Raw genomic sequence first — 55914 nt, forward strand, 5'->3', positions numbered from 1 at the left:
ACAGCGACAGATTGTCCGTAGCCCACAGCTCATGGTGTAGAGCCCGAGCCTATCCCCAGGTGGGCACCACCGCCCACGACCAGGAACAGGTTCTGATGTGGCTCTCGCTTCGTTCACGCGGCTTGGCCGAATCCGCAGGTCATGGCGTGATGCCGTCTACCTGCTGGTGCAAGCGGCCCTGGACCGGTTTCGGTGCTTGGTCAGGGGTTGCGGTTGGTGGTGGATGTTTGTGGCCAGGGTGGGGGTGGTTACCGGGGGCCCGTATCGCCACATGGGGGGTTTCGGCAGCGCGTCCGGTCGTGTCCTGGAAATGGAAGAGGCCGCCGATATGTGCTCGGGGGTACACACATCGACGACCTCTAACGGAGAATCGGTCACCCTTACACCCGCGTTACAGGGTTTCGCGGACAATTTTCCGCCATCGCAAAGTTGGTACTCCAACACTCGGCGATGACGGATGGTTACCTGCCGAATACGGCAACATGGGGCAACGCCTCACACGAACCCCAGGGATGCACTAGTGGCCACCTCTGATCCGGTCTACCTGCGCGTCGTCGAAGACATTCGGCGGCAGATCAACGACGGCACCCTCCTCCCCGGCGCGCCCATCCCCTCACGGGCGCAACTCACCCGTAAGTACCAGGTCGGCGAGACCGCGGCGCGGCACGCGCTGCGTGTGCTGGCCGCCGAAGGTCTCATCATCGGCCGCGTGGGCTCCGGCCATTACGTACGGGAACAGCCAGAGCTGTCCCCGCTGCACCGTTGGCGATTTCTCGACCACCCGGCCCCCTTCGCCGCTGACCTGCAGTCGCAGGGCAGGCGTGTGACCTGGGACTGGCACAGCGAGCCCGCCGAAGCCGGGCCGGACATCGCCCGGCGGCTGCGTGTCGACGAGTCCGTGACGGTCTCGCGTACCCGATACGTCTTCCGTGGCGACGGCAAGCCGCTGCAGTTGGCCACCTCGTATGAGCCGATCGAGTTCGCGGCGCACTCGGAGGACGAACGGCGCAGCCTGGTGACCCGAATGTCCGCGCACGGCATCAAGATCACGGAGATTGTGGAGACCGTGCGCACGCGCGTGCCGCGCCCTACGGAGAGTGACGCTCTGGACCTTCCGGCCGGGGTGCACGTTCTCCACGTCGAACGGACTCATTGGGCCGGCGACCGCCCGGTCGAGACGAGCGACATCGTGATCCCTGGCGACCGATTCCAGGTGGTGTACAGCATGCCCATGTAATTCATCGGACGTTCCTTCCGATCAAGTCTGGATTCGACCGTAATCTCTGGTTATCGTCACGGCAATACCTCCGATGTATGGAGTGCCGATGAGTCCAAGGATGCTGGCGGGAATGACCATGGTCGCGGTGATGCTGGTGGCGCCTCCGGCGGGGGCAGACATTCGGGCCGAAGGCGCCCCGGCACACGAAGACCCGCAAACCGACGGACCGCCGACAGGCGACGCCATGACCCGCGCGGCCTTTTCCCAGCAGGGCGGGACGGCGCGGAGAGCGCCCGGAGAGCGGGGGTCCACTACGGTGGCGCCGACCGGCACCGGTGCGGAGTCGCGAGGGTCCTTCACGGGTGCCGCGCGACCGGATTCTGCCCATGTCTGGGCAGGTCACAGGCCTCCAGCCGGCGCGACAATCCAGCAGGCCTCCGGTCCGGTGGCGGCCCATCGGCGTTCTGAATCGGCGAACTTCCAGAAGGTTGCTGTGGGGGCGGAGCCGTACACGCTGTGGTTTGACGAGCCAGCGCCCGATTCCGACAGCGGGTGGGAGCAGCGGTCGTTGCCGATCGGCAACGGGGCGCTGGGGGCGACGGTGTTCGGTGGGGTGGCGGCTGAGCGGCTGCAGTTCAACGAGAAGACCTTATGGACCGGTGGGCCGGGGGTCAGCGACTACAACTACGGCAACTGGGACACTCCTCGGCCTGGAGCGCTTGAGGGCATTCGCGAACGTATCTGGAAAGAGGGCGGGGTCAAGCCCGAGGACGTGCTGGCCGCGCTGGGGCACAAGTCCGACTCGCCACGCCATCGGCGCTTCGGTGCCTATCAGAGCTTTGGGGACCTCCGGCTGACCTTCACCCAGCCACCCACCGCTCCGGACAGCCCCTCAGAACGCCCCGCCTCCAGCCCGATGACCGCTGGTCCGTCGGACTCGGACTCGGGCACGGACTCGGGCACGGGCACGGGCACGGGCACGGGCAGGGGCTCGGGCTCTAACTCGGGCTCGGACTCGGGCACGGGCTCGACAAGTTCCGGGTCAACCGCCCCTGGTCTGGCCAGTTCCAGCCCGACATCCCCAGGTCTGACGGCCTCGGGTACGACCGCCTTGGGTACGACGGCGCGAGGGCCGGCGGCGCGAGGTCCGGCTGGCTCGGGTCCAGCACCGCAACGTCCAGCGCCACGAGGCCCGTCCACCCATGGGCTGACGGACTCCGAACTGACGGACTCAGAGCTGACAGCCTCGGGTCTGACAGCCCTGGGTCCCGCTGGCTCAGGAACGGCGGAATCCTCCGAATACCGCCGCTACCTCGACATCTCCCAAGCAGTAGCAGGCGTCTCCTACACCTCAGCGGGTGTCCGCTTCACCAGGGAGTATTTCGCCTCAGCCCCGGCAGGCGTGATCGTGGGCCGCCTGTCGGCGAGCGCACCAGGTCAGCTGTCGTTCAAGGCCGAGATCTCCACCCTGGCCAACCGCACCAGAACCGCCACGGCCGCCAATGGCCGCGTCACGGTCAAAGGGGCCCTGGCCAGCAACGGCATGCGGTACGAGACCCAGCTCCACGTGGTCAACAGGGGCGGAAGCCGTACCGATGGAGCGGATGGGTCGGTGACGGTCACCGGTGCGGACGAGGTGGTGTTGATCCTCGGTGCGGGCACCGACTATGCCGCGAAATATCCGATGTATCGGGGTGATGACCCTCATGCCAAGGTCACCGCTCAGGTGGATCGGGCGGTCAGGCTGGGGTATGACGGGCTGCTCACGAGGCATCAGGCGGACTATCGGGGGCTGTTCGACCGGATGAGGGTGGATCTGGGCGGGGTGATGCCGGCCGTACCGACGGACGAGCTTCTTGCCTCCTACGGCGCCGCACCTCAGGCGGATCGCGCGCTTGAGCAGCTTTACTACCAGTTCGGGCGGTATCTGCTGATCTCGTCCTCCCGGCCGGGATCGCTGCCCGCCAATCTGCAGGGCGTCTGGAATGTCCATGAGGCGCCCCCATGGCAGGCCGACTACCACGTCAACATCAACCTGCAGATGAACTACTGGCCTGCCGAGATGACCAATCTCGGTGAGACGTTCGAGCCGTTCGCCCGCTATGTCGATGGGCTGCGCGAGCCCGGACGGGTGACGGCGCGGCAGATGTACGGTGCGGATGGGTTTGTCGCGCACCATGCCTCGAACATCTTCGGCCACACGGGCGCTTGGGACCATCCCGCCTATTTCTTCCCGGAGTCCGGCGCGTGGCTGGCCGGCCAGCTGTACGACCACTACCGATTCACCCGCGACCGCTCCTTCCTGAAGAAGGCCGCGTACCCGGTCATGAAGGACGCCGCGCGCTTCTGGCTCGATTTCCTGCAGACCGACCCGCGCGACGGCAAGCTCGTCGCCATCCCCAGCCGCTCGCCCGAACTCGGCCCGTCGGTGGCGGGGGCGTCGATGTCGCAGGAGATCTTGTGGCAGCTGTTCACCGAGGTCAGGGAGGCCGCGCTGCTGACCGGCGACCCGGCGTTCGCGGCGAAGGCCAACAAGGTACTCAAGAAGCTCGATCCCGGTCTGCGCATCGGAAAGTGGGGCCAGCTTCAGGAATGGAAGGAAGACCTGGACAACCCGGACGAGACGCACCGCCATGTCTCGCATCTGTACGCGCTTCACCCGGGGCACCAGATCTCCCCGCGAACCACCCCGGAGTTCGCAGAGGCCGCCAAGGTCTCGCTGAACGCTCGTACCGACGCGGGGACCGGCTGGAGCAAAGCCTGGAAAATCAACTTCTGGGCGCGTCTGCTCGATGGCAACCGGGCCCACAAACTGCTCGGCGACCAGCTCAGAACCAGCACCCTGCCCAACCTGTGGGACACGCATCCGCCGTTCCAGATCGACGGAAATTTCGGGGCGACGGCGGGAATGACGGAGATGCTCCTTCAGTCCCATCTGGATGCCCTTGACCTGCTGCCCGCCCTTCCCGCCGCCTGGGCCGACGGCTCGGTGGACGGCCTGCGTGCGCGCGGTGCGTACACGGTGGGGCTGACCTGGAAGGGCGGCGAGCCATCCGAGGTACGGCTTCGCGCTGATAAAGCGGGATTGGCGACGCTACGGCATGACATGTTCCGCATGCCGGTACGCGTCTACCAGAACGGCCGTCCGGTCGCCGCCGTCCGCCACGGCGACAAGCTCCTTATCCCCACCAAATCCGGTGCGAACTATCGCATTGTGCCCGCATGAATACTGTCGGTGGAGGTTGATAGAAAGTTCTCGTGCTAGTCAACGACCTGCCCGCTCACGAGCGGCCACGCGAGCGCCTCATGGCGTCCGGCGGCGCCGCGCTCGCCGACCGTGAGCTGCTCGCCGTGCTGCTCGGGTCCGGGTTCCGCGGGGCCGGGGCGGTCGAGCTCGCCGCGCGAGTCATCGAGCACTGCGGTGACCTCGGCGAACTCGCCCGCGCCGAGCCCCATCGCCTGCTCGCCGTCCGGGGCGTGGGTCCCGCGAAGGCCGCACGCGTCGCCGCCGCCTTCCATCTCGTACGGCGGGCGCAGGCCGGGCCGGAGCGGGCCAGGATCACCGGGAGTTCCGACCTGGCCGAGGTCACCGCGCCGTTGCTCCGCGGGCACACGCGCGAACGGCTCGCGATCGTGGTGTGCGACGGCCAGGGCGGCATCTTGCGGCGTACCGTCCTGACGGAAGGCGGGGCCGACCACACGCCGTTCCCGGTCCGCGAGATCATCACCACCGTGCTCACCATGGGCGGCGCCGCGTTCGGGGTCGCCCACAACCACCCGGCCGGCACCCTCACCCCCAGCCCCGCCGATCTGACCGCCACGACCCGCCTGGCAGAGGCGGCCGACACCGTGGGCCTGCGCCTCCTCGACCACCTGATCATCACCGACACCGCCTGGCGCCGCATCCCCACCCCGTAGCCGCGCTTTGCCTGGGGGTACGGCTGGGCGGGCTGTTGCCCGGGGTTGCGGGACGTCGGGGAGGGCCGAGGGTGTGGACGGTCGGGAGCCGGGGTTGCGTGAGCAGCCGGGGAGCCGGGGTTGGGTGGGCCAGATGCCGACGACTGCCGGGAGCCAGGTGGCCAGGGGCCGGGGCCCGGAAGGGGCAGGGGCCGTGCGCGTTGCGCCGGAAGCCGCCGGGCAACGTCTCGCCGACGCGGCGCCGGACAAGCACGGGCGTGCGCCCCACTTCCCCGGTAGCCGGGGGCGGACGGGCGGGGCGGGGGGCCGTGCGCGTTGCGCCGGAAGCCGCCGGGCAACGTCTCGCCGACGCGGCGCCGGACAAGCACGGGTGTCCGCCCGCTCCCCTGCAACCCGGGGCGGGCGGGGCCAGGGCGGAGGGTGGGTGGGCTCAGGAGCGAGCGGGCCCGGGGCCAAAGGCGGACGGGGACAGCCGTGGGATGGGGCGCGAGGAGGGGGCCGCGCGGAGGGAGTCGCGCGGAGGGGCCGCGCGAAGGGGGCCGCGCGAAGGGGGCCGCGCGAAGGGGTGGAGCGGAGGACTGAGGTGAGGGGCAGGGCGTGGGTTGAGGGGGGTGGAGGGGCGCGCGGAGGGAGGGCTGGGGCGGAGGACCAGGGTGAGGGCAGGGCGTGAGTGGAGGGAGCTGGGTGGAGGGGCAGGTGAGGGGTGGGTGGAGGGGTGGGTGGCGCCGGGGGACCTGGTGGTGGGCCCGGCGCCGGTTGGCGGTTAGAGGGGTTTGCGGCCGATCAGGAGGGTGGTGAGTTCGTTCAGGGCTACCGGGCTGTCCACCTGGAATCCCGCCTCACGCAGCCACCCCTCCCCCTGCGCGATCGTGTACTCCGACGAGCCGCTGAGCAGCGCCATGTTCAAGCTCATCAGCAACCCGAACGCCGACTCCTCCCGCTGGTCGTCGATCATGCTGTCGTAGATGAGCAGCGCGCCGCCCGCGGGCAGGTGGTCGTAGGCGCGCTGGATGATCTGGCGGCGCTGGGATTCGACCCAGTCGTGGAGCACGTGCCCGATCACGTACACCTCGGTCTCGGGCAGCGGGTCGGTGAAGAAGCTGCCGGCCTGGAAGCGGACTCGGGTGCCCAGGTCGGTAGATGCCACCAGCTCGTCGAACAGGGGGTTGAGGGGGGCCAGGTCGAAGGTGACGCCCTCCAGGTGGGGGTGGGCGGCGGCGATGCGGGTGGTGAGCATGCCGCGGCAGCCGCCGAGGTCGGCGAAGGACTTCACCGAGGACCAGTCGAACTTCTCGGAGATGGGGCGGCCGAGGAGGGTGGCGTAGCCGTCCATGCCTTCGGCGAAGGAGCGGGTGCGCTGGGGGGTGGCGTACAGGGCGGGCATGGGGTCGTCGACCTTGGCGCCGTGAGCCAGGTTGGCGGCGGTCTTCAGGAAGGAGGTCAGGTCGCCCCACGCGGGGTAGAGGCGACGCTGGTTGAGGGCGAGGAAGCCGCCGATGTACTCGGGGGCGCCGGGGGTGAGGTACGCGCTGGCGGCGGCGGTCGGGCCGTAGCCGCTCGCGTCCCTGGTGAGCAGGCGCATGGCGACGAGCGCGTCGAGGAAGTCGCCGGCGACGTTCTGGTGGAGGCCGAGGTCGTCGCGCAGGCGCTCGTAGGGGACGGGGCCGTCGGCGACCTTGGAGAAGACGCCGAGTTCTACGGCGGCGTAGAGGGCCTGGGCCTCGTAGAAGCCGGTGGCCGTCTTGATCAGGGAAGCTGCGGTCAGCGTCATGGGCTGTCTCCTAGTCCTTGGTGAAGCAGAGGATGAAGGCGTCGCCGCGGGTGCTCGGCGTGTAGGCGGTGGTGGCATAGGCGTGGTACGGCTGCCGCTCGACGACCACGCGGTCGAAGAAGCGCAGGTAGCGTTCGAGGATGGTGGCGGCGGAGGCGGTGCAGGTGGCGGCGTCGGGCACGTCGCCGTCGAGGGAGAACATGGGCACGAACGTGCCGCCGGGGCGCAGCGCGCGCACCACCTTGGGCATGAACGCGTCGAGCCTGGCCCGGTCCTCGAAGATGGCCTTGGGCAGTTCGGGGTCGAAGAAGACGCCGTCGTAGCTTTCGGGCCTGAGGGTCTCCACGTAGTCGAAGAAGTCGGCTTCGACGATCTCCAGGGTGGCGGGCACGTCGGGGTTGGCCTCGCGGAACAGTTCGATGACCTTGGGGTGTTTCTCGACGACGGTGTGCCGGTAGGTGTCGGCGCGCCCGGCGATGCGCAGGGCGGAGTAGCCGAGCCCGAGGCCGACCTCCAGGAACTCGCCGCCGCGCTCGCACAGCAGGTCGGCCGAGCGCCACATGAGGGAACGTTCCCAGCCCTGCATGGCCTGGACTTCGCCGATGTAGAGCGTCACCTCTCCTTTCTCGTCGCGGACGAGGTTGATCTCGGTATCCGGAAGGGTCGTCATGTCTCTCCCTTGGTGAGGTGGTCGATGAAGCCGGTGGTGTGGGCGCCTTTGCGGAAGACGGGGGTGGCGAGCACCTCGCGCAGGAAGGCGGTGTTGGTGCGCAGTCCCGGCCCGGTGACGCGCAGCTCGGACAGGGCCCGGTCCATGCGGTCGATGGCCTGGTCCCGGTCGGCGCCCCAGGTGACGATCTTGGCGATCATGGGGTCGTAGTCGGGCGGGATGCGGGTTCCGGCCCGGACGTGGGTGTCCACGCGGACGAACGGGCCGCCGGGCGGCGTGAACTCCTCGATGAGGCCGGGGGCGGGGGCGAAGTTCCGCTCGGGGTCTTCGGCGTTGATGCGGCATTCGAGCGCCGCGCCCCGCCGTACGACGTCTTCCTGCCGGAACGGCAGAGGGTGTCCTGAGGCGACGGCGAGTTGCTCGCTGACCAGGTCGAGGCCGGTGACCAGTTCGGTGACGGGGTGTTCGACCTGGATGCGGCAGTTGGTCTCGATGAAGAAGTAGTCGCCGGTGTCGTCGTCGACGAGGAACTCGAAGGTGCCGAGGCCGCGGTAGCCGATGGCGCGGGCGCCGGCGAGCGCGGCCTGCGCCATCCGCTCGGCTAGCTCGGGCGCGACGGCGGGCGACGGGGTCTCCTCCAGGAGCTTCTGGCGGCGCCGCTGGGTGGAGCAGTCGCGTTCGCCCAGGTGTACGGCGTTGCCGTGCGCGTCGCAGATCACCTGGATCTCCACGTGGTGCGCGGCCCGCAGGTAGCGCTCCAGGCAGACCCGGTCGTCGCCGAACAGGAGCTGGGCCTCGGCCCGCACCCGCCGGTAGGAGCCGGGGAAGTCGTCGCCGGAGTACACGATGGCCATGCCACGCCCGCCGCCCCCGGCGACGGCCTTGATGACGACCGGGTAGCCGACCTCGTCGGCGAGCCGGCGGCCTTCTTCCTCCTCGACCGCGTGCAGGCTGCCGGGCAGTACGGGGACCCCGGCCGCGCTCATGGTGGCGCGGGCAGCGGCCTTGTCGCCCATGGCCTCGATGACGTCGGCGGACGGGCCGATGAACGTCAGCCCGTACTCCTCGCAGATGCGGGCGAACTCCGCGTCCTCCGACAGGAATCCGTAGCCGGGGTGCACGGCGTCGGCGCCGGACTGCAGGGCGGCCTCGACGAGGGCGGCGGCGTTGAGGTAGCTGCGCCGGGCCGGGGCGGGGCCGATCCTGATGGTCCGGTCGGCCCAGTCGGGCGGCGCGTCGGCCGCGGAGTGCACGGCGACGGTCCTGATGCCGAGCTCCCGGCAGGTACGCCCCACCCGTAGCGCGATCTCGCCCCGGTTGGCGATCAACACGGTGCCGAACATCATCGCGCCCCGGGGAAGAGGGTGTCGCAGGCCGAGGAGTCGCCCGGCGCGATGACCACGAGCGGCTGGTCGTACTCGACCGGCGCCGCGTCGGCCGCGGGGATCTCGACGACGCGGCCGGGGGCCTCGGCGACGATCGGGTTCATGAGCTTCATCGACTCGACGATCCCGATCTGCTGGCCGACCTCGACGGTGTCGCCGACGGAGACGTACGGCGCCGCCCCCGGCTCGGGCGCCCGGTAGAAGGTGCCGACGAGCGGGGCCCGCACCTGGATGTGCCCGTCGTCGGGAAGCGGCGGGTCCACCGTCGTGGTCACCACGGCGGGGAAGCCGTCGCTCCAGGTCAGCTCGGCGCTGGCCAGCCCGTGCGAGATCTTGAGCGTGGCCGGCGGATGCGGCAGCAGGGAGACCAGTCTGGTCGCCGCCTCGCACAGCGTGTCGAAGTCGCTGTCGTTGGGGAGCTCGGTCATGGATTCACCTCCGGGTGAGTTCTGGGACGCCGAAGCGCCGGAACCGGTCGCGGCGCTGCCGTACCAGCTCGGGGCCGGACAGCGGGAGCAGTTCTGCGAAGGCGGCGCGGACGGCGGCGCCGAGCAGGGCGGCGGCCTTGACGGGGTCGGTGTGCGCGCCCCCGTCGGGCTCCTCGACGACCGCGTCCACCACGCGCAGCCGCAGCAGTTCGCCCGCCTCGACCTTGAGCGCGGCGGCGGCCCGCGGCGCCTCCGCGGCGCTCTTCCACAGGATCGAGGCGCACCCCTCGGGCGTGATCACGGAGTACCAGGCGTTGGCGCTGATGAGGACGCGGTTGGCGACGGCGAGCGCGAGCGCGCCGCCGCTGCCGCCCTCGCCGGTGACGACGGTGACGACGGGCACGGTGAGCTGGGCCATGAGGCGCTGGCTCTCGGCGATGGCCAGCGCCTGGCCGCGTTCCTCGGCGGACAGGCCGGGGTAGGCGCCGGGCGTGTCGACGAGGGTGAGGACGGGCAGGCCGAGCTTGTCGGCCAGGCGCATCAGCCGGCCGGCCATCCGGTAGCCCTCGGGTGAGGGCATGCCGAAGTTGGAGGCCGTGCGGTCGCGGGTGGTGTGGCCCTTCTGGTGGCCGATGAGCATCAGCGGGAGCCCGTCGAGGCGGCCGATGCCGGCCACGATCGACGGGGAGTCACCGAAGACCCGGTCGCCGTGCAGGCGCAGGAAATCGTCGAGGACGAGGCCGGCGTAGTCGGCGGTGGTGGGGCGGCCGGTCTCGCGCGCCAGCCGTACCACATCCCAGGGTTCACGCGACGGCGGGACGAACGGCGCGACAGCCTCGAAATCCGGCGAAACACCCGAACGCGAGACTCCCGAAGAAGCCGATACCAGCGACGACAGCGTCGCGCGCAGCCCGGAACGCGGCACGATCGCGTCGACCATCCCGTGCTCCAGCAGGAACTCGGCCGTCTGGAAGCCGTCCGGCAGCTCCTGCCTGATCGTCTGCTGGATGACCCGGGGCCCGGCGAAGCCCAGCCGCGCCCCCGGCTCGATGAGGATGACGTCGGCCAGCGTCGCGAACGAGGCGGCCACCCCGCCGAAGGTGGGATCGGCGATCACCGAGACCGACAGCACCCCGGCCGCGTCCAGACCGGCGAAGGCCTGGGCGGTCTTGGCCATCTGCATGAGCGCGATCACGCCCTCCTGCATCCGGGCGCCGCCCGAGGCGGTCACGGTGACCAGCGGCGCCCGCTCGGCCGCCGCGGTCTCGGCGGCGAGGGTGACCAGCTCTCCGACGGCGGCGCCGAGGCTGCCGCCGAGAAAGCGGAAGTCCATGACGACCAGCACGACGGGCCGCCCGCCGATCGTCCCCCGGCCGCCGACGGCGGCCTCGTCGAGGCCGGTCGCCGTCCGCGCCGCCGCGATCCTGTCCGGGTACGGCACCGCGTCGACGAACCCCAGCGGGTCCTCCACCACCTCCGGCGTCTCGAAGGGCCGGAACGAGCCCGGGTCGAGCAGCTGCTCCACCCGCTGCCCCGCGGTGACGGGATGATGGCACCCGCACTCGGGGCAGACGCCCAGCGCCCTGCCGAACCGGCGGTGATGGATCATCGCCTGGCAGCGCCGGCAGCGGATCCACCTCTCGTCCACGACTCCTCCTAGAACGCCGAGACCACGGTGAAGGTCTCGTAGGGCTGCTCGCGGGCGATGTCGAGGTAGGGGCGCAGCGGGCTGGTGTGGCGGTGGCTGCTGCTGTGCACCCAGTCCTGGAGGTGCTGGTAGCTCTCCCAGTAGCTGGTGACGGCCATGGTGGTCTCGTTCACCTGGGAGTGCAGGAGCTCGTTGCCGAGCATGCCGGGGGTGCCGACGAGCTGCTCGCTGATCTGCTGGTACGTCTTCGACAGCGGCTGCACCTCCTCCTTCGGCACGCGGTACCAGAGGATGACCCGGACCCGCTCGTGGTCGGTCGGCATGGTGGCCATGGAGCCTCCTGTTCGGTAAGGGGCCAGCCGCGCGCGGTTGTCGACGTGCGCGGGGCTGAGTTCGAATTGCCGGAACGCGGACTCGTCGGTCCAGTCGGTGATCACGTAGTAGGCGTCCTCGCCGCGCAGCAGGCTCTGCCCCCGGTTGGCGGGGTGGGCGGCGATGCCCTCGGCGACCTCGCGCCAGGTGCGCTCGAAGGCGTCCTCCTGGCCGGGCCGTACCTGGATGTCGAGCAGCACGCGGAAGGTCACAGCGTGTACACCGCCATGGCCTCGACGTTGCCGAGGAAGACCAGCACCGTGATGACGGTCCTGACCATGTTCCACTTGCCGAAGGCGGGACGGGGGTCGCGCTGCGACCAGTCGGCGGGCAGGTCGTCGGGGTCGAGCCGCATGACCCGCTTCTTCAGCACGGCGTTGCGGGTCGCGGAGATCACGATGACCGCGACCAGTGCCGCGATGAGCGTACCGAGCAGGTATCGCGCGCCCTTGGTGGGCGCGACCAGCAGCAGGTAGACGTCGCACGCCAGCACGCCGATCACCATGATCGGCCCGAGCGGGTCGAACCGGGGCGACCAGTACTGGTGCAGCCGCACGTACTCGCCGGCGGGCAGGCGGCGCATCCAGGGCACGCCGCCGATCGCCGACCACAGGAGCATGCCCGCGACCAGGCCGCTCAGCGCGATGGAGATCTGTGAGACCAGGACGCCCATCGGCTCAGCCCGCCGCCTGCTCGACCAGGCCCTTGATCCGCTGCATCTGGACAGCGGTGTTGGTGTTCAGGCGCTCGCGCATGGCGGCGTCGTCCACCGGGGAGACGGGCTTCATCTCGAAGTCCTGGACCCAGCGCATGCGTACCCGGCCGGGCGCGGGCTCGGTGTACTCCCAGAAGAGGTTCATGTACTTGAACCAGCCGGTCTCGACGCGGTGGGCGCGTACGGTCCTGGTCTCGGGGTCGGAGGTGCGCTCGGAGACCCAGCTCCACTTGTTGCCCTGCGGGTCGGGGTGCATGGTGAGCCGGAACCTGATCGTGTGACCGTCGCGGGCGAGGATCTCGGTGGCGGCGTACTCGCTGAACAGCTCGGGCCACGACTCGACGTCGTTGGTCATCTTCCAGACCAGGTCGAGCGGGGCGGCGATGTCGATGGCGTTGTCGGTGTGGCCGGCCATGATCAGGCCTCCCAGTGGTAGAAGGGCGTGGCCATGGCGTCCTTGGGCTCACGCCAGTTCGGGTCGTAGGGCGAGATGAACTCGCTGAGGCCGGTGTTGAGCTCCTTGTAGAGCTCCGTGCTCCTGGCCTTGTAAAGCCCGTCGGTGATGTCCTCGCCGGCCTCGACCAGGTGGAAGTAGAGGTCGTGGAAGCGGAACAGGGTGCGCCGCTTGGCCCCGATGAGGTGGGGCAGCTCGGAGGCGTCCGACTTGGCGAAGAGGGCGGCGACGGCGTCGGCGTTCGCCGCGTCCATCTTCGCCACGATGAGCGTTCGCTGCATGGTCATCCCTTCTGGTGTTGGGTCAGCCGGCGGCCGGCCTGGAAGAGGGTGTCCGGGGGGTTGAAGCTGTAGCTCAGGCGTACGGCGGGCGTCGGCGGCCGGCCGAACCGGGAGCCCGCGGCCACCCGGATCCCGGCCCGCGCGGCGGCGGCCAGCATGTGCTCCTCGCTGGCGCCGCGCACCCACAGGAAGAACCCGCCGTGCGGCGGCCGGGCGAAGCAGGCCGTGCCCAGGCCCTTGACCAGGGCGTCCCGGCGGGCGCCCAGTTCCTTGCGGAGCATGGTGAGCCTGGCGTCGTAGCCGCCGTCCTCGATGAGGGTGGTGACCGCGAGCGAGGCCAGGTGGTTGAGCCCGCCACCGCTGGACAGCAGCCCGCTGGCGGCGGCTGCTGCCACCATGGGCGGCGCGGCCAGCATCCAGCCGAGCCGCAGTCCCGGCCCGAGCGTCTTGGCGAACGAGCAGAGCCTGACCACTCCCTCGTAGCCGGCCAGCGCGGCCATCGGCGCCGGCATGGTCAGCTCGTCCAGGCACAACTCGGCGTAGGCGTCGTCCTCCACGACGAGGACGTCGTGCTCGCGGGCCACGTCCAGCAGCGCCAGGCGCCGCTCCTCCCCCACCAGCCGCCCGGTCGGGTTGTGGAAGGTGGGGATCAGGTAGGCGAACGCGATCCGCCTGCCGACGGCCCGGTGCCTGCGGATGGCGGCGGCCAGCGCGTCCGGTTCCGGTCCCGCCTCGTCGGCGGCGAACGGGGCCAGGCGCAGCCCCCGGTCGGTGAAGATCTGCTTGCCGTAGTCGTAGGCGGTCGGCTCGCACAGGACCACGTCGCCCGGCTCGGCCAGCGTGGTGGCCAGCATGTGCAGGGCGTGGGAGGTGCCCGCGGTGATCAGGATGTGCTCGGGCCCGCAGCCGGCGCGTTCGGCGAGGGCTTCGCGCAGGGGCTGGACGCCCTGGTTCTCGCCGTAGGAGAGGGCGGCGGGGCCGTACCGGGAGAAGGCCTTGTCGTAGGCGGCGGCGAGCAGGTCCACGGGGAGCAGGGCGGGGTCGAGGTAGCCGGGGGCCAGGTCGGTGATCCCGGGCGGCGCGACGTCCTGCACGATTCCGGTACGCCAGTACGGGCTCACCCCGCGGCCAGCAGGACGGCGCGCAGCTCTTCGGCCGCGGCGCGGATGGAGCTGTGCGGCCTGGCCAGCGCGATGCGCAGGGAGCGGTCGCCCCGGGCAGGCTCGGCCCAGTGGAACTGGGTGCAGGGCAGCGCGTAGACCTGACGCTTGTGCAGTTCGTCCCAGATGTCGTCGCAGCGCAGGTGGCCGAGGTCGACCCGCTCCACGCTGACCCGGCTGTCGGGGTCGGGGAAGCTGACGCCGGGCACGTCGCCCAGGACGCCGCGCACGATCGCGCGGCCCTCGGCGATGAAGGCGTGCAGGTCGGACAGGCCGCCGTTGGCCGCGTCCTCGGCGAAGTGCTCGACGAGGGTCAGGATGAACGGCGAGACGCCGAGCAGGATGTCGGAGTAGATCTTGGGGATCGGCAGGCCGATGTTGCGGCTGTAGGCCAGTAGGCCGACCTTGAGGTCGAGCGTCGCCCAGAGCTTGCCGGTGTCCTCGATGACGACCCACCGGCAGCCGCTGGCCTCCAGCACCGCGTAGTGGTCGTAGTGGGCGCGGGTGTCGAAGCCGCGGAAGGAGGTGTCCAGGGCCAGCACGACGTCGCGCTCCCTGCACACCTCGGCCACCTCGGCCAGCCGCCGGGCCGACAGTACCCGGCCGGTCGGGTTGTTGGGCGTGGTGATGAAGACGCACCCCACCCCCTCCGGTACGGCCAGCGCCGGGTCCCCGGTGTGCAGCGGCTCCTCTTCGACCGGCACCAGCCGTAGCCCCACGCCGCGCAGGATGTCGGGGATGTTGTCGAAGGTCGGATGCACCAGCCCGACCGCGTCCGACGTCGTCACCAGCGACCTGGCCAGGATCTCCATGGCCACGGACGAGGCGTAGCAGCTGAGCACCGCGTTGTCGCCCACGGGGTAGCGGTGCTGGCCGAGGAGCTGGAAGAAGGTCCGGTGCGCGGTCCTTTCCAGGTCGGCGATCGGCTGCATCGCGGCCTTCTGGAAGAGCGTGGACAGCTCGTCGATGATGCGCTGCTGGCCGTCGCTGAGCTCCTGGCGGGCGTGGCCGTCGGCCACGTTCAGCTCGCTGTCGAGAGCCAGGATTTCGAGTTCGGTGAGGTTGACATTGCTCGAGATCATCTCTACGCCCCGTCGTGTTCTACCGGGAAATCCGGATGCTGTGCTGGTCAAACCATTGGTTGATCTGCAGGACCGACTCCATGTCGGTCAGGTCGCGCCACGCCCGCTTGGGCTCGATCGGCGACTCCAGCAGCGCCCTGGCCCTGCCCGTGTCGATGAGCGGCAGGACGGGGGCGCCGGAGTCGTCGAGGAGCCGGCCGAGCTCCGACTTCAGCAGCGGCGCGTACCCCGGGTCGCGGCCGGTGGGGAACTGGCTGGGCCCCCGCTCCAGGACGGAGGCGGGCAGCAGGTCGGCGACGGCCGCCCTGAGCAGGCTCTTGGGCTTGCCGTCGAAGGTCTTCATCGCCCACGGCACGTTGAAGAGGTATTCGACGAGCTGGTGGTCGCAGAACGGCCAGCGCAGCTCCAGCCCGCCGGCCAGGCTGACGCCGTCGTCGAGCGCGCAGCCGAACTCCTGCCACCCCCGCAGGTGCAGGTAGTAGATCTCGCGCATGCGCCGCTCGTCCTGGTCCTCCCCCTCCAGGTACGGCATGCCGGCCAGATCCTCGCGGTACCGGTCGGCGCAGTAGCCGGGCACGTCGAGCTCCTTGAGCAGGTCGGGCGCGAACAACCCGGTGCCGAGCCCGTCGGGCGGCAGGTGGTGGGCGGTGGCGGCGACCCACGGGTAGGTCTGGGCGGCGACGACCTCGGGCCGGTCCATGCCCATGAAGGAGGCGAAGACGGTGTCGGCCTGCTCGCCGGCCAGCACGACGCTGACCTTCTCGCTGACGCGCCTGGCCAGCGCCCGCAGGGACGCGGGGAACTGGGGCGCGGCGACCGGCAGGTCCTGCTGGGCGGCGACCGCGGTGCGCCGCAGCACCGGGTCGGTGACGGCGACGCCGTCCAGTTCGACGAACTCGTGCTCGGAGCCGATGTGCGCGGCCACCTCGCGGGCGTAGGGCGCGTCCTCACTGGCCCGCATCGGCCCGGGGCCGCCCGCGGCGCCGCCGGGGTAGCCGACGGTGAACGTGCGCAACGGCCCGTCGCCCCGCTCGGCCAGGATCTTCGCGGCGATCGCGGCGACCGTGCTGGAGTCGAGGCCGCCGGACAGCAGCACGCCCACGGGGACGTCGGCGTCGAGCTGCTGGGCCACCGAGTGTTCGAGCAGCTCGCGGACGCGGGCCACGGTGGTGTCATGGTCGTCGGTGTGCGGCCTGGCCGCCAGTCGCCAGTAGAGGTGCTCGTGGACGCCGGAGCGGCTGACGGTGACGACCTCGCCGGGCCGTACGCGCCGCATGCCCTTGACCGGGCTGCGGCCGACACTGCTGGTGAAGGCGAGCAGCTCGCGCAGGCCGTCGAGGTCGGCCACCCGCTCGACGAGCGGGTGGGCGAGCACGCCCTTCGGCTCCGAGGCGAAGACGACGCCGGAGACGGTCGGGTAGTAGAACATCGGCTTGACGCCCATGCGGTCGCGGACCAGCAGCAGCCGCTCGCGGCCGGTGTCCCAGATCGCGAAGGCGAACATGCCGTCCAGGTGCTCGGGGCAGCGCTCGCCCCACTCCAGGTAGGCGTGCAGCAGCACCTCGGTGTCGCTGCGGGTGGCGAACGTGTGGCCGAGCGCCTTCAGCTCGGCCCGTAGCGCGTCGTGGTTGTAGATCTCGCCGTCGAAGGCGAGGACGGCGCCGCCGTGCGCCATGGGCTGGGCGCCGCCGCCCAGGTCGAGCGCGGCTCTGCGCCGGTGGCCGAGCACGGCGCGCGAGGAGGCCCACAGGCCCTCGCCGTCCGAGCCGCGCCACGCGAGCGCGCCGAGCTGCGCGAGCACGATGTTGCGGTCCAATGCGAGATCACGGTGGAAATCCACCCATCCTGCGATGCCGGCCATCCGCCAGTTCCTCCGCGCGATTCGGGGACGCTTGCCCCGGTATGGTGGCAACCCGGTTTCGGCGCGGCCTGTAGCCGTGATCCAGACGGGAGCCAGCCCGCTTGGTCCAGGCGGTGGTAGTGCTGACACCACCCCGGGATCTCTCGTCGCCGCCCGGGTCTTTCGCGCCCGATCCCGGTTGACTGGGACCCATGACAGAGACCGCCACCGTGACGACGGACGCCGTACGCCTGATCGACCTCTCCCGCGTCTACGGCGAGGCCCCGAACGAGGTCGCCGCGCTGCGCGGGGTCAGCACCACCTTCCCCGCCCGCTCCTTCACCGCGATCATGGGCCCGTCGGGCTCCGGCAAGTCCACGCTGCTGCAGTGCACCGCCGGGCTCGACCAGCCGACCGGCGGGAAGGTGCTCATCGGCGGCGCCGACCTGGGCGAGCTCAACGAGCGCCAGCGCACCGAACTGCGCCGTGACCGCCTGGGCTTCGTCTTCCAGTCCTTCAACCTCATCGCCTCGCTGACCGCCGCCCAGAACGTGGCGCTGCCGATCCGCCTGTCGGGCCGCCGCCCGCCGCGCGCGTGGATCCGCGAGGTGCTCACGCTGGTCGGCCTCGGCGAGCGCATGGGACACCGCCCGGCGGAGTTGTCCGGCGGACAGCAGCAGCGCGTGGCCATCGCCCGCGCCATCGCCGCCCAGCCCGAGGTGATCTTCGCCGACGAGCCCACCGGCGCCCTCGACAGCAAGTCCGGGCGCGAGGTGCTGGCGCTGCTGCGCCGCCTGGTCGACGAGCGCGGCGACACCGTGGTGATGGTGACGCACGACCCGTTCGCCGCCTCCCACGCCGACCGCGTGCTCTTCCTGTCCGACGGCCTGCTGGTGGACGAGCTGCGTCAGCCCAGCTCCCGCACGGTCGCCGCCCGCCTGGCCGAACTGGAGGCCGCGTGACCACCATCTCCGCCCTGCCCGCGCGGCCGGGCGTACGCACCCGCACGCTGCTGTCGGTCGCCTGGCGCACCCTGCGCAGCCGCGTCTCCGGTTTCGCGGGCGCGGTGATCGCGCTCGCCCTGGGCGTCGCCTTCGCGGGCGGCGCGACCTCGATGCTGGCCTCCGGCTCCGCCCTCCCTCCCGACACCCCCGAGGCGGTACGGCGGGCCGTGTCGGAATCCGGCGCGCTGCTGGTCATGCTGGCCGTGATCGGCGCCTTCGTCACCGTCTTCGTGGTGGCCGGGACCTTCGCCTTCATCGTCGCCCAGCGGCGCAAGGAACTGGCCGTGCTGCGTACCGTCGGTGCCGCGCCCCAGCAGGTGCGGTGGATGGTGCTGGCCGAGTCGGGGTTCGCCGCGGTCCTGGCCTCCACGCTGGGCGTGCTGCTGGCCGGGCCGCTCATGGCCGCGATGGCGGCGCTGCTGCGCTCGCAGGAACTCCTGCCCGCCGCCTTCACCCCGAGCCTGTCGCCGGGCGCGCTGGCCGGATGCTTCGCCGCCGGGGTGCTCGTGGGCCTGGTCGCCACGGTGGCCGCCGCCCGCCGGGCCGCCGCAGTCCGTCCCGTCGAGGCGCTGCGCGCCGCGGCCCTGGCCGACCAGCCGATCGGCAAGGGCCGCTGGCTGGGCGGGCTGGCCGCGCTGGCGGCCGGGGGCGGCATGCTGGCCCTGGTGCCGGTGGCGCCGCCGGACGGGCGGATGCCGCTGACGATGTTCGTCTCGATGCCGCTGGTGATCGGCTTCGCGCTGCTGTCGCCGGTCTTCGCTGCCTGGACCAGCGCGCTGGTCGCCGCGCCGCTGGCCCGCCTGACCGCCGCCACCGGCGAGCTGGCCAGGGAGAACGTGCGGATGGCGGCCCGGCGCACCGCGGCCACCGCGGCGCCGGTGCTCATCACGGTCGGGCTGGCCGGGTCGCTGCTCGGCGGCACCACGCTGCTCGGCGAGGCCATGGCCGCCGACGCCAAGCAGGTGTGGCGCTCCGACCTGGTCGTGTCCGGCGCCGGGAGCGCCGAGGCGGCCCGGTGGCTGGGCGGGCAGGCCGGGGTGGGCGCGGCCGTACCGGTGACGTCGGGGCAGGTGGAGGTGCACGCCAACCGCACCACCCGCACGGTGCCCGCGCAGGGCGTGGACCCGGCCGGGATCGGCAAGGTCATGAACCTCACCAAGGTCGAGGGCAGCCTGGAGGCGCTGCGCGAGGGCGCGGTCGCCGCCGACCGGCGCCAGGCCTCGGCGCTCGGCTGGCGGCTCGGCGAGAAGGTGGAGCTGCGGCTCGCGGGCGGGGTGAAGGCCACACCGCGGCTGGCGGCGCTCTACGAGGGCTCACCGCTGGGCGGCGGGCTGCTCGTACCGCCGGGCATGCTCAAGGGCGCGGACGCGGGCTGGAGCGCCGTGCACGTGTCCGCCGACCGGCCCGCGGCGATCCGGGCCGAGCTGGAGAAGCGCTGGCCCAAGCTGAAGGTGTTCGACACCGTGGAGATCATGGCCATGGTGAGCGGGGCCCGGCAGGAGGGCATGCGCATCGGGGCCATCGCGCTGGCCGGGTTCGCCGTGGCGTACACGCTGATCGCGGTGGCCAACACCTCGGCGCTGTCGTTCGGGGCGCGCCGCGGGGAGTTCGCGCGGCTGCTGTTCCTGGGGGCTCGGCGGGTACAGGTGTTGCGGATGGCGCTGTGGGAGGCGTTGTGCGTGGCCGCCACGGGTGTGCTGCTCGGTGGCGCGGTCACCGTGGTGGCGGTGCTGGGGCTGCGCGGCGTGCTGGGCGGGCTCGGGCTTGAGGTGCCGACCGCGTTCCCGTGGACCGAGGCGGGGCTGGTGGCGCTGGCCTGCGTGCTGGTCGTGGTGGTCTCCGCGCTCGTCCCCACGGCCCTGCTGCTGCGCCGCCGCACGTCGGTCGCAGAAGCCGCCGCCTAGCGGGCGCCTTCGCGTAGGTATCGGAGCACCGCCGCGACCCGGCGGTGCTCCTCGTCGCTCGGCTCCAGCAGGAGCTTGGCGAAGATGTTGCCCACGTGCTTGAGCACCGCCGCCTCGGTGACCACGAGCTCGCGCGCGATCGCGCTGTTGGTCCGGCCCTCGGCCATCAGCGCGAGCACCTCGCGCTCGCGCGGCGTGAGGCGCTCCAGACCGGGGTCCTGGCGGTTCTCCAGCAGGCGCACCACCACCGTGGGGTCGATGGCGGTGCCGCCCGCGGCCACCCGGGTGACGGCGTCCAGGAAGTCCTCGATCTCGCCGACCCGGTTCTTCAGCAGGTAGCCGACGCCCCGCCCGGAGCCCGACTCCAGCAGTTCCATCGCGTACGAGCGCTCGACATACTGCGACAACACCAGCACCGCCACCTTCGGGTGCTCGGTGCGGATGCGCAGGGCCGCGCGCAGCCCCTCGTCGCGAAACCCTGGCGGCATCCGCACGTCCACGACCGCGACGTCCGGCAGGTGCCGGTCGACGGCGGCCAGTAACGACGGCGCGTCGCCGACGGAGGCCACGACCCGGTGGCCGAAGCGCTCCAGGATGTGGCGCAGCCCCTCGCGCAGCAGCACCGCGTCGTCCGCGATCACGACGTCCACGTAACCTCCACCCGCAGGGTCGTTCCCCCGCCTTCCGGACTGGACAGGCTGACCGTGCCGCCCACCGCCGCCACCCGGTCGGCCAGGCCGACCAGGCCGGTGCCGGAGGCGGTGTCGGCGCCGCCCGCGCCGTCGTCGCTGACCTGCAGAACGATGCGGCCGGGGGCGTCGCGCAGCAGCAGTTCGGCGCCGCTCGCGCCGCTGTGCTTGGCGAGGTTGGTGAGCGCCTCACAGCCCGCGAAGTACAGGGCCGACTCCACCGACTCGGGCGGGCGTCCGTGCGAGGTCTCCACGCGTACGGTCACCGGCACCGGACATCGCTCCGCCGCCTCGGCCAGCGCCCCTTCGAGCCCGCGGTCGGTCAGGATGGGCGGATGGATGCCGCGGACGAGGTCCTGGAGCTCGGCCAGCGTCTCCCCCGCCTCCCGGTGGGCCCGCTCGACCAGCTTCCTCGCCTCGGGGTCGGCCCCGGCCAGCTCCATCTTGACCAGCCCGAGCGTCATCATCAGCCCGGTGAGCCGCTGCTGGGTGCCGTCGTGCAGGTCGCGTTCGAGGCGGCGGCGCTCGCTGTCGAAGGCGTCGGCGAGCCGGGCCCGCGAGCGGTCCACCTCGATGAGCCGCAGCTCCAGCTCCTCCTCGGGCGGCCGCGTGAGCAGCGTACGGGCCAGCCCGGCCTCGGCCGCCGCGACGGCGGTCACCAGGTAGGCGGCCAGGACGAGCAGCACCAGCCCGGCCAGCGAGGCGCCCCACGCGAGCGCCGGGTCGGAGGTGACCTTCTGCCAGGACGGGTTGGCCGACGGCGAGAACGGCAGCAGGCGCCAGAACGGGGCCAGCAGCGGGCCCCCGGCCAGCAGCGCGAGCACCAGCAGCGCGACGGCGTTGAGCGGGCCGAGCAGGCAGAGCAGCAGCCCGTGCCCGGCCTCGCGCCAGGTGGCCGCCTCGCGCAGCAGCGGCCTGCCACGGTGCCGGCCACTGTGTGGATCGGGGGCCGGGCGGCCGTCGACCAGGCGCAGCCGGGCCCGCTCGACCCGGCCGAGCGTCTCGGCCCAGCGCGGCAGCAGGCGTAGCAGCGGCACGCCGACGACGATGGGGACGGTCACCACACCGACGACGAGCAGCACGACGGTCCCGGCCAGCCAGACGATCGCGACGAGGAAGCCGCCGAGCAGGTAGGCGACCGAGCGCCAGGGCCGGGAGCTGAGCGGCACCCGCGCCGGAGCGCTGACCAGCCCTTCCCACGGCCCGCCCTCGATCCCCACGATCCTCATCCTAATGAGGGAATTGAGCCTGGTTAGTGGCCCGCGCCAGGCGGGATGGAGGCTCATTGCCGATCTCCCCGGCGCTTCCTAGGCTGCGGGACATGACGCTGACCGGGTACTCCCTGCCGCTGTCCCCGTCCGGAAGTTCCTCCTCCCTCACCTCGCCGCCCTGGTACTTCTCCGGCGAGGTGGTGATGGTCGACTACCGTGTCGACCCGGCCGCCGCCGCCCGCTTCCTGCCACCGGAGCTCGAACTCGGGCCCGATCCCGGGGCCGCGGCCGCGGTGTTCGCCGAGTGGCAGTGGTGCTCGGAGTCGGGCGCGGAGCTGGAGGACCCGGCGGGCAGCCGGTTCTCGGAGTTTCTGATCCTGCTGGGCTGCTCGTTCGGCGGGTCGCCGATGGCGCGCTGCCCGTACGCGTGGGTGGACCAGGCGGTGCCGTTGATGCGCGGCTGGGTCCAGGGCATGCCGAAGCAGTTCGGGTCGGTGCACCTGACCAGGCCGGTCCAGGTGGGCCGGGCGGGGCCACGCATGGCCGCGGGCGGACGCTTCAGCGCCAGCCTCGCCGTACGCGACCGGCGGGTGGCCGAGGTGGCGGTGACGCTCGCCGAACGGGCCGAGCCGCCGCACCTGCACACGGTGCCGCTGGTGCACAACCGGCACTTCCCGGCCTGGGTGCCGGGCGAGAAGCCGCTGCACCAGCTCGTCGCCTCGTCGGTGCGGGACGTGGAGTTCGGGCCGGTGTGGCGCGGCGCGGGCGCGTTCCGGCTGCTGCCCGGCGCGGACGAGGACCTCGCCTCGCTGGCCCCGGTCGAGGTCGGCGCCGGATACGCCTTCAGCTACGCCGAGACGCTGGTGAGCGGCCGCCGCCTGGGCTGACCGCCCACGCACGGCCGCCGGCTGCGCTGGGCGCACGCGCTGGGCGGCTGAGTGCACGCGCGGGCCCCGGGACGGAACACCGTCCCGGGGCTTTTCCCTGCTCAACGTCAGAAGAACACCACCGTGCCCGCGTGCACCCGGCGGCGGAACGTCCACCACATCCACGCCTGCATCGCCGCCAGCACCGGCACGATGACGACGAGGAAGCCGCTCAGCACGCTCAGCGTCGCCGGGTCCGCGGTGACGTCCGTCAGGCCACCGGCCAGGCGCAGGCTCGCCAGCACCGCCGGTACGGCCGCCGCGAACGAGGTCAGCGCGACGGCACTGCCGTACCGGGACTTGGCGAGGGCGGCGGGGGCAGCCCAGAGCGCGGCGGCGGCGAGCAGCCCGAGCAGGACGACCGGCACGGTCGTGGCGATCCCGCCGGGGCCGGGTACGGCGAGCTGGGCGAGGGAGGCGAGCGCGAGCAGCCCGGCGGCGGGGCGCGACAGGCGGGTGGCCGTGGCGGTGGCGCGGGCGGCGAGGTCGGCGGGCAGGCGGGCGGCCAGGAAGACGGCGCCGTGCGTGGTGAACAGCAGCACCATCACCACCGCCCACACCGCGGCGTTGATCCCGGCCACGAGCCAGCGGTCGGTCAACGGCGGCGGGCCGGTCAGCAGCGCGCCCACGAGCAGCCCCCAGAAGACGGCGAACACGCCGCTCGACCCGCCCAGCATCGCGTCCCATCCGGCGCGCCAGCGCGGCGACGGGCGGCGGCTGCGGAACCAGATCGCCGCGTCGCGCACCACCCAGATGAGCAGCCCGGCCACGATGAGCAGGTAGAGGCCGCCGAGCAGGTGGTCCTTCATCAGCGGGAAGGCGCCGGCGAGCACGCCGCCGACGGCCACCAGCCACACCTCGTTGCCCAGGAAGAAGGGGCCGATGGAGGTGAGGACGGCCCGCCGCTCGTACTCGCCGCCGCCGAGGCGGCGCAGCAGCAGCCCGGCGCCGATGTCGAACCCGTCCACGACGAAGTATCCGGCGAACAGCAGGCCCAGCAGGATCGGCCAGAGAAGGTCCATGGTCTGCTCCTTCAGAAGCTGTGGGCAGAGGCGGGCTTGGCCACCTGGTCGAGGGTGGAGCCGAACAGCTCGTCGTCCGGGCCTTTCCGGACGAAGCGCGCGATCAGCACGTAATCCACGACCGCCAGCGTGCCGAGCACCAACGTGAACCCGACGAAGGAGATCAACACGACGGCGGCCGGGAGATCGGAGACGGCCTTGTCGGTGGTCAGCAGGCCGTAGACGGTCCACGGCTGACGGCCCACCTCCCGCACCAGCCAGCCGGAGATCACCGCGATGAACGGCAGCGGGACCATGATCAGGAGAACGTAGAGCGGGAAGCGCAGCCGTACCACCCAATTGCGGAACAACAGGATGAGGCAGACGAGCAGGATGAGCGCCATGATGAAGGCGCTGTTCATCATGATCTGGTACGGCACGCCGATCCACCCGGGCGGCGCCCAGTCACCGGGCCCGAACTGCTGCTCCATGGCCTGTTGCGCCGCCGCCATCCGTTCCGGCTCGCCGTACATCTGGGCGAGCTTGGCCGGTTGGGTCTTCTCGATCACGACTTCCTGCAGGAAGCCCCAGTGGATGATCGAGAACGCGCCGATCGGGGCGGCGATCAGCCCCCAGCGCATCGACCGGCGGAAGACCTCCACCTCCTGGGTGCGCTTGATGAAGTGGTAGGCGCTGATCCCGGCGACGAACAGCCCTCCGGCCAGCACGGCCGCGGAGATCACGTGCAGCAGCGTGTCGATGAGGTTGCTGTTGGCGAGAAGCGCGCCGAAGTCGGTGAGGTGGGCCTGGTCGCCGCGCATCTCGTAGCCCACAGGATGCTGCAGGAACGCGTTCGCGACCATGATCCAGAAGGCTGAGGCGTACGCGGTGAGCGCCACCAGCCAGATCAGCGTCAGGTGGACGCCCTTGCGGATCCGGTCCCAACCGAAGATCCACATGCCGAGGAAGGTGGCCTCGGCGACGAACGCGATGAGTGTCTCCAGGGCCAGCGGCACGCCGAAGACGTTGCCCGTCACCTTCGACAGGCCGCTCCAGTTCAGCCCGAACTGGAACTCCATCACCAGGCCCGTGACGATGCCGACCGCGTAGTTGACGACGTAGATCTTGCCCCAGAACTTCGTCATGCGGCGGTAGACCGGGTTCCCGGTGATCGTGTAGGCGGTCTGCATGCCCGCCACGAACAGCACCAGCCCCAGCGTCAGCGTGACGAAGAGGAAGTGGATCGAGGTCGTCGTCGCGAACTGCAGCCTCGACAACAGCAGGTTGTCCATGGTTCACCAGCCTGTCAGTCCAGGTCGGAAGGGGGCGTCCGCCGCAGGGAGGCTTCTGCGCCTACCCCGGCGGACGCAGTGGGCGCGGCCGTCTACTCCCCCGGCTGTAGGCGGCTGTTGACCAGATCGATGAACTCGCTCGGCAGCTTCACGCCGCCGACCTCGTCGTCGCCGAGCTTGACGCCGAACTCGCGCTCGACGCGCACGGTCATCTCCAGTACGGCCAGCGAGTCGTAGTCGAGGTCGGCGAAAGGCGTGTCGAGGATGTCGCCGTCCAGGTCGACGGCCTCTCCCTCACCCGCGGCCTCCCTCATGATGCGCCGCAGGTCGTCCAGGGTGAACACGGTCATGGTCGCTCCCTTTCTTCGGTGGGGTGGGCAGTTTGAGCAGAAGGGTGGCCAGCAGCCCGACGCCCGCGCAGACGGCGGCGGCGAGCAGGACCAGCGTGAGCGCCGAGCCGTAGCCGCCGGTGACCGCCGTGCGCAGCGCCTCGGGCAGCGCGCTGACCGTCTCCGGGTCGCCGGCGGCGGTCACGGCCCGGGTGAGCTGGTCCTGCGGCACGCGGGCGGCCAGTTCGGCCCCCAGCCGCGCCTGGAAGGCGCCGCTGAGCGCGGCCAGGCCGAGCGTGCCGCCGAGCTGGCGGCTGAGCGACTGCAGCCCGATCGCCGAGCCGAGGTCCCGGCGCGGCGCGTGGTTCATGACGGCCACGGAGTAGACCTGGAAGATCAGCGCCAGCCCGACGCCGAACACGAGCGCGCCGGCCAGCATCGCCGCCCCCTCCGCCACCGCCAGCGCGACCAGCCCGCCGGTCAGCAGCACGCCGCCGAGCACGGCGAACAGCTGGGGCCGTCCGGCGCGGGCCATGAACGAGCTGAGGCCCAGGGAGACGATCAGTGACCCGGCGGTGAGCGGCATGAGCGCAAGACCGGCCCCGGTCGCCGACTCGCCGCGGGCCACCATGAGCAGCGGCAGGAAGGTGACCGCCGCGAACATCGTGAGACCGGTGACGAAGCCCTGGACGTTCGCGACGACGAGCACCGGGTCGCGGAAGAGCCGCAGCGGGATGATCGGCTGCTCGGCCCGCCGTTCGACCCGCAGCCAGGCGATCACCAGCACGATCGCGGCGGCGCCGAGCCCGACGACGACCGGCGAGCCCCACGCGTAGGCGACGCCCGCCCAGCTGCTGACCAGCACCAGGCAGGTGCAGACGCCGCCGAGCAGCGCCGCGCCCAGGTAGTCGATGCGCACCCGCGTCTCGGGCCGGGGCAGCAGGCGGGTCCTGGCGATGAGCGCGACCGAGATCAGCGCCACCGGCACGGTCAGCCAGAACGTCCAGCGCCAGTTGATCCAGTCGGTGATGAGGCCGCCCAGGAACGGGCTGATCGCCGCCGAGGCGTTGAGCGTTGTGGCGAACCAGATCTGGTAGCGCATGCGCTGCTCGGGGCTGAGCAGTTCGGCGTAGATAGCCATGGCCGAGACCATGAGGCCGCCCGCGCCGACGCCCTGGACGATGCGGAACAGCACGAGCTGCGGCATCGACTGGGCCAGCGCGCACAGCACCGACCCGGCGGTCAGCAGGGCCAGCGCCAGGATGAAGACCTGCTTGCGGCCGAGGACGTCGCTGAGCTTGCCGTACAGCGGGGTGGTGACGGTGGAGGCGAGCACCGCGCCGGTGGTGACCCAGGCGAACAGGTCCAGCCGCCCGAACTCGCCCACGATCGCGGGCATCGCCGTCGCGGTGATGTTGAGGTCCACCATCGCCAGGAACTGCGCCAGCGCCACGGCGACCAGCGGCAGCGCCACACCCTGGCGGCGGGTCCCGGCGTTCACCATGGCCGCTCCTCTTCCTCCGCGCGTTCCTCCTCGGGCACCGGGAACCAGATCCAGAACACTCCGGCCCTGGCGATCTGCTCCAGCAGGTGCATGACCACTCCCCTCACCGCGTCGCCCGGCACAGGACGCGCGCCAGCGCGTCCGGCAGTTCATCGGGCGAGCTGCCGCGCCAGGCCACGATCCCGTCCGGCCGCACCAGTACCGCCCCGTCCCGCTCCACGCCGTGGCGCGCGCCGAACTCCGGCGCCCGCACGACGTGCACCTCGAGATCCGGTACGGCCGCGCGCCAGCGTTCACCGGAGTCCCCGGTCAGCAGGCACGGCTCCCGCCCGAACAGGTCGAGCGTCGAGCGGCCGTCGCCCAGCGGGACATGCGGCGCCCGGGTGCCCGGCTCGCCCGCCGGTTCGGCGTAGTCGCCCTCGCCGTAGCGGAAGCCCAGCGTGAGCGTCAGGTCGTCGAGCAGCCCCGCGTCGGCGGCCGGGCGGCCGAAGCCGGTTCCCGAGGTGACCCTGCGCAGGCACTGCTCGACGGTGAACTCCGCCACCGGGGCGCGCTCGGCCTCGTAGGTGTCGAGCAGTTCGGGTCCGGCCTTGCCGCGCAGCACGTGGGCGAGCTTCCAGGCCAGGTTGTGCGCGTCCTGGATGCCGGTGCTGGCGCCGAAGCCGCCGACCGGTGGCATCACGTGGACCGCGTCCCCGGCGAGGAACACGCGGCCTTCGCCGTACCGGGTGGCCGACAGTGCCGACAGCTCCCACGACTGGGTGTCGAGGATGCGCACCGGCAGTCCCGGCGCCCCGATCGCCGCCCTGACGAGCTGGACGCAGCGGGGCCACGGGTAGTCGGCCGAGCTCTGGCCCTTGGCCGGGTCGTACTGGATGTAGAGCGTTCCCTGCGTGAGCGTGTCGTCGTGGACGAGCAGCCCTTCGACGGCGTCGTTGACCACCTGGCAGATGGCGAAGCGGCGCTCGCCCAGGTACTCGCGCAGATCGGCCTTGAACACGATGCTGAGCTGGCGCAGCAGCGCGGGCGTGCCCTTGAGCTCGATGCCGAGGCGCTGCCTGACGCGGCTGCGCACCCCGTCCGCGCCGATCAGGTACCGGGCCCTGATCCGCTCCGCCGAGCCGTCGCCGCGGCTGCGCACGGTCGCGGTGACGCCGTCGCCGTCCTGCTCGAAGGCCGACAGCTCGACGCCGAAGTCGACCCGCGCGCCAAGCGCCACCGCGTGCTCGCGCAGCAGCGGCTCCAGCCGGTCCTGGCTGCACAGCGCCCACGGCGACGGGCTGAGCCGGTCGAGGTCGGTGGCGGTGGGCAGATCGGCGCGGAACATCTCCTCGCCGGTCAGGCTCTCCACGCGGGCCCGCATCGTGTGCCCGGCGAAACCCTTGCTGGCCTCCAGTACGGCCGGCTCCAGGCCGACCTGGCGCAGCAGTTCGACCGCGCGCGGGTTGAAGCCGCGCGCCCTCGGATGGATGGACAGGTCGGCGCGGCGCTCCACCACCCGGCAGGAGACGCCGTGCCAGGCCAGGAAGGCGGCGGCCGACAGGCCGACCACGCCGCCGCCGACGATCAGGACCTCGGTCTCGCTCATGGCTTGCGGGCGGTGATGAGCGTGTTGTGCGTGCCGAGCTCGGCCTCGGTCAGCCCGGTGAACCCGGCTTTCTCCAGCCAGGAGCGGCAGTCGGCACGCTTGTACTCGGAGCCGTGCGGCGTGACCATGAGCATGTTGAGGCTGGTCAGCAGCGCTCCCGCCGGGCCCTGCCGATCGTCGTCGATCATCGGGTCGCAGATCAGCAGCACGCCGCCGGACGGCAGCGCGGAGAAGGCGGCGGCCACGAGCTGCTCACGCTCGCTCACCCCCCAGTCGTGCAGCACGTGGCTCATGACCAGCGCCTGCGCGCCCGGCATCGGGTCCTCGAAGAAGTTGCCCGGGTGGAAGGTGATCTTCCCGGAGAGCCCGAGCTGGGTCATGTGCTCGTGGAAGACCGGCTCGACGCCGGGCAGGTCCATGACGCCCGCCTCGATGTGCGGGTGGCCGCGCAGGATCGCCGCGGCCAGGTTGCCGCGCGCCCCGCCCACGTCGACCACCGAGGTGACCGTGGACCAGTCGAACGCCTCGGCCAGCACCGGGCCGATCATGCCGTTGAGGTAGTCCATGCCGGCGGTGAAGTTCCGCCAGGCGGCCGTGGTGCGGTACTGCTCGGTGAACATCTGCGCGCCGGAGCCCCACCGGTTCTGCGGCTCGCCGGTGCGCAGGGCGTCGATGAGCTGGTTCCAGCGGGCGTCGGCCGCGTTCAGGAAGGCGCCCACGTAGGAGGCGCGGTCGGAGTTGAGGTAGTGCTCGGCCAGCGGGGTGTTGTGGTAGATCTCCCCGTCGCGGCTGAGCACGCCGAGCGCGACGAGCGTGTCGAAGAAGTCGCGGGCGCCGCGTGGATGCAGCTCCAGGCGTTTGGCCAGTTCGTCGGACGAGGCGGGCGCGCCGGACAGGGTGGTGAAGACGCCGAGCTCGGCCGCCGTCAGCACCGTCTTGCGGCTGAAGTAGGCCGTGCCCAGGCGCCACAGCGGCTCTGCGCTGACGGCGGGCGCGGTCATCTCGCTGGTCATACGGGACCTCCATCGGTGGTGAGCTGGAAGGACGGGTTTGCGGGGCCCGGTCGCAACCGGGCGGCGATGCGGGTGCGGGCCAGCGCGAGCGCGGCCGCGACGAGAAGGGGCAGGATCGTGAGCACGAGGAAGTAGCCGGGCCCGGGGCCCTGCGCGGCCTGCGGTCCGGCGCCGCCGGGCATGGCCAGCCGCGCCAGCTGGCCGCCGACGACGGCGCCGACCGCCCCGGCCAGCCACCACAGCCCCATGAGCTGGCTGGTGGCCCCGGCCGGCGCGACCATGGCGGTCACCCCGAGCCCGACCGTGCCGATGATCAGTTCGGCGATCGACAGCGTCAGGTAGACCACGACCAGCCACAGCGGCGAGGCCGCCGGGCTCTGCGCGGCGAAGACCATGAGCAGGAAGCTGCCGGCCGCGATCACCAGCCCAGCCGCCAGCTTCACCGGTACGGCCAGCCGCCCCGCCGGCCCGCCCCACACCCGCGCCAGCACCGGCGCGGCCAGCAGCACGAACAGCGGATGCAGCGACTGGAACCAGCTCGCCGGCACCAGGAACCCGCCCACCTGCCGGTCGGTCGAGACGGCGGCGAAGTGGTTGAGCACCGAGTTGCTCTGGCTGACCAGCAGGAACAGCACGGCCGTGGTGAGGAAGACCCAGGCGTAGGCGCGCAGCCGTACCCGCTCGTCGGCCGACGCCCGTTTGAGGATCATCCGCGAGTACGGCAGCGGCGCGACGAGCACCAGCAGACCCACCACGGCCACGAGCACCTCCACCCGCAGCACCCCTTGGACGGCGGCGGCGATCAGCCCCGCCGCCACGACGGCCACGACCACGGCGCTCCACAGCCGCAACCGGCGCAGCGTGGCCGGATCGGCGGGCTGGCCGGGCTCGCGCCCGAGTTCGCCGAAGTGCCTGCGGCCCCGGGCGAAGACGGCGATGCCGATGCCCATCCCGATCGCGGCCGTGCCGAAGCCGAGGTGCCAGTCGACGGTCTCGCCCACGAAGCCGGTGATCAGCGGCGCGAGCAGCGCGCCGACCTGGATGCTGACGAAGAAGACGGAGAACGCCGCCTCCCGCTCGGCCGCCTGTCCGGGCGGGTAGAACGAGCCGAGCAGCGCGGAAAGGTTGGGTTTGAGCAGGCCGGTACCGGCCGCGATCAGCGTGATGCCGAGGTAGAACGTCGCCTCGGCCGGGACCACCAGCGTGAGGTGGCCGCAGGCGATGAGGATCGCGCCGTACAGGACCGCGCGCTGCGGCCCGAAGACCCGGTCGCCCAGCCAGCCGCCCGGCACCGAGGCGACGAACGTGGCCGAGATGTAGAGCCCGACCAGGGCGCCCGCGCTGCCGGGAGGCATGCCGAGCCCGTCGGTACTGGTCGCGTAGAGGAAGAGGATGGCCATCATCCCGAAGAAGCTGAATCGCTCCCACAGGTCGGTCATGAACAGCGTGCTGAACCAGCGCGGCTGTCGCCAGGGAAGCAGCGATGGCGCCATGGGCATCCACTCCCGTCGCTCGGGGGCCGGTCCGTCGGCAGCGATGCTGGCACCCGGATCTTGTGCCGGGTTTGTGTCTCCTTGGTGCCCGAGTCGTCTCCAGCGCCGCTCAACGTCCGCACGACGGCCGCCCGGTATGGCTGGGGGATGCGCAGATTCCCCTTCGTCCCCCGCTGCCCCGGCGAGCCGGCGCCCGAGTTCGAGCAGCTCAGGCGGGAGGAGCCGGTGAGCAAGGTGACCTTCCCGACCGGCGACACCGCCTGGCTGGTCACCACCTACGAGGACAACAAGACCGTGATGGGCGACCAGCGCTTCAGCCGGGCCCACACCACCCGGCCGGGCGCGCCCCGCCTGCAGCCGATCCCGCCGGACCCGAACTCGATGTTCAGCATGGACCCGCCCGAGCACACGCGGCTGCGCCGGCTGGTCTCACCGGCCTTCAACAACCGCAGGACCGCCGCGCTGCGCCCGGTCATCGAGCGCGAGGTGGACCTGCTCGTCGGCGCGCTGAAGGAGGCCGGGCCGCCCGCCGACCTGGTGTCGCTGTTCGCCAGGCGGCTGCCGATCACCGTCATCTGCGAGCTGCTCGGCGTGCCCGCCGCCGACCGCGACACCATCGCGGGCTTCGTGGACGTCCTGCTCAGCCTCACCCAGTACCCGCCCGAGCAGGTCGCGGCCACCCGGGCCGAGCTCAAGCGCTACCTGGCCGGGCTGATCGCCGACCGGCGCGCCGACCCGCGCGACGACCTGGTCAGCGAGCTGATCGCCATGCGCGACTCCGGTGACCGGCTCAGCGAGGACGAACTGGTCATGCTCGGCGCCACCGTGCTGACCGGCGGCTTCCTCAGCACCGCCAGCGAGATCGCGCTGTCGTTCCTGTGCCTGTTCCGCCACCCCGCCGAGCTGGAACGGCTGCGCGCCGACCCCGGCCTGCTGCCGTCCGCCGTGGACGAGCTGCTGCGCTACAACGCCCTCACCACCGGCGGCGGCCTCCTGCGGATCGCCACCGAGGACGTGAAGCTGGGCAACGTGACCATCGCCGCCGGCGAGGCCGTGCTGCCCGCGATCTCCTCGGCCAACCGGGACCCGAGCGTCTTCCACGACCCGGACGTGTTCGACATCGGCCGCGAGGACAACCCCCACCTCACCTTCGGCCACGGCATGCACTACTGCCTGGGCGCGCGCCTGGCCCGGCTGGAGCTGGAGATCGCGCTGGCCGGGATGCTGCGTGGCCTGCCCACGGTACGGCTGGCCGTACCGGTGGAGGAGCTGCGTCCGCAGGGCGGGCACCTCATCCGCGGCCTGCCCGAGCTGCCCGTGACCTGGTGAGGTTCTTCAGAGCCTTCTGCGGGGCGTGACCAGGCCGGACTCGAAGGCGATCACCACGAGCTGCGCCCGGTCGCGCGCGCTCAGCTTGATCATGGCCCGGCTGACGTGGGTCTTGGCGGTGGCCGGGCTGACCACCATGCGCTCGGCGATCTCCTTGTTGGACAGGCCGGCGGCGACCAGCGCGACCACCTCGCGCTCGCGGTCGGTCAGCACGTCCAGCTCGGGCGTCGGACGGTCCTCCGTCGACTTGGCGGCGTACTCGTCGATCAGGCGCCTGGTCACGCCGGGGGTGAGCAGGGCCTCGCCCCCGGCCACCACCCGGATCGCCTGCAGCAGCATGGCCGGCTCGGTGTCCTTGACCAGGAAGCCGCTGGCGCCGGCGCGCAGGCTCTTGAAGACGTACTCGTCCAGCTCGAAGGTGGTCAGGATGACCACGCGCACCCCGTCCAGGCGGGGGTTCTCGGCGATGCGGCGGGTGGCCTCGATGCCGTCCATCTCCGGCATGCGCACGTCCATGAGGACGATGTCGGGTCTTGACGTCGCGGCCAGTTCCAGCGCGCGACGGCCGTCGCTGGCCTCGCCGACGACCTCGATGTCCGGTTCGAAGTGCAGCAGCGCCCGCAGGCCCGCCCTGATCAGCGGCTGGTCGTCGGCCAGCACCACCCTGATCACGCCGCCAGCCCCCTCACCGGCAGCCGGGCCGCCACCAGGAAGCCGCCGCCGGGCGCGGGACCGGCGTCGAAGGCGCCGTTGAGCGACGCCGCGCGCTCGCGCATGCCCACCAGTCCGTTCCCCTCCCCGGGCGTGCCGCCCACGCCGTCATCGCGTACCTCCACCAGCAGCTCGCCGCCCGAGCAGCGCACCGACACCTCGGCGCGGGCCGCCCCGGCATGTTTGATGATATTGGTCAGAGCTTCCTGAACAATCCGGTAAACCGCTAGATCCACGGTTTTCGGGAGTGCGGGGCAGTCGGCGGGCAACGTGAGATCCACTTCGACGCCGCCGGATCTGGCCCGCCGTACCAGCTCGGGAAGGCGGTCCATGCCCGGTGCGGGCGCGAGCGGCTCCTCGGCCTCGTCCACGTCGCGCAGCACCCCGAGCGCGCCCCGCAGTTCCACCAGGACCTCCTTGCTCACCCGGCGGATGTCGCCGAGCGCCCGGCGGGCCTGCTCGGGATCGCGGTCGATGAGGTGCTCGGAGACGCCCGCCTGCAGGTTGATCACCGAGATGCTGTGGGCCAGCAGGTCGTGCAGTTCGCGGGCGATGCGCAGGCGCTCCTCGGTCACCCGCCGCCTGGCCTCCTCCTCGCGGGCGCGCTCGGCCTGGGCGACCCGCTCGCGCTCGGTGATCAGCTGTTCGCGCCGGTTACGCGACATCTCGCCCAGGATGAGGATCGCGACCAGCCAGGTCACGAACCACACCGTCCCCTGCACTCCCGGCGGGCGGGTGCCGAACCAGCCCAGCATCAGCGTGCCCACCAGCCAGACCAGCGCGCCCGCTCCTCCGAGCCTGCGGTAACCGGCGCTCATCACCGTGAACAACGCGATCGACGGCGGGATCGTCGACGCTCCCCCGGGGAAGTCGAGACCCTGGTATACCAGTGCACCGGCGACCACGGCCGCCACGGCCGTCGCGGGCGCCCTCTGCAGCAGCAGCAACGGCAGCGACATCGCCGTCAGCAGCAGAAAGCCCAGCCACAGCGGCAGCGAGCCGGGCGGCGACTCCCGCGCGATGAAGGCGGTCCCCACGATCGTGACCGCGATGACCGCCACCACCTGCGCGACGTCCATCGGGATTCGGCGGATCATACGCAACACTGTAGGCGCTAACCAACGCCACTCGACTGGGCCTGGAAGTCCGCACCAACGGGCTTTGGCAGTGTTGCGGGCATGAAGATCACCGCTAGTGATGTCGTCCCCAACAGGCGCAGAGGCGGCGACATCCGGGTCCTGCTCAGCCCGAAGACCGTGCGGAGCACCTCGGGCTTCATGGGGGTGCTCAGGCTCGCGCCCGGCGAGTTCGTGGCCGAGCACTACCATCCCCACTCCGAGGAGTTCCTTTACGTCGTCCGCGGCACGCTCACCATGCGCGTGGAGGACGAGTCGGTCGAGCTCGGCCCCGGCGACGGCCTGATGGTGCCCATCGGCGCCAAGCACCGGCTCGTCAACACCGGCGCCGAGGAAGGCGAGGCCGTCTTCCACCTCAGCCCGCTCGCCCCCCGCCCGGAACTCGGCCATGTCGACACCGAGGAGCCGCCCCACGCTCACGAGTCCTCCCCCCAGGTAGGCGGGGCGCGACTGTGAGACGCCGGGTCGTGATCACCGGGATCGGCATGGTCACACCGGGGGGTGTGGGCACCAAGGCCACCTGGGAGATGCTCACCGCCGGACGCTCCGCCACCCGCCTCATCCAGGCCTTCGACGCGAGCGCCTTCCGCTCGCCGCTGGCCGCCGAGGTCGACTTCGACCCCGCCGCCGCGGGGCTCACCGCCCGCCAGGTACGCAGGATGGACCGCGCCGCCCAGTTCGCCGTCGTCAGCGCCCGCGAGGCACTGGCCGACAGCGGCCTGCCGGAGGTGGACCCCGGCCGGATCGGGGTCAGCCTCGGCAGCGCCGTCGGGTGCACGGTCAGCCTCGAAGAGGAGTACGTCGTGCTCAGCGACGCCGGCAAGCGCTGGCTGCTCGACCACGAGTACGGCGTGCCCCACCTGTACGGGCACATGGTGCCGAGCACGCTGGCCGTCGAGGTCGCCTGGGAGAGCGGGGCCGAAGGTCCCGTACAGCTCGTCTCCAACGGGTGCACCTCAGGGCTCGACGCCGTCGGGTACGGCGCGCAGCTCGTCGCCGAAGGCACGGTGGACGTGGCGATCGCCGGAGCCACCGACGCGCCCGTCTCACCGATCACCGTCGCGTGCTTCGACGCCATCAAGGCCACCACCGCCGACACCAGCGACCCCGCCGCCGCCTCCCGGCCCTTCGACCGGACGCGCAGCGGGTTCGTGCTCGGGGAGGGCGCGGCCGTACTCGTGCTGGAGGAGCTCGAAGCCGCACGGGCGCGCGGCGCGCACATCTACGCCGAAGTGGCCGGATACGCCGCGCGCAGCAACGCCTTCCACATGACCGGGCTCAAGCCCGACGGCAGGGAGATGGCCGAGGCCATCACCGTCGCCCTCGGCGAGGCCCGGCTCGACCCCACCGCCGTGGACTACATCAACGCCCACGGCTCGGGGACCAAGCAGAACGACCGCCACGAGACCGCCGCCTTCAAGCGCAGCCTCGGGCAACACGCCTACGAAGTGCCGGTCAGCTCGATCAAGTCCATGGTCGGACACTCGCTCGGGGCGATCGGCGCGATCGAGGTCGCCGCCTCCGCCCTCGCGATCGAGCACCAGATCGTCCCGCCCACGGCGAACCTGCACCACCCCGACCCGGAATGCGACCTGGACTACGTACCGCTGACGGCCCGCGACCACAGGACCGACGTGGTGCTGAGCGTCGGCAGCGGGTTCGGGGGGTTCCAGACCGCCATGGTGCTGGCCAAGCACGAGAAGGGAGATTCGTGAGGGAACGCCTCGGCGTCACGGGCATCGGCGTGGTCGCGCCGAACGGTACCACCACCGAAGAGTACTGGGCGGCCACTCTCGCCGGCCGCAGCGGCATCGGCCCGATCACCAGGTTCGACCCCGCCTCCTACCCGGCGCGGCTGGCCGGCGAGGTGCGCGGGTTCACCGCGCGCGAACTGCTGCCCAGCCGGATCACCACCCAGACCGACCACTGGACCCACATGGGCCTCGTGGCCGCCGACCGCGCCCTCGCCGACGCGGGGGTACGGCCGGCGGACCTGCCCGAGTACGAGATGACCGTCGTGACCGCGAGTTCGTCCGGCGGGACGGAGTTCGGGCAGAAGGAGATGACCGGGCTCTGGGGCAAGGGGCCCGACCACGTGGGCGCCTATCAGTCGATCGCGTGGTTCTACGCGGCGTCCACGGGACAGATCTCCATCCGCAACGGGATGCGTGGACCCTGCGCGGCGATCGCCACCGAACAGGCGGGCGGACTGGACGCGGTCGGGCAGGCGCGGCGGATGCTGCGCTCGGGGGCCCGGCTGGCGTTGGTCGGGGGTACCGACGCCTCCCTGTGCCCCTACGGTCTGGTCGCCCAGCTGTCCAACGGCGGGTTGAGCACCCAATCCGAGGCTTCTCGGGCTTATGTGCCGTTTGACGAGAAGGCATGTGGCTACGTGCCCGGGGAGGGCGGCGCGATGTTCACCGTCGAGCGCATCGACGGTGAACGCGGTGCCAGTGGGCGCGATCCTGGCGAGCCGATTTATGGCTATATAGCCGGATATGCCGCGACTTTCGATCCTCCCCCGGAGCGGGAGCGTCCGCCGACGCTGACCCGCGCCATCACGCTGGCCCTGGAGGACTCGGGACTGCGTCCGGACGAGATCGACGTCGTGTTCGCCGACGCCATGGGCCTGCCCGACGCGGACCGGGCCGAAGCGGACGCCCTGAACGCCGTTTTCGGTCCCCACAAAGTGCCGGTTACTGCGCCCAAAACCATGACCGGCCGTCTTTATGCCGGTGGCGCGGCATTAGACGTCGCAACAGCCCTGCTGAGCATGCGTGATGGTGTGATTCCGCCGACAGTGGGAACGACAGACCCCGTGCGATCTCTCGGTCTCGACCTCGTCCTCGGGCGGCCCCGCGAGCGCACCCTGCGCACAGCCTTGGTGGTGGCCCGCGGATTCGGCGGCTTCAACGCCGCCCTCGTGCTCACCAAGTGAATCGGGGAGCAGACAATACCAACACGGAATTGACAGCGCAACCAGACTTTCGACCGTTGCCATTCCTTGCCGGGTCTGCTTATTCTGAGTCAACTCCCATGCCAAATCGAAGATGGGCGGCGGCTTGCCTCCGCCCGTCTCCATGCGCTTCGATCCGCATTCAACGGGGTAGGTAAAATGCTGGAGTTCAAAGTTCTGGGGGCACTGGAAGTCCTTGATAACGGCCGTGTATGCACACCCACACCGCCCAAAGTCCTGCGCGTGCTGGCGCTGCTGCTCCTGCGCGCCAACCGCGTCGTCCCCATCGAGACCCTGGTCGAGGAATTGTGGGGCGACAACCCCGCGAGGACCGCGGTCACGACCACGCAGACGTACATCTACCAGGTCAGGAAACTCATCGACCGCGACCGGTCGGGCACCGACGAGGAACTCCTCGTCACCAAGTGGCCCGGCTACATGCTCCGGCTCCCCGCGGGGGCGCTGGACGCAGACAAGTTCGAGGCACTCGTCACGCGAGGCCGTACGCACCTGGAGCAGGGCCGCGCCGCAGAGGCGGCGCCGATATTGCACCAAGCGCTGAATTTGTGGACCGACTTACCGCTGGCGAATGTCCCGCAAGGCACCATTCTGGCGACGCACGCGCAAAGCCTAATGGAACAACGCCTACGCGCGATCGAACTACGCATCCAAGCGGACAGCCAATTGGGCCGCCACGTGGAACTCATCGGGGAGCTGCGCGAGCTGATAGCTGAGTACCCATTCAATGAATGGTTGCATGAGCAGCTGATTTCCGCGTTGAATCACGCCGGACGGCGAAGTGACGCTTTGCTGGCATACCAAGAGATTCGGTCGACATTGCACACGGAACTGGGCCTGGAACCATCGACCCAGCTCCAGCGCCTGCAGCACGAGGTCCTGTCCAACCAACCGGTCCGCGTACCCAGGCTGAAAGCCTAGCCGAAACGCCGGCCGTACCGGCGGGACGTCAGGATTTCGTGCAATCCCGCAACACCCGCGCGAGCGCCCCCTCGCGCACCCACAACTGAACAGCACGCGCGCCACACCCGGGAGTCAAAGCACACCACGACCCCCGCGCACGAAGACCCTCGGCAGGACCCGCGCAGCGCCCCCGCACCCCCCACCGCGGACGCAGCGCCCAGCGCACCCCCTCGCCGGCCATGCCGCGAGCACCCCCAGCATCCCCTCACCCGCGCACCCCTCACGCGCACCACCCCACCCCGCGCACCACCACCCGCGCAAGCGCCCCAGTGCGCCAAGCCTCACCGGCCCCGCCGCGCGCACCTCTCGTGCGCAGCGCCACCCGCACAAAGCGCCCCCGCGCGCAGCGCCACCCGCACAAAGCACCCCCGCGCGCAGCGCCACCCGCACAAAGCACCCCCCTGCGCAGCGCCACCCGCACAAAGCACCCCCCTGCGCCAAGCCTCGCCGGACTGCCGCGCATCCCCTGAAGCACCCCGCGCGCCGAGCCTCGCCGCGCGCGCCCGCGAGCACTCCCCCGCGCAAATCCTTGGTCGGTCCTGCCACGAGCACCGCACCCTCTCGCAACCCCACCGCAGCCACCCTGGTAACGCTCGGTTTGCGTGCCCTCGCACCCTCAGTGCCATGCCTTGCCAACGCTTCCGGCCCGCTGGCACCCCTGGGCACGGTTCGGCTCCCGCAAGCGCTCACGGGCCCGGAAGGGCAGAAGCTGCAGCGGATCGTCCGGCGAGGCTTGCATGTTCCGGTCGTTCAGGTCGATCCGTCGGAGTGGCCGGGTGGGCTGATGGCGCGCCGGTGGACGGCGGTGCTGAGGTATTTGAGGCCCGAGTCGACGAGGAGGGTGGCGACGCGGGCGTGCGGCCCGAGTCGCTGTCCCACCCGGATCGCGGCGACGACGTTGGCGCCGGAGGAGGTCCCGGTGAACAGCCCTTCCTCGCGGGCCAGGCGCCGGGCCATGGCCTGCGCGTCAGGTGTCGAGACGGCCAGGATCTGGTCCACGATCTCGGGGTCCCACATCGGCGGCGTGTATCCGATCCCGATGCCTTCGATGGCGTGGGCACCGGCTCCCCCACCGGACAGCACCGCGGATTCGCCGGGCTCGACGGCGACGATGGTGATCCCGGGATGGTGGCGGCGCAGCACCGTGGCCACGCCACGCAGCGACGCCGCGGTGCCGATCGACTGGACGAACGCGTCGACCCGGCCGGCGGTCTGGTCCCAGATCTCGCTACCCATCGGGTGGTAGCCGGCGATGCTGTCGGTGTTGGTGAGCTGATCGGTCCAGTAGGTGCCGGGCTGACGGCTCATCGTCCGCGCCGTGTCGATCATGCGCTCGATGAGGTCCCTGGTGACCAGGCCGCCGACGCTGGGCAGGACCGTCAGGTCCGCGCCGAAGGCCGCCATCTGGGTCAGCTTGTCGTCGCTGAAGGCATCGGACGTGACGACGCGCAGGCGGTAACCCCGAGCGGCGCACACCAGTGCGAGCGACGCACCGGTGCTGCCACCGGTGTACTCGACAACGGTGTCCCCGGGTCGCAGCCTGCCGTCCTGCTCGGCGCGGCTGATCATGGCCAGCGCCATGCGGTCCTTCATGCTCCCGGTCGGGTTCTGCCCTTCGATCTTGACCAGGATCGTGGCGCAGTCGGCCGGCACGACGTGGCGCAGCCGAACCAGTGTCGTGTTGCCGATCGCCGCCAGGACGCCGTCGTTGATATCCATACCGATGATCATCAGTCCGCCTGGCGTCCGGCTCCAGTTCAAAAACTGAACCGGCGGCGCCTACGATGTTCCGGTGAACGGCTACGGACAGTTCTGCGCGGTGGCGCGGGCCCTGGAGGTCCTCGGCGAACGATGGACCCTGCTGATCGTGCGCGAACTACTGCTCGGCACCACGACATTCACCGACATCTGCCGTGGCCTGCCGCGCATCCCGCGGGCCACCCTGTCCACCCGCCTACGCGGCTTGCGCGCCGCCGGGGTCGTCGATGTCGTCAACGGCGGCTACCGGCTCACCGCGGCCGGCACCGCACTCCTCCCGGTCGTACGCGAGCTGGCCCGCTGGGCAAGTGCCACCGACAACGCCGCCCTGGCCGAGGGGCACCTCGACACCGCCACACTGACGTGGGACATGCATCGACGGATCGACCACACGGCCCTACCCGCGCACACCGTCATCCTCGCGATCGAGTTCGTCGACCGACCCACGCCGGACCGCCACTTCTGGCTGCACCTGTCCCGCACCAGCGTCAACCTGTGCCGCGAGGACACCGGCGCACCGGTCGACATATGGCTCACCGCACCCACCGCGGAGCTGACCCGATGGTGGCTCGGCCAGCACTCCTGGGCGCAACTCCTGCGCCACCCACACGTCACCGTCCAAGGCGACCGATCGTTGCAACGCCAGATGCACCACTGGTTCAAGCGGTACATCTTCACCACCGACGCGCTCGAACGCGACGAGTAGCTCACACAAGTGCCGTCCACAGCTCCATGAGCACGCACTCCGACACGACCCGGACGATCCTGCCCGGTGCCCTCCTCGAATTGGCCCAGGAACTCGTCACCCAACCCGGTGATCATTTCCACCGTGCTTGGCGGCTCTCCGCGGACGAACCTGAGAACCCCGGGCGGAGACACCCGTGAGCGACCCCCAGACCCGCCCACGGGGCCCCGGCGCGAGACGCAGGCGTCATCCCGCGCGCGAACCGAGCTGGGCGCGCGACTCCCCGGCGGAAGGCGCCCAGCCCGGAGACAAGGCGAAAGGCGTGGCCCCGGCAACGCAGGGAGGGAGGCCGAGGCCACGCCAGTCGACGGCGCCGTAGCGCCATTCGGCGGCGTGGCTCCCGCAGCAGAGGCCACGCACCAAAGTGAACCGCCGTGTGCGCATCCCACTGCGCTGAGACGCGCACACGGCAGATCTGCCTCGGACAGGGAGGGGGACATAACCGAAGTCTCTGCCCGAGAGCCTCAAAGGGCGGGGTCCCCGCAGGGGTTGCAATGCTGGGATGACCTGCGGGGACCAGCTCCACCCGGCCGAGGGAGAGACGCGGCCCTCGGCCTGTACCAGCACCAGCGCCACGGCGCCGGGCAGGTGATCGTGGCCCTTGTTTCCGACAGCCCCCGGCCCTCCACGTAGGCCAGCGGCGCCTGGCCGCGCGACCGGGAATCCCGAGCGTGCGGCCGTTTGCGGCAGCCGCAGGCGGCCCCGGGCCTGGGCGCCCGCCCACGACTGCCCATGAGCCGTCGAGAATGGCCCATGGTGCGCGCCGGACCTTGAAGGTCTACAGGCGCGTCACGTCTGGCGAACCGCGTGAAGTCAAACCTCTCAGCAGTTGCCCGGGAGCCCCCGCGGAGCCTTCGGTGGAGTCGCTCCGCGGGGACAACCTGGCAAACCCTCGGTGATCGCGGGCGATATCCCCCGCGGCGGAGCACCGCCCGCGACCACCCATGGGTCCCATCCAGATGACCCATGGCGCTCCGGAAACCCAAGGGGATGGCATGGGTTCCGGAGCAGCGTAGGAGGGTCCGAGGGCTCCCCACCCAGCAGCCGGGCGCCCGTTGGCCGGGGTTCGGCGCCGCTGCCGCAGGCGCGACAACGTCAGTGTTGTCGCAACTGCGTAAGCTTCCGCCCCCCATTACAGACCCCGGCGACAGCCGAGAGTCCGAGTCTCAGCGACACCTTCGGCGGAGCCGCTCCGGGGGCAGGTCGAGAAGCCCTCGGCAGCCGCGAACGGCGTCTCTGCGGCTGGACGCCATCCGCGACCGCCCCATGGGTCGCAATCCCAACCCATGGCGCACCGGAACCTAAGGGGAAGAGAGGATCCGGCACCGCTCGTCTAACATCGTGCAACCATACGTATCCATACGTCTAGCCAGACGTATCTAAAAGTCTTAGTGTGCATACATGTCCTACGAACCGATCGAGCTTGACCGACACGGGCCTGTGCCGATCTACAAGCAGGTGGCCGACGAGATTCTTAAGAAGATCGAGAGTGGCGAACTCCCCGCCGGGGCCCCCGTGCCAAGCGAGGCCAGCCTCGAAAGCGGCTACAACATCGCCAGGACCACCGCGAGACGCGTCGCCCGGGAGCTTCGCGAGCGGGGCACGGTCTACACGATCCAGGGGGAGGGCACTTTCGTCGGCGAGCCAGGCGTGCCGCGCCAGCGCCACAAATCACCGATCTATCAGAAGATCGCGGAAGAGATGGCCGAGCGCATTCAGCACGGTGAGATCACGCCCAACCGATCCATCCCCGGCGAGAAGATCATGATGCAGCAGTACGGCGTGGCCAAGGTCACGGTCCGCCGAGCAGTCACACTGCTGCGTGAGCAGGGATGGGTGTTCACCGTCCCCTACCGAGGCACCTATGTCGCCAACCCCATGAAGTGGCCCGTCAACATGGATCGGTAGCCAGTATCCCCAGTACGTGGACCCCCCGAGAGCGCGATCCTTTCCACGTTCAAGTCAGCGCGCTTCCCCACACAGGAGCCGTATCCACATCTCATTCGTCTTCGCCGCAGGAAGCCACGTCGACTCATGTATGATCACCCGCTTCCTTCTCCTTATGTATCGCCGTATGAAACGCAACCCACCGCCCTGGCAGAGCTCGTAGTACACCGTCCAGCAGCAGCACGTATGCGCTATGACGCGCACCCGATCCGCCCGTGGGACGGCAACCTCCCAGTCGATCTTCCACGCCCGGGGCTGCGCGGGAGCCGGATGAGGTGACATGCACTGCTGTTCCGGCACACTCAAAGAATACGTCTAGTTGTATCGCTCCGTCTACTAGAACTTGCCAGTCGCCTAACTAGTAGGAGCGTTATGTGAGGGCTCGTACCTGTTCGTCTATCTTGCGGATGTGATCGACTACGACGGTGACACCCACGTCTACATCCAGATCGCGGAGGTTCTACGCCACCGCGCCGCGGAGCTCACCGCCGGGCAGCCGATGCCGAGTGAGGCCGACATCCAGCACGAGTTCGGCGTGGCCAGGACCACAGCGCGGCGGGCGATTCACATGCTGCGTGAGGAAGGGCTGATCTACACGGTCCAAGGCGAGGGAACGTTCGTCGGAGCGCCGGAAGATGCGCCTCGTGCAGCACGGAAGACGCCGCTCTACCGGCAGATCGCGCATGACCTACGGGAGCGGATCACGTCCGGGCAACTTCAGCCGCGCAGGCCGGTCCCGGCCGAGTCGACCATTCAGCAGCAGTACGAGGTGGCGCGCGAAACGGTCAGACGAGCCATGGCACTGCTGCGCGAAGAGGGCTGGATCTATACCGTTCCGGCTCGGGGCAGCTTCGTGTCGCCAGAGGACAACTGGCCTAAGAATCAGTGACCAAGCGGAAGTAGAGGCAGACGACCGCGGTGTCGTCGTCCACCTGCTGGCCCTCCCCCGCCCAGTAGCGGCGATGGACCTCGCGCCAGTGCTCGACCGAGCGAAACCCCTCGCCCTCCGCCTGCGCGAACTCCCAGGTCACGGCAGCGAAAGTCGCCACTTCGACGGAAGTCACCGACACCTCGCCGACCCGGCCGCCGTGGTCGTCGACCAGCACCAGGTGCTCGCCAACATGCTCCAGGTCCTCGCCCTCGGCGCGATAGTCGGACTCCAGGAGCCCGGCCGTGGCGGTCTTGGCGCCGGACAGGACAAGACCGTTGAGTTCTGCGCGCAGCGGGCCGGGGGTGCCGAGATCCAGCACCCTGAGGCCGTCGATTCTTCCCCACATAGTGGGACTCAGCATAAGTGTGCGGAACACACGGGTGGCCGGTGACGAATGCCTCTGGGAGGACGAACACGCCGGCCTTACCGTCTGAGCATGGTCGGATGGTGCATCGCAGTCCTCGGCGCGGCCATGCTCACCGCACCGAGCACCCAGGCGACAGGCGGATACATCTGCGTGACCGGCGAGTTCGGTCAGGGGTGGCTGAGCGCGGAGAACTGCGCGGGCAACGGACTTCAGGACATCACAGTGATCGTCTGGTACGGCGACGCCGGCACCTATACCTGCCGACACGCCACCTTCTACCCGTTGGCCTCCCACCTGGAAGCCACGGACTGTATCAAGGCGGATCTCTTCCAGGAGTAGTCCGTCCCCGTCCAGTTCGGGGGCGTGCTGCCGCTCTCCAGCTCCACGAATGCCTCCTCGGCGCTCGTCACGATCGTGCACGCCACGAGATTGCTTGGGCATGCCGGTCGCGGATCTGTCCAATCCTCAACCGGATCGGGCATCGATTCCGGCTGACCGGCTCACGACCCGGGGAGCGCGAGGGGCCGGAGGCCTCTCGCCGGGGGGGCGGGGGCTCGCCCCGCTGTCACAGCCCGAGCCCTTCTGGCGCGCAGCGCCCCCACGCCCGTGGCCCGGGGTGCGGGGACATACCCCCGCAGTCACAGCCCGAGCCCACCGGCGCGCAGCGCCCCCACGCGAGGACCACGCCCTGCGGCTAGAACACGGGGATGATTTCTTCTGGGCCGATGAAGTCGACTGCCACACCCTCCAGGTCCAGTTCCGGAATGGCCGGGAAGGCGATGCCCCAGCGTTCGACGATGGCGCGGACCCTGGCCATCGCCTGGCGCCAGTTCTCCGCCTGTTCCTCATACGACAGCACACCCAGCCCAGCCTCACGGGCGTGGTCCATCAGGACGCGATGGTTGTTCAGGAAGTACGGCGGCAGCTCCCAGAACCCCTCCGGCGGCTCCCAAAGGATCATCGACAGGAACACGAACCCGGCCCGCAACTGCCGGGTGATCAGCGACTTCACGTCCTCGGTCAGCCCCGGCCACTCGTTCTCCAGAATCGTCATGCAAATCTGGAGATGTCGGGACTCATCCCGGCCGATGCGCTGGAACATCTCCCCGAACACCGGATGCCGAGTCCCCGACGCCATCCCCCTGAACAGCGTCGAGGCCGCCATCTCGCCCATCATGAAGCTCGTGAACAGCACGGGCAGCGAATACTTGCCCACCGCCGAGCTGTACCCGGTCCAGTACCGCCCGCCGTTGTGGTAAAGCCAGCCGATGTTGTTGTGAGCAGCTTTCTCAAGGTCGTCGACCGGCGTCCAGTCCAGGGGCCCGCCGGGCCACAGACGGGCGATGGTGCGCTGGCAGCACTCCTCGTGGTTCATCTCGTCGCGGGTGATGGAGAAGAAGCACTTACGGACAGGATCCTCCTCGTGCTTCTCAAAGGCCTGGATCGTCGCACGGGCGAAGACCGCAGGCCCGGAGGCATCGAAATTGGCGAGGACAGCGAACCAGTACATGATCCCCAGCCGCTGCTCCCGCGTGAAATCCTCGGCCACCAGCCCGTCCCAGGGCAGATCCGCCGGGTTCCAGAGCATGGTCTTGGACTTCTCGTAGATCGCCGCGAGCTTCTCGGTCTCGACCCGCCACTCCATCGGGTAGATGTTGGGCTGCGGGATCTCGGGCGCGGGCCAGAAGCCGCCGTCGGGCACGCTGAGGTCGGCCATGTGTGACACCTCCGCCTCCCATCGTGCGGGCCGATGTCATGCGATTTCAAGTACGCGCGCGCTGCGTCACCGCCACACACGCCAGTACGGCCAGCGCGGCCGCCACCGTCACCCACCCGAACCGCTCGTCCAGCAGGACCCAGGCCCACACCATCGTGAGCAACGGCTGCGCGAGTTGTGTCTGCCCGGCCCGCGCGATGCCACCCTGGGCCAGACCCGCATACCAGGGGATGAATCCCAGGAACATGGAGATCAGCCCGACATAGGCGAATCCGGCCACCGCCTCAAGACTCCACACCACGGGCGTCGTCGCCGCGAGCACCGCGGTGACCGGCAGCGTCACCGGCAGCGAGATCACCAGCGCGTAGGAGATCACCTGCCAGCCGGGCGTGGTGCGGGAGAGCCTGCCGCCTTCTGTGTAGCCGACGGCCGCCGACAGCAGCGCCGCCACCAGCAGCAGGTCCGCCCAGGAGGCGCCGCCGCCCTCCGCGCGGGTGAAGGTGAAGGCGGTGATCGCGACGGCTCCGGCCGTACACGCGAGCCAGAACACCGGCCGGGGCCGCTCGCCCGCGCGCAGCACCGCGAACGCGGCGGTGGCGGCGGGCAGGAGCCCGATGACCACGCCCGAGTGCGCGGTGCCGGCGCCGAGTGACAGCGCGAGGCCGCTGAAGACGGGAAAGCCGAAGACGACGCCAAGGGAGATGAGCGCATAGGGACGCCATTGGTGGCGCGGCGGCAACAGCGGCACCCGGGCGGCGCGCAGGCACACCAGGGCCACCAGCCCCGCGACCAAGGCCCGGCCGATCGCCACCAGCCACGGGTCGAATCCCCTCATCGCGAAGACCGTCGCGGGGAACGAGCCGGAGAACGACAGGACGCCGAGGAAAGCCAGCAAGGTCCCGCGGCGGGCGTGGGAGACCGCTACTGCGGGCGCGACGATAGCGCTATTCTGTGCATTCATGAACAACGATAGCAGTATCGCCCAGATCGCCGCGATGCTGCGCGAAGAGGTCTCTCGCCTCAAACCGGGCGACCGGCTTCCGTCCAGCCGGGAGATCATGCGCCGCCACGGGGTCAGCCCGGTCACGGTGTCGCGGGCGATCGGGCAGCTCACCGCCGAGGGACGCGTGGTGACGCGGCCGGGCGCGGGCGCCTACGTGGCACAGCGGCCCGCCGCTCAACCCCCCACGGAAGCGGATATGTCCTGGCAGACCGTGGCCCTGGGCGACCGCGTGGTCGACGACACGGCGGTGACCGCCCTGCTGGCCGGCCCGCCCGACCACGTCATCCCGCTGACCGGCGGCTACCTGAACCCCGCCCTGCGACCCTCCCAGCAGCTCGCCGCCGCCGCGGCCAGGGCGGCGCGGCGCCCGGACGCGTGGTCGGTGCCGCCCCTCACCGGGCTGGCCGAGCTGCGCCGGTGGTTCGCGGTCCAGGCGGGCGGCGACGTGACCGCGGCCGACGCGCTCGTGGTCAGCGGCGGGCAGTCGGCGTTGTCGCTGGCGTTCAGGTCGCTGGCGGCGCCGGGCACGCCGATCCTGGTCGAGACGCCCACCTACCCGGGCGCGCTGGCGGCGGCGAAGGCGGCCGGGCTGCGGGCGACAGCCGTACCCATGGATCGCGACGGCGTGCGGCCGGACCTGCTCGCCGAGGCCTTCGCCGTCACCGGCGCGCGGGTCTTCTACTGCCAGCCCACGCTGCACAACCCGACCGGCGCCACGCTCTCCCTTGAGCGGCGCGAGCAGGTCATCGGCGTGGCGCGGGCGGCGGGCGCGTTCGTGGTCGAGGACGACGTGCTGCGCTACCTGGCCGACGCGCCGCCCCCGCCGATGGTCTCCATGGATCCCGACGGCACCGTCGTCTACGTCAGCTCGCTCACCAAGGTCCTCGCGCCGAGCCTGCGAGTGGCGGGGGTCGTCGCGCGCGGTCCCGCCGCGCACCGGCTGCGGGCCGGGCAGCTCGTGGAGTCGTTCTTCGTGGCGCGGCCGCTGCAGGAGACGGCGCTGGAGTTCGTGGGCTCGCCCGCGTGGGAGCGCCACCTGCGCACGGTGCACGCCGAGATCGCCCGGCGCCGCGACGCGCTGCTCGCGGCCCTCGCCGCACGCCTTCCGGCCGCCGCGCCGCATCTGGTGCCCCGCGGCGGCAAGCATCTGTGGGTACGGCTGCCGCCGCACGTGGACGAGTCCGCCCTGGTCGAGGCGGCCTACCGGCACGGCGTGCAGGTGAGCCCGGGCCGCATGTACTACCCGTCGGAGCCGCCCGGCCCGCGCCTGAGGCTCACCTTCATGGCCGCCGCCCACGTGCGCGAACTGGCCGAGGGCGTCAGGCGGCTGGCGGAGGCGATGGGGCCCGGTTAGGCGAGCACCCGGCCGGCGTGTTCGAGGATGATCCGGGCGAGCCGGCCGGGTGCGCGGTGGTTGGCGGTGTGGCCCTGGCCGGGCATGACCACGCGGGTGGCGTGCGGCAGCACGCGTTCCAGGGCGTCCATGCGCTCGCCGAGGTGGGCCGGGCTCTGGTCGCCGCCGAGCAGCACCACCGGCGCCTGGATGTTCGCGTAGTCGCCCAGCCGGTTGCCGAGGGCGTCGATGGCTGCCAGGTCGTCGAGCTGCCGGGGCGCCAGCGCGCGCAGCTTGGGCACCAGGGCCACCGCGAGCGCCCCCGCCGCCGCCTGCCAGCCCGGGACCTTGATCACCTCCGTGAAGAAGGTCCGCATGGCCTTGGCCGTCTTGCCCCTGGCCATCGCGGCCTGGGCGCGCCGGGTGGTGTCGCCGCCGAGCGTGGTGCCGGTGATGACGGGCGGTTCGTAGAGGACGGCTCCGGCGAACGGCCCGGCCCGCAGCGCCTCCAGCGCGACCACGCCACCGGAGGAGTGGCCGACCAGCATGACCTCGCCGCCCATCCGTTCGGCGGCGGCGAGCGTGTCGGCGACCTCGTCCTCGATGGTCACGGCGGCCCCCCGATCGGGCCGGTACTGAAGCCGGCACGCCAGCTCGACCGGATAGCGGGCGGCCAGCAGGCCCGCGGGCTTGCGCCACAGGGAGCCGTCATCCAGACCCGCATGCAACACCAGAATTCCCGACATTTCGGCAAACCTCCTTAGCAGCGCTAAGGGCAACTTAGCACTGCTAAGGTGGAGTGTGAACAAGAAGCTGACCCGGCAGCTGCTCATCGAGACCGGGCTGCGCCTCCTGGACGAGGTCGGCCTCGACGGCCTGACCGTCCGCAGGCTCGCCGCCGAGCTCAGCGTGCAGTCCCCCGCCCTGTACTGGCACATCCGCACCAAGCAGGAACTCCTGGACGGCATGGCCGACGCCATCGTCCTGGCCGCCGGCATGGGCCCGCCACGGGATGACGAGTCGTGGCGGGACTGGCTGGCCCGCCGCGCCCGCGCGTACCGCGGCTCGCTGAGCGCGCACCGCGACGGCGCCCGCGTCGTGTCCGGCGCGACCAGCCTCAGCGCCCGCGCGGTCGAGCTGTTCGAGCAGGAGCTCGACGCCATGGTCGCCCGGGGCTTCACGCCCGGCCTGGCGCTGCGCACGATCACCGCGCTGACCCACTACGTCAACGGCGTCGTCCTGCACGAACAGGCCGAGCGCGGCGGCCCGTCCGGCGTCCTGCCGGGCCCCACCCTGCTGGCCGCCGTGCGCGAGACCGGCGGCCCACTGGGCGACGACGGCTTCGAGCACGGGCTGCGCGCCTTCGTCGAAGGCACCGCTCAGGCGCTGGCGAAGACCTCGTAGTGCGCGACGGTACGCTCCCGGTCCACCAGGAAGGCGTCGTCGTCGGGGTAGAAGACGGCCCGCGACGGGTCCTCCCCGGCGAAGGCCGCGATGGCTTCCCACGACTCCCAGAACGAGATCAGCAGGAACTCGGTACGGTCACCGTCATCGCGCCGGGTGAAGCGCACCCCCTGGTTCCCCGGCGTCGCGGTGTAACCGGGAAACCCGGTGCGCAGCAGGTAATCCTCGTAGGCGGAGGCGTCGGCCGTACGGGTCCAGCCACGCCAGATGCGGACGATCATCAGGACTCCTCTCCAAAGAAGACACCACTCAACACGCTACAGTGGTTTCATGCTGGAGCTCGTGCGCGACTTCGTGAACACCTATGACGTGGAGAACGACGCCGACGAGCTGACCTCGCCCGCCGAGCTGGCCCTGTGGCTGCGCGAGCGGGGCCTGGCCGGCGAGGGCGACAGAGCGGAGGACGACGACCTGGCCACCGCGATCGCCCTGCGGGAGGGCCTGCGGGCGGCGTTGCGCCGGGAACCGGCGGATCTGCCGGAGCTGCCGCTCCGGGTCGTGATCGCGGACGGGCCCCGGCTGGCACCGGTACGGCCCGGCGTCCCGGGCGCGCTGGCCCGGGTCGCGGCGGCCGTACTCGATCCCGGATGGGAGCGTTTGAAGGTCTGCCTGGAAGGCACCTGCCAGTGGGCGTTCATCGACTCCTCGAAGAACCGCTCGCGGTCCTGGTGCTCCATGAAGGTCTGCGGCAACCGCACCAAAACCCGTGCATATCGGGCAAGGAAGCATGGTTCGCGTCGTCCCCAAGGCTCAAACACCGATACGGTGTAACTCGTGCCTTGTGGCATGACGGCAGGCGAAGGAGCGGGCCGAAAATGGCAGACGTAGGCGTCCGGGCGGCCCGGCGCGAGGATGTGCTCCAGGTTGCGAACGTTCAGGTCCGCGCCTGGCGCTACGGCTATCGGGATTTCCTGCCCGAGGGGCCGCTGGAGCAGATGACCGGTGCGGCGGCCGAGAAGATGTGGCTGCGCCAGTGGGACGAGGCGATCGTCGCCCCGCCCACCTCACGCCACCGGGTGCTCGTCGCGGTCGAGACCATCCTCGACACCGAGGGCTTCCCCGCGCTGGGCGTCGGCGGCAGCGCCGCGCCGGCCACGCCGCGCGGCGGCGAACGCGTGGTCGGCCTGGCCTCCCACGCCCCCGCCGAGGACCCCGACCTCGACCCGACCGTGGTCTCCGAGATGCTGACGCTGCTGGTCGACCCCGACTTCGTCCGCCGCGGGCACGGCAGCCGCCTGCTCAACGCCACCGTCGACCACCTGCGCGAGGACGGCTACCGCCAGATCGTCACCTGGGCCTTCGCCGACAACTACGCCGTCCTGGGCTTCCTGGAGTCGGCCGGCTGGGGCGAGGACATGGCCGAACGGGTGCTCGACATGGGCCGCCCGATCCGCATGGTCAGGCTCAGCACGGATATCAGCTAGAGGTAGACGAGAACATGGCAACTCCTGGTCAGTGGATAGCCGGTGCGCGGCCGCGCACCCTGCCCAACGCCGTCGTCCCCGTCATGGTCGGCACCGGCGTCGCCCTCGGCCTCGGCGCCGTCGGCTGGTGGCAGGCGCTCGTCGCCCTGGCCGTCGCGTTGCTGCTGCAGATCGGCGTCAACTACGCCAACGACTACAGCGACGGCGTGCGCGGCACCGACGACCAGCGGGTCGGCCCGATGCGGCTGGTCGGCTCCAGGGCCGCCACGCCGCGCCAGGTCCTGACCGCCGCCCTGGGCTGCTTCGCCGCCGCCGCGGTGGCCGGCCTGACGCTGGTGATCGCCACCCGGGCGTGGTGGATCCTGCTGGTCGGCGCGGCGGCGATCGCCGCCGCGTGGTTCTACACCGGGGGCAAGCGCCCGTACGGCTACCGCGCGCTCGGCGAGTTGTCCGTCTTCGTGTTCTTCGGCGTGGTCCCGGTGGTCGGCACCACCTTCGTCCAGGTGGAGTACCTGTCCGGCCTGGCCCTGGCCGCCTCGGTGCCGGTCGGCCTGCTGTCGTGCTCGATGCTCGTGGTCAACAACCTACGCGACGTGGTCACCGACGCGCCCGCGGGCAAGAAGACCCTGGCCGTCGTCCTGGGCGCCGAGCGCACCCGCGTCCTCTATGCCGCCTGCCTGGTGCTGCCGTTCGTGATCGTACTGGCGCTGGTGACGGTCTCGCCGTGGGTGGCGCTGGCGCTGCTGGCCGCGCCGCTGGCCATCGCCCCCATCCGTACCGTTCTGGGGGGTGCGGTCGGGCCCGACCTGATCGCCGTCCTCCAGGCGACGGGCAAGCTCCAGATGGCGTTCGGGCTGCTGTTCTCGATCGGGCTGGCGCTGATCTAGCCGGTCGTCTGGGTCACCACGGGGGACGGCCCGCCGTACCTGATGGCTCTGACCCGATAGGCGGCCCGCTTCTCCTCGGGCAGCGTGACCAGGCCGACCGCGTTGACGTCCGGTTCGAGCACGGCGGCCACGCGGAAGTCCTGCGCGTCCTTCGCCCTGACCTCCAGCAGGTAGCCCTCCTCGTCGCCGGCGCGGTCGGTCCAGGTGAACGCGATGCCGTTGGCGTGCTTGACCGTGGCCCGCAGGTTCTCCGGCGCCGCCCCGGGGGCGTTGCCCGGGGCGGGGTGCGGGAGGGTGCGCGGGTCGAGCCAGCCGTGCTCCAGCTTCTCCTCCAGCGGGCCGGGCGGGAGCGCGACCTCGACGGTGTTGGAGGCCTGGCCGTAGTAGGGGCGCAGGCGGTAGTAGAACGTGGTGCGCGGGATCAGGTCCGGGTGGACGTAGCTGGTCCGTCCCGGCGGCAGGAAGTCGAGGATCGTGTACGGCCCCCGCGGCTCCGTGGCGAACTCGACCACGCGGCCCGCCGTCCCCTGCTCGCCCGGCGGCCAGGACAGGGTGACGTCCCGGGGCGTGGTCAGGACGGCCGACAGCGGCGCCCGGGCCGGCGGCGCGGGCTCCGGCGCCGCGCAGCCGGCCAGGACGAAGGCCAGGACGATCAGCGTTCTCACTTGCGCCAGAACCGGATGTCCGACCACTCGACGGTGACCGGGCCCTGGCCGCTGTTGGTGCGGTAGGAGCCGAACTTGTCGTAGAAGTCGCCGCCGGGGCTGGAGGTGGTGTGCTTGAGCGAGCCGTTGATGTAGGTGCGGTGGGTGCTGCCGACCACGTGCACGGTGTTGACCCGCACGGTGGTGCCGAGCGTCGCGCCGGTGGCGATCGTGGTGCCGCCGTGCACGGCGTACAGGCGTCCGCCCCTTTCCACGGCCATCATGAAGAACGGGCCGGTCGTCTTGAAGGTCTGCTTCAGGCTGATCCGGGTGCCGCCCATACTGGTGATCTTGAAGAAGCCCTGGAACTGCCGGGTGCCGCCGGTGTAGGTGGCGTAGCGGCGTTCGGCGCGCTGGTCGCCGCTGCCGGTGGAGCAGGTGAGGCGGAAGGTCAGGTCGCTGACGTCGCCGCAGCCGCGTTCCTGGACGTTGAACGTCGGGCTGTAGGCGGTCCAGGGGCCTGCTTCGACCGGGCCGGGGCCGCTGTCCTGCTGGGTGGTTCCGGTGACCGGAACGCTCTTGGGCGATTCGTTCCCCGCGGCGTCGCGGGCGGCGACCGTGTAGGTGTGCGTGGTGTTGGGCGCCAGGCCGGTGACTGCGGCGCCGGTGCCGGTGGGGGCGGCGACCTGGGTCGTGCCTTCGTACACGCGGTAGCCGGTGACCCCGACGTTGTCGGTGGCCGCGTCCCAGGCGAGCGTGATGCCGCTGCTCGTGGTCGCGGTGACCCGCGGGTTGGCGGGAGTGGTGGGCGGCTGGGCGTCGGGCGGGCCGGTGACCAGGCGGTCCAGGTTGGGGCCGCCGTCGGCGGCGGTGGAGGTGAGGCGGACGGCGTTCTGCCCGGCGGCCAGCGTGACGGTGACGGTGGTCTCCATCCAGGTGGTCCAGGCGCCGGTGGGCGGGAAGTCCTTGGCCTGGGTGGCGCCGCCCGCCGTGACGGACATGGGGCGGACGCTGGTGGTGCCGTTGGCGTAGCGGATGGTCAGCGGGACCGGGCCGGCCTCCGCCGCGTTCACGGTGAACTCCACGTAGGAGCCGACGAGGTTGTCGAGGTTGACGAAACCGGTGCCGGTGTATCCGGCATGGTTGGATTCGACCGCGCCCTGGCTGATGGTGGCGTCCTCGGCCTGGTGGTCGGCCATGGACGCGGTGGCGGTGGGGGCCGGAAGCATGCTGAGCAGAAGCCCCAGAGCGAGTAATCGGGCCATAATTCATGGGATCACTGTTCACAGATGACCGTCAAGCGATTCCAAATTATCCGTCGAATTCCGTCGAATCCGGATTTATCCACATATATGGATGGGCTGGTCATCGGATGTGTAGACCCGGATGATCTCTTTGTAGGCCTCGACAAGCGGGGTGGCGCAGGCTCGTATGTCCGGATAACTGCCCAGGTCAGTCGCCTTTGGTTCACTGAGGAGGACACCGACCTGGGAGGACACGATGGAACAACGCGGGATCGAGCTGGTCCCGGCCGGGGAGAGGTATGGCCGCCCGCGTGACCTTCTCTTCCTGTGGACCGGGACGACGATGGGCATCTTCACCCTCGTCTACGGCACCACCATCGTGGCCGCCTTCGGCCTCAGCTTCTGGCAGGCCGTGGCCGCGATCGTCGTCGGCAACCTGCTGGCCTTCCCCCTCGTCGGCCTGACCAGCCTCCAGGGCCCGGCCACCGGCACCTCCACCATGGCCGTCTCCCGCGCCGCCTACGGACCCAAGGGCGCCCGGCTGCTCAGCTTCTTCGGCTGGCTCAACATGGTCGGCTTCGAGGCCGGCGGCATGGTCCTGATCACCTTCGCCGCCCTGTCGCTGCTCGGCCAGGCCGGGGTGGCCACCGAGGGCCTCGGGCTGAAGGTCGCCGTCATCCTGGTCGCCGCGCTCATCCAGCTCGTGCTGCCGCTCATCGGGCACGCCGCGGTGATGAAGGCGCAGAAGTACTTCACCTGGGTCTTCGTCGTGCTCTTCGGGCTCATGGCGATCCTGGTCGGCCCCAAGGTCGACGTGGCGGCGGGCGGCACCGGCGCGGACTTCACCACGTTCACGATCGCCGTCGCGCTGATCATGTCGGCGGGCGGGCTGTCCTGGGGGCCGCTCGGCGGCGACTACTCGCGCTACCTCCCCGCCGACTCCTCCAAGAAGGCCGTCTTCGGGTACGCCTTCCTCGGTGGCTTCGTGCCGTACGTGCTCCTGATGACCCTCGGCGCGGCCGTCGCCACCGTGGTCAAGGACGCGGCCGACCCGATCTCCGGGCTGCCCGGGGCGCTGCCGTCCTGGTTCGTCGTGCCGTACCTGCTGCTGGCGATCGTCTCGCTGTTCGCGGTCAACACCACCGACCTGTACTCCTCGGGGTTGAACCTGCAGGCCGCCGGCATCAAGGTGAAACGGTGGGTGGCTGTGGTCGCCGACCTCATCCTGTGCGTGATCATCACGTACGTGGCGGTGACGTCGGAGAACTTCAACACGATGCTCAACACCTTCCTCGGCCTGCTGATCATCTGGCTGGCGCCGTGGGCGGGCGTGTACGTCACCGACTGGCTGCGCAGGAAGGGCCGCTACGACGCCCGGGCCCTGTTCGACGAGAGCGCACCGGGCCAGGTCCGCTGGGCGGCGATCATCGCCCAGGTCGCGGGTATGGTCGCCGCTGCCCTCTGGATCAACTCCACCGCGTTCGTCGGCTGGATCTCCCAGGCCACCGGCGGCGCCGACTTCAGCATCTTCGCCGGGTTCCTGGTGGCCGGGGCGGCATATGCCGTACTGGATCGCCGGCCCGTTTCCGTTCCTGTTCTTGAGGGGGTTCGATGACACTGCTCGACGTGGCGTACGGCAGGCGGCCGGCTGACACGATCATCACCAACGGCACGCTGGTCAACGTCCTGACGGGCGAGATCTACCCCGCGGAGATCGGGATATTTCAGGACCGGATCGCCGCCGTCGGGCCCGCCCTCCAGCGCGGCCCGGAGACCCGGGTGATCGACGCCGCGGGCGGGTACCTGGTGCCCGGCCTGATCGACGGGCACCTGCACATCGAGTGCTCCAAGTTGTCGGTCACCAGCTTCGCCGACCTGGTCGTACCGCTGGGCACCACCAGCGTCGTGTCGGGCCTCGACCAGGTGCTCGTCGTCGAGGGCCTGCCCGGAGTCCGGAAATTTCTGGATGAGTCGAAGAAGACCGGGATGCGGATCTGGTGGGGCGCCCCGGCGAAAGCCCCGTACACCGTGCCCCAGAGCAATGTCGGCTTCACCTTCGGCCCCGACGAGCACCGTGTGGCCCACACCTGGCCCGAGTGCGTGGGCGTGTGGGAGACCGTCCAGGAGATGGTCGAGCACGGCGACCCCGCCGTGATGCAGGCTCTTGAGCTGGCCGAGAAGCACCGGCTGCCGGTCTTCGGCTGCGCCCCGATGTCGGACGCCCGCCGGATCGCGGGCCTGGCCGCCGCCGGCATCCGCCTCGACCACGAGTCGTACTCCCACGGGGAGATGCTGGAGAAGCTGCGCCAGGGTATCTACGCCATCGTCCGCGAATCCTCCGTGGCCCACTTCCTCCAGGAGAACATCCAGGTCGTGAGCAAGGCCGGCGCCCGCAGGGTGGCCTTCTGCACCGACGACGTGCACGCCGCCGACGTGCTGG

At 70.9% G+C, this 55914-nt stretch carries 53 protein-coding genes (1 of these 53 running past the window's edge); 22 read left to right on the plus strand and 31 right to left on the minus strand.

What is annotated here, in order from left to right; translation table 11 throughout:
• The first annotated feature begins 520 nt into the window (after nucleotides 1–520).
• The 3 genes from ACFWYW_RS24625 to ACFWYW_RS24635 all read left to right on the plus strand — a co-directional run bounded on the left by ACFWYW_RS24625 (nucleotide 521) and on the right by ACFWYW_RS24635 (nucleotide 5137).
• The gene (locus ACFWYW_RS24625) at nucleotides 521–1237 is read left to right on the plus strand and encodes a GntR family transcriptional regulator (protein WP_379618226.1); all 717 of its coding nucleotides are present in this window, start codon (nucleotides 521–523) and stop codon (nucleotides 1235–1237) included.
• Between the two features lie 112 nt (nucleotides 1238–1349).
• Complete coding sequence (locus tag ACFWYW_RS24630; RefSeq protein ID WP_379618224.1) at nucleotides 1350–4445, plus strand: glycoside hydrolase N-terminal domain-containing protein; 3096 nt, start codon at nucleotides 1350–1352, stop codon at nucleotides 4443–4445.
• A 32-nt stretch (nucleotides 4446–4477) separates the two neighbouring features.
• Nucleotides 4478–5137 (plus strand): RadC family protein, encoded by a 660-nt coding sequence (locus ACFWYW_RS24635; RefSeq protein WP_379618222.1) that lies wholly within the window; start codon nucleotides 4478–4480, stop codon nucleotides 5135–5137.
• Between the two features lie 763 nt (nucleotides 5138–5900).
• On the opposite strand, the gene ACFWYW_RS24640 is transcribed toward ACFWYW_RS24635, so the two are convergent.
• The 12 genes from ACFWYW_RS24640 to asnB are packed head-to-tail and all read right to left on the minus strand — an operon-like array spanning nucleotide 5901 to nucleotide 16964.
• Nucleotides 5901–6908, minus strand: a complete 1008-nt coding sequence (locus ACFWYW_RS24640) for a methyltransferase (RefSeq protein WP_379618220.1) — start codon at nucleotides 6906–6908, stop codon at nucleotides 5901–5903.
• 10 nt (nucleotides 6909–6918) lie between these two features.
• Nucleotides 6919–7578, minus strand: coding sequence for a class I SAM-dependent methyltransferase (locus ACFWYW_RS24645; RefSeq protein ID WP_379618218.1), 660 nt, complete (start codon nucleotides 7576–7578; stop codon nucleotides 6919–6921).
• Nucleotides 7575–8909 (minus strand): acetyl/propionyl/methylcrotonyl-CoA carboxylase subunit alpha, encoded by a 1335-nt coding sequence (locus ACFWYW_RS24650; protein WP_379618216.1) that lies wholly within the window; start codon nucleotides 8907–8909, stop codon nucleotides 7575–7577. The genes ACFWYW_RS24645 and ACFWYW_RS24650 overlap by 4 nt, the downstream gene beginning before the upstream one ends.
• A gap of 11 nt (nucleotides 8910–8920) precedes the next feature.
• On the minus strand, nucleotides 8921–9391 hold the full coding sequence (locus tag ACFWYW_RS24655) for an acetyl-CoA carboxylase biotin carboxyl carrier protein (protein ID WP_379618214.1): 471 nt from the start codon (nucleotides 9389–9391) through the stop codon (nucleotides 8921–8923).
• Between the two features lie 4 nt (nucleotides 9392–9395).
• Nucleotides 9396–11039: an acetyl-CoA carboxylase carboxyl transferase subunit alpha gene (accA, locus tag ACFWYW_RS24660; RefSeq protein ID WP_379618212.1), complete on the minus strand. Its 1644-nt coding sequence runs from the start codon at nucleotides 11037–11039 to the stop codon at nucleotides 9396–9398.
• Between the two features lie 8 nt (nucleotides 11040–11047).
• Nucleotides 11048–11623: an antibiotic biosynthesis monooxygenase family protein gene (locus ACFWYW_RS24665; protein ID WP_379618210.1), complete on the minus strand. Its 576-nt coding sequence runs from the start codon at nucleotides 11621–11623 to the stop codon at nucleotides 11048–11050.
• A complete protein-coding gene (locus ACFWYW_RS24670; RefSeq protein WP_379618208.1) occupies nucleotides 11620–12084 on the minus strand; it encodes an anthrone oxygenase family protein in 465 nt (154 codons plus the stop codon). The genes ACFWYW_RS24665 and ACFWYW_RS24670 overlap by 4 nt, the downstream gene beginning before the upstream one ends.
• Before the next feature lie 4 nt (nucleotides 12085–12088).
• Nucleotides 12089–12541 (minus strand): SRPBCC family protein, encoded by a 453-nt coding sequence (locus ACFWYW_RS24675; RefSeq protein WP_379618206.1) that lies wholly within the window; start codon nucleotides 12539–12541, stop codon nucleotides 12089–12091.
• A 2-nt stretch (nucleotides 12542–12543) separates the two neighbouring features.
• Nucleotides 12544–12867 (minus strand): TcmI family type II polyketide cyclase, encoded by a 324-nt coding sequence (locus ACFWYW_RS24680; RefSeq protein ID WP_379618204.1) that lies wholly within the window; start codon nucleotides 12865–12867, stop codon nucleotides 12544–12546.
• Nucleotides 12864–13982, minus strand: coding sequence for a PLP-dependent aminotransferase family protein (locus ACFWYW_RS24685; RefSeq protein ID WP_379618202.1), 1119 nt, complete (start codon nucleotides 13980–13982; stop codon nucleotides 12864–12866). The genes ACFWYW_RS24680 and ACFWYW_RS24685 overlap by 4 nt, the downstream gene beginning before the upstream one ends.
• Nucleotides 13979–15103 carry an enduracididine biosynthesis enzyme MppP gene (gene mppP, locus ACFWYW_RS24690; protein ID WP_379618200.1) on the minus strand — a complete coding sequence of 375 codons (1125 nt, stop codon included), beginning with the start codon at nucleotides 15101–15103 and terminating at the stop codon, nucleotides 13979–13981. The genes ACFWYW_RS24685 and mppP overlap by 4 nt, the downstream gene beginning before the upstream one ends.
• A 19-nt stretch (nucleotides 15104–15122) precedes the next feature.
• On the minus strand, nucleotides 15123–16964 hold the full coding sequence (gene asnB, locus ACFWYW_RS24695) for an asparagine synthase (glutamine-hydrolyzing) (RefSeq protein WP_379618198.1): 1842 nt from the start codon (nucleotides 16962–16964) through the stop codon (nucleotides 15123–15125).
• Between the two features lie 191 nt (nucleotides 16965–17155).
• Here asnB and ACFWYW_RS24700 point away from each other — a divergent pair, with 191 nt between their 5' ends.
• Complete coding sequence (locus ACFWYW_RS24700; RefSeq protein WP_379618196.1) at nucleotides 17156–17905, plus strand: ABC transporter ATP-binding protein; 750 nt, start codon at nucleotides 17156–17158, stop codon at nucleotides 17903–17905.
• Nucleotides 17902–19851, plus strand: coding sequence for an FtsX-like permease family protein (locus tag ACFWYW_RS24705; protein WP_379618194.1), 1950 nt, complete (start codon nucleotides 17902–17904; stop codon nucleotides 19849–19851). Before ACFWYW_RS24700 ends, ACFWYW_RS24705 begins: the two co-directional genes overlap by 4 nt.
• On the opposite strand, the gene ACFWYW_RS24710 is transcribed toward ACFWYW_RS24705, so the two are convergent.
• Both ACFWYW_RS24710 and ACFWYW_RS24715 read right to left on the minus strand, forming a co-directional pair.
• Nucleotides 19848–20501, minus strand: coding sequence for a response regulator (locus ACFWYW_RS24710; protein WP_379618192.1), 654 nt, complete (start codon nucleotides 20499–20501; stop codon nucleotides 19848–19850). The two genes, ACFWYW_RS24705 and ACFWYW_RS24710, sit on opposite strands and share 4 nt — an antisense overlap.
• Nucleotides 20489–21769, minus strand: a complete 1281-nt coding sequence (locus ACFWYW_RS24715; protein ID WP_379618190.1) for a sensor domain-containing protein — start codon at nucleotides 21767–21769, stop codon at nucleotides 20489–20491. Before ACFWYW_RS24715 ends, ACFWYW_RS24710 begins: the two co-directional genes overlap by 13 nt.
• A 92-nt stretch (nucleotides 21770–21861) precedes the next feature.
• Here ACFWYW_RS24715 and mppR point away from each other — a divergent pair, with 92 nt between their 5' ends.
• Nucleotides 21862–22638 carry an enduracididine biosynthesis enzyme MppR gene (gene mppR, locus ACFWYW_RS24720; protein ID WP_379618188.1) on the plus strand — a complete coding sequence of 259 codons (777 nt, stop codon included), beginning with the start codon at nucleotides 21862–21864 and terminating at the stop codon, nucleotides 22636–22638.
• A 107-nt stretch (nucleotides 22639–22745) separates the two neighbouring features.
• Here mppR and ACFWYW_RS24725 read toward each other — a convergent pair whose 3' ends face one another.
• The 7 genes from ACFWYW_RS24725 to ACFWYW_RS24755 all read right to left on the minus strand — a co-directional run bounded on the left by ACFWYW_RS24725 (nucleotide 22746) and on the right by ACFWYW_RS24755 (nucleotide 30897).
• Nucleotides 22746–23699, minus strand: a complete 954-nt coding sequence (locus ACFWYW_RS24725; protein ID WP_379618186.1) for a cytochrome d ubiquinol oxidase subunit II — start codon at nucleotides 23697–23699, stop codon at nucleotides 22746–22748.
• An 11-nt stretch (nucleotides 23700–23710) separates the two neighbouring features.
• Nucleotides 23711–24970 (minus strand): cytochrome ubiquinol oxidase subunit I, encoded by a 1260-nt coding sequence (locus tag ACFWYW_RS24730; RefSeq protein ID WP_379618184.1) that lies wholly within the window; start codon nucleotides 24968–24970, stop codon nucleotides 23711–23713.
• A 92-nt stretch (nucleotides 24971–25062) separates the two neighbouring features.
• Nucleotides 25063–25320: an acyl carrier protein gene (locus ACFWYW_RS24735; RefSeq protein WP_379618182.1), complete on the minus strand. Its 258-nt coding sequence runs from the start codon at nucleotides 25318–25320 to the stop codon at nucleotides 25063–25065.
• On the minus strand, nucleotides 25265–26803 hold the full coding sequence (locus ACFWYW_RS24740; RefSeq protein WP_379618180.1) for an MFS transporter: 1539 nt from the start codon (nucleotides 26801–26803) through the stop codon (nucleotides 25265–25267). The genes ACFWYW_RS24735 and ACFWYW_RS24740 overlap by 56 nt, the downstream gene beginning before the upstream one ends.
• Nucleotides 26804–26906: 103 nt before the next feature.
• The gene (locus ACFWYW_RS24745; RefSeq protein ID WP_379618178.1) at nucleotides 26907–28391 is read right to left on the minus strand and encodes an FAD-dependent monooxygenase; all 1485 of its coding nucleotides are present in this window, start codon (nucleotides 28389–28391) and stop codon (nucleotides 26907–26909) included.
• Nucleotides 28388–29404: a methyltransferase gene (locus ACFWYW_RS24750; RefSeq protein ID WP_379618176.1), complete on the minus strand. Its 1017-nt coding sequence runs from the start codon at nucleotides 29402–29404 to the stop codon at nucleotides 28388–28390. Before ACFWYW_RS24750 ends, ACFWYW_RS24745 begins: the two co-directional genes overlap by 4 nt.
• Nucleotides 29401–30897, minus strand: a complete 1497-nt coding sequence (locus ACFWYW_RS24755; protein WP_379618174.1) for a peptide MFS transporter — start codon at nucleotides 30895–30897, stop codon at nucleotides 29401–29403. The genes ACFWYW_RS24750 and ACFWYW_RS24755 overlap by 4 nt, the downstream gene beginning before the upstream one ends.
• 147 nt (nucleotides 30898–31044) lie before the next feature.
• Here ACFWYW_RS24755 and ACFWYW_RS24760 point away from each other — a divergent pair, with 147 nt between their 5' ends.
• On the plus strand, nucleotides 31045–32226 hold the full coding sequence (locus ACFWYW_RS24760; RefSeq protein ID WP_379618172.1) for a cytochrome P450: 1182 nt from the start codon (nucleotides 31045–31047) through the stop codon (nucleotides 32224–32226).
• Nucleotides 32227–32232: 6 nt separating this feature from the next.
• Here the strand turns inward: ACFWYW_RS24760 and ACFWYW_RS24765 are convergent, their stop codons facing one another.
• Entirely contained in the window at nucleotides 32233–32898 is a 666-nt protein-coding gene (locus ACFWYW_RS24765; RefSeq protein ID WP_379618171.1) for a response regulator, read from the minus strand.
• Nucleotides 32895–34034: a sensor histidine kinase gene (locus ACFWYW_RS24770; RefSeq protein WP_379618169.1), complete on the minus strand. Its 1140-nt coding sequence runs from the start codon at nucleotides 34032–34034 to the stop codon at nucleotides 32895–32897. The genes ACFWYW_RS24765 and ACFWYW_RS24770 overlap by 4 nt, the downstream gene beginning before the upstream one ends.
• Nucleotides 34035–34115: 81 nt before the next feature.
• On the opposite strand from ACFWYW_RS24770, the gene ACFWYW_RS24775 reads away from it, so the two are divergent.
• The 4 genes from ACFWYW_RS24775 (at nucleotide 34116) to ACFWYW_RS24790 (ending at nucleotide 37968) form a co-directional block, all read left to right on the plus strand.
• Entirely contained in the window at nucleotides 34116–34529 is a 414-nt protein-coding gene (locus ACFWYW_RS24775) for a cupin domain-containing protein (protein ID WP_379618167.1), read from the plus strand.
• Entirely contained in the window at nucleotides 34526–35788 is a 1263-nt protein-coding gene (locus ACFWYW_RS24780) for a beta-ketoacyl-[acyl-carrier-protein] synthase family protein (RefSeq protein WP_379618165.1), read from the plus strand. The genes ACFWYW_RS24775 and ACFWYW_RS24780 overlap by 4 nt, the downstream gene beginning before the upstream one ends.
• A complete protein-coding gene (locus ACFWYW_RS24785) occupies nucleotides 35785–37011 on the plus strand; it encodes a ketosynthase chain-length factor (protein WP_379618163.1) in 1227 nt (408 codons plus the stop codon). Before ACFWYW_RS24780 ends, ACFWYW_RS24785 begins: the two co-directional genes overlap by 4 nt.
• Before the next feature lie 177 nt (nucleotides 37012–37188).
• Nucleotides 37189–37968 carry a BTAD domain-containing putative transcriptional regulator gene (locus tag ACFWYW_RS24790; protein WP_379618161.1) on the plus strand — a complete coding sequence of 260 codons (780 nt, stop codon included), beginning with the start codon at nucleotides 37189–37191 and terminating at the stop codon, nucleotides 37966–37968.
• 792 nt (nucleotides 37969–38760) lie between these two features.
• Here ACFWYW_RS24790 and ACFWYW_RS24795 read toward each other — a convergent pair.
• Nucleotides 38761–39729, minus strand: a complete 969-nt coding sequence (locus ACFWYW_RS24795) for a PLP-dependent cysteine synthase family protein (RefSeq protein ID WP_379618159.1) — start codon at nucleotides 39727–39729, stop codon at nucleotides 38761–38763.
• Nucleotides 39730–39802: 73 nt separating this feature from the next.
• On the opposite strand from ACFWYW_RS24795, the gene ACFWYW_RS24800 reads away from it, so the two are divergent.
• From ACFWYW_RS24800 to ACFWYW_RS24810, 3 genes are all read left to right on the plus strand, one after another.
• Nucleotides 39803–40474, plus strand: coding sequence for a winged helix-turn-helix transcriptional regulator (locus ACFWYW_RS24800; RefSeq protein WP_379618157.1), 672 nt, complete (start codon nucleotides 39803–39805; stop codon nucleotides 40472–40474).
• Between the two features lie 1440 nt (nucleotides 40475–41914).
• Nucleotides 41915–42421: a GntR family transcriptional regulator gene (locus ACFWYW_RS24805; RefSeq protein WP_379618155.1), complete on the plus strand. Its 507-nt coding sequence runs from the start codon at nucleotides 41915–41917 to the stop codon at nucleotides 42419–42421.
• A gap of 448 nt (nucleotides 42422–42869) precedes the next feature.
• Complete coding sequence (locus ACFWYW_RS24810; RefSeq protein WP_379618153.1) at nucleotides 42870–43349, plus strand: GntR family transcriptional regulator; 480 nt, start codon at nucleotides 42870–42872, stop codon at nucleotides 43347–43349.
• Here ACFWYW_RS24810 and ACFWYW_RS24815 read toward each other — a convergent pair.
• Nucleotides 43336–43737: an ASCH domain-containing protein gene (locus tag ACFWYW_RS24815; protein ID WP_379618151.1), complete on the minus strand. Its 402-nt coding sequence runs from the start codon at nucleotides 43735–43737 to the stop codon at nucleotides 43336–43338. The two genes, ACFWYW_RS24810 and ACFWYW_RS24815, sit on opposite strands and share 14 nt — an antisense overlap.
• 90 nt (nucleotides 43738–43827) lie before the next feature.
• On the opposite strand from ACFWYW_RS24815, the gene ACFWYW_RS24820 reads away from it, so the two are divergent.
• A complete protein-coding gene (locus ACFWYW_RS24820) occupies nucleotides 43828–44097 on the plus strand; it encodes a hypothetical protein (RefSeq protein WP_379618149.1) in 270 nt (89 codons plus the stop codon).
• A gap of 355 nt (nucleotides 44098–44452) precedes the next feature.
• On the opposite strand, the gene ACFWYW_RS24825 is transcribed toward ACFWYW_RS24820, so the two are convergent.
• Complete coding sequence (locus ACFWYW_RS24825) at nucleotides 44453–45475, minus strand: hypothetical protein (RefSeq protein WP_379618147.1); 1023 nt, start codon at nucleotides 45473–45475, stop codon at nucleotides 44453–44455.
• 46 nt (nucleotides 45476–45521) lie between these two features.
• Complete coding sequence (locus ACFWYW_RS24830) at nucleotides 45522–46436, minus strand: DMT family transporter (RefSeq protein ID WP_379618145.1); 915 nt, start codon at nucleotides 46434–46436, stop codon at nucleotides 45522–45524.
• Here ACFWYW_RS24830 and ACFWYW_RS24835 point away from each other — a divergent pair.
• A complete protein-coding gene (locus ACFWYW_RS24835) occupies nucleotides 46435–47832 on the plus strand; it encodes a PLP-dependent aminotransferase family protein (RefSeq protein ID WP_379618143.1) in 1398 nt (465 codons plus the stop codon). The two genes, ACFWYW_RS24830 and ACFWYW_RS24835, sit on opposite strands and share 2 nt — an antisense overlap.
• Here the strand turns inward: ACFWYW_RS24835 and ACFWYW_RS24840 are convergent.
• Nucleotides 47829–48557 (minus strand): alpha/beta fold hydrolase, encoded by a 729-nt coding sequence (locus ACFWYW_RS24840; RefSeq protein ID WP_379618141.1) that lies wholly within the window; start codon nucleotides 48555–48557, stop codon nucleotides 47829–47831. The two genes, ACFWYW_RS24835 and ACFWYW_RS24840, sit on opposite strands and share 4 nt — an antisense overlap.
• A 55-nt stretch (nucleotides 48558–48612) precedes the next feature.
• Between ACFWYW_RS24840 and ACFWYW_RS24845 the strand changes: the two genes are divergently transcribed.
• A complete protein-coding gene (locus ACFWYW_RS24845) occupies nucleotides 48613–49215 on the plus strand; it encodes a TetR/AcrR family transcriptional regulator C-terminal domain-containing protein (protein ID WP_379618139.1) in 603 nt (200 codons plus the stop codon).
• Here ACFWYW_RS24845 and ACFWYW_RS24850 read toward each other — a convergent pair.
• Complete coding sequence (locus ACFWYW_RS24850) at nucleotides 49191–49496, minus strand: antibiotic biosynthesis monooxygenase family protein (protein ID WP_379618137.1); 306 nt, start codon at nucleotides 49494–49496, stop codon at nucleotides 49191–49193. The genes ACFWYW_RS24845 and ACFWYW_RS24850 overlap by 25 nt on opposite strands.
• Nucleotides 49497–49545: 49 nt before the next feature.
• On the opposite strand from ACFWYW_RS24850, the gene ACFWYW_RS24855 reads away from it, so the two are divergent.
• From ACFWYW_RS24855 to ACFWYW_RS24865, 3 genes are read left to right on the plus strand one after another with little or no spacing between them, the layout of a single operon-like run.
• Nucleotides 49546–50046, plus strand: a complete 501-nt coding sequence (locus ACFWYW_RS24855) for a CGNR zinc finger domain-containing protein (RefSeq protein WP_379618135.1) — start codon at nucleotides 49546–49548, stop codon at nucleotides 50044–50046.
• Between the two features lie 44 nt (nucleotides 50047–50090).
• Entirely contained in the window at nucleotides 50091–50699 is a 609-nt protein-coding gene (locus tag ACFWYW_RS24860; protein WP_379618132.1) for a GNAT family N-acetyltransferase, read from the plus strand.
• 14 nt (nucleotides 50700–50713) lie between these two features.
• Nucleotides 50714–51586: a 1,4-dihydroxy-2-naphthoate polyprenyltransferase gene (locus tag ACFWYW_RS24865; protein ID WP_379618130.1), complete on the plus strand. Its 873-nt coding sequence runs from the start codon at nucleotides 50714–50716 to the stop codon at nucleotides 51584–51586.
• On the opposite strand, the gene ACFWYW_RS24870 is transcribed toward ACFWYW_RS24865, so the two are convergent.
• Together ACFWYW_RS24870 and ACFWYW_RS24875 are read right to left on the minus strand one after the other, a co-directional pair.
• On the minus strand, nucleotides 51583–52251 hold the full coding sequence (locus ACFWYW_RS24870) for a fibronectin type III domain-containing protein (RefSeq protein WP_379618128.1): 669 nt from the start codon (nucleotides 52249–52251) through the stop codon (nucleotides 51583–51585). The two genes, ACFWYW_RS24865 and ACFWYW_RS24870, sit on opposite strands and share 4 nt — an antisense overlap.
• Nucleotides 52248–53495: a carbohydrate-binding protein gene (locus ACFWYW_RS24875; protein ID WP_379618126.1), complete on the minus strand. Its 1248-nt coding sequence runs from the start codon at nucleotides 53493–53495 to the stop codon at nucleotides 52248–52250. Before ACFWYW_RS24875 ends, ACFWYW_RS24870 begins: the two co-directional genes overlap by 4 nt.
• A 235-nt stretch (nucleotides 53496–53730) precedes the next feature.
• Between ACFWYW_RS24875 and ACFWYW_RS24880 the strand changes: the two genes are divergently transcribed.
• On the plus strand, nucleotides 53731–55089 hold the full coding sequence (locus ACFWYW_RS24880) for a purine-cytosine permease family protein (RefSeq protein WP_379618124.1): 1359 nt from the start codon (nucleotides 53731–53733) through the stop codon (nucleotides 55087–55089).
• A protein-coding gene (locus tag ACFWYW_RS24885) for an adenine deaminase (protein WP_379618122.1) crosses the window boundary here: on the plus strand, nucleotides 55086–55914 show its beginning. The gene runs 893 nt beyond the window's last position; 829 of the gene's 1722 nt are visible here — the first part of the coding sequence; its start codon is at nucleotides 55086–55088; the stop codon falls past the right edge of the window. The genes ACFWYW_RS24880 and ACFWYW_RS24885 overlap by 4 nt, the downstream gene beginning before the upstream one ends.

This window comes from Nonomuraea sp. NPDC059023 (assembly GCF_042740095.1).
In the GTDB taxonomy this organism is placed as follows: domain Bacteria; phylum Actinomycetota; class Actinomycetes; order Streptosporangiales; family Streptosporangiaceae; genus Nonomuraea.

Coding starts and splice junctions, on each gene's coding strand:
- ACFWYW_RS24630 (WP_379618224.1), top strand. CDS start 1,350: ATGACCATGGTCGCGGTGATGCTGGTGGCGCCTCCGGCGGGGGCAGAC.
- ACFWYW_RS24640 (WP_379618220.1), bottom strand. CDS start 6,908: ATGACGCTGACCGCAGCTTCCCTGATCAAGACGGCCACCGGCTTCTAC.
- ACFWYW_RS24645 (WP_379618218.1), bottom strand. CDS start 7,578: ATGACGACCCTTCCGGATACCGAGATCAACCTCGTCCGCGACGAGAAA.
- ACFWYW_RS24655 (WP_379618214.1), bottom strand. CDS start 9,391: ATGACCGAGCTCCCCAACGACAGCGACTTCGACACGCTGTGCGAGGCG.
- ACFWYW_RS24670 (WP_379618208.1), bottom strand. CDS start 12,084: ATGGGCGTCCTGGTCTCACAGATCTCCATCGCGCTGAGCGGCCTGGTC.
- ACFWYW_RS24675 (WP_379618206.1), bottom strand. CDS start 12,541: ATGGCCGGCCACACCGACAACGCCATCGACATCGCCGCCCCGCTCGAC.
- ACFWYW_RS24680 (WP_379618204.1), bottom strand. CDS start 12,867: ATGACCATGCAGCGAACGCTCATCGTGGCGAAGATGGACGCGGCGAAC.
- mppP (WP_379618200.1), bottom strand. CDS start 15,103: ATGATCTCGAGCAATGTCAACCTCACCGAACTCGAAATCCTGGCTCTC.
- asnB (WP_379618198.1), bottom strand. CDS start 16,964: ATGGCCGGCATCGCAGGATGGGTGGATTTCCACCGTGATCTCGCATTG.
- ACFWYW_RS24700 (WP_379618196.1), top strand. CDS start 17,156: ATGACAGAGACCGCCACCGTGACGACGGACGCCGTACGCCTGATCGAC.
- ACFWYW_RS24715 (WP_379618190.1), bottom strand. CDS start 21,769: ATGAGGATCGTGGGGATCGAGGGCGGGCCGTGGGAAGGGCTGGTCAGC.
- mppR (WP_379618188.1), top strand. CDS start 21,862: ATGACGCTGACCGGGTACTCCCTGCCGCTGTCCCCGTCCGGAAGTTCC.
- ACFWYW_RS24725 (WP_379618186.1), bottom strand. CDS start 23,699: ATGGACCTTCTCTGGCCGATCCTGCTGGGCCTGCTGTTCGCCGGATAC.
- ACFWYW_RS24730 (WP_379618184.1), bottom strand. CDS start 24,970: ATGGACAACCTGCTGTTGTCGAGGCTGCAGTTCGCGACGACGACCTCG.
- ACFWYW_RS24735 (WP_379618182.1), bottom strand. CDS start 25,320: ATGACCGTGTTCACCCTGGACGACCTGCGGCGCATCATGAGGGAGGCC.
- ACFWYW_RS24740 (WP_379618180.1), bottom strand. CDS start 26,803: ATGGTGAACGCCGGGACCCGCCGCCAGGGTGTGGCGCTGCCGCTGGTC.
- ACFWYW_RS24745 (WP_379618178.1), bottom strand. CDS start 28,391: ATGAGCGAGACCGAGGTCCTGATCGTCGGCGGCGGCGTGGTCGGCCTG.
- ACFWYW_RS24750 (WP_379618176.1), bottom strand. CDS start 29,404: ATGACCAGCGAGATGACCGCGCCCGCCGTCAGCGCAGAGCCGCTGTGG.
- ACFWYW_RS24755 (WP_379618174.1), bottom strand. CDS start 30,897: ATGGCGCCATCGCTGCTTCCCTGGCGACAGCCGCGCTGGTTCAGCACG.
- ACFWYW_RS24760 (WP_379618172.1), top strand. CDS start 31,045: ATGCGCAGATTCCCCTTCGTCCCCCGCTGCCCCGGCGAGCCGGCGCCC.
- ACFWYW_RS24770 (WP_379618169.1), bottom strand. CDS start 34,034: ATGATCCGCCGAATCCCGATGGACGTCGCGCAGGTGGTGGCGGTCATC.
- ACFWYW_RS24775 (WP_379618167.1), top strand. CDS start 34,116: ATGAAGATCACCGCTAGTGATGTCGTCCCCAACAGGCGCAGAGGCGGC.
- ACFWYW_RS24790 (WP_379618161.1), top strand. CDS start 37,189: ATGCTGGAGTTCAAAGTTCTGGGGGCACTGGAAGTCCTTGATAACGGC.
- ACFWYW_RS24795 (WP_379618159.1), bottom strand. CDS start 39,729: ATGGATATCAACGACGGCGTCCTGGCGGCGATCGGCAACACGACACTG.
- ACFWYW_RS24805 (WP_379618155.1), top strand. CDS start 41,915: ATGTCCTACGAACCGATCGAGCTTGACCGACACGGGCCTGTGCCGATC.
- ACFWYW_RS24815 (WP_379618151.1), bottom strand. CDS start 43,737: ATGTGGGGAAGAATCGACGGCCTCAGGGTGCTGGATCTCGGCACCCCC.
- ACFWYW_RS24820 (WP_379618149.1), top strand. CDS start 43,828: ATGGTCGGATGGTGCATCGCAGTCCTCGGCGCGGCCATGCTCACCGCA.
- ACFWYW_RS24825 (WP_379618147.1), bottom strand. CDS start 45,475: ATGGCCGACCTCAGCGTGCCCGACGGCGGCTTCTGGCCCGCGCCCGAG.
- ACFWYW_RS24835 (WP_379618143.1), top strand. CDS start 46,435: ATGAACAACGATAGCAGTATCGCCCAGATCGCCGCGATGCTGCGCGAA.
- ACFWYW_RS24830 (WP_379618145.1), bottom strand. CDS start 46,436: ATGAATGCACAGAATAGCGCTATCGTCGCGCCCGCAGTAGCGGTCTCC.
- ACFWYW_RS24840 (WP_379618141.1), bottom strand. CDS start 48,557: ATGTCGGGAATTCTGGTGTTGCATGCGGGTCTGGATGACGGCTCCCTG.
- ACFWYW_RS24850 (WP_379618137.1), bottom strand. CDS start 49,496: ATGATCGTCCGCATCTGGCGTGGCTGGACCCGTACGGCCGACGCCTCC.
- ACFWYW_RS24855 (WP_379618135.1), top strand. CDS start 49,546: ATGCTGGAGCTCGTGCGCGACTTCGTGAACACCTATGACGTGGAGAAC.
- ACFWYW_RS24860 (WP_379618132.1), top strand. CDS start 50,091: ATGGCAGACGTAGGCGTCCGGGCGGCCCGGCGCGAGGATGTGCTCCAG.
- ACFWYW_RS24865 (WP_379618130.1), top strand. CDS start 50,714: ATGGCAACTCCTGGTCAGTGGATAGCCGGTGCGCGGCCGCGCACCCTG.
- ACFWYW_RS24875 (WP_379618126.1), bottom strand. CDS start 53,495: ATGGCCCGATTACTCGCTCTGGGGCTTCTGCTCAGCATGCTTCCGGCC.
- ACFWYW_RS24880 (WP_379618124.1), top strand. CDS start 53,731: ATGGAACAACGCGGGATCGAGCTGGTCCCGGCCGGGGAGAGGTATGGC.